Origin of the sequence: Streptomyces sp. NPDC020845 (genome assembly GCF_044334165.1) — a bacterium.
Lineage (GTDB): Bacteria > Actinomycetota > Actinomycetes > Streptomycetales > Streptomycetaceae > Streptomyces.
On the sequence record NZ_JBIRSJ010000011.1, the window covers coordinates 109,495 to 166,561 of the forward strand.

A 57,067-nucleotide genomic window follows, 5' to 3' on the forward strand; every position below is an offset into this window, starting at 1 on the left:
TCGAGGGTGTGGCCGCAGGTGGTCAGCGTGGTGCGGCGGCCCGCCGCGTCGTAGGCGAACGTGGACTTCGCGCCGGAGGGGGTGGTGCGGCGCACGGGGCGGCCCAGCGCGTCGTAGGCGTGGGTGAGGACGCGGTCGCCGACGACTTCCGCTACGGCTCGGCCCATCCGGTCCCGCCGGTACGTCAGCGCCACATTCGGGCCGACGGCCTCCACCAGCCGCCCCGCCGGGTCGTAGGTGAAGGTGGTCACCCGGCCGTCGGCGTCCTTCCCCACCAACCGGCCGCAGACGTCGTACGCGAGGCGGACGGTCTGGCCCAGGGGGTTGGTGCGGGAGACCAGTTGGCCGGCCGTGTCGTAGGCGTAGGTGAGGGTGCGGCCGTCGAAGTCCGTCTCGCTGAGCGGTCGGCCGGTCGGGTCGTAGGTGTACGTCCAGGTCAGGTCAGGGGGGCCGGTGACCTGGGTGAGGCGCAGCCGGGTGTCGTGCGTGAACTCGTAGCGGGTGCCGTCCGGGCCGGTCTGGGCGGCCAGCAGATCGAAGTGGGTGTACTCGTAGCGGGTCACGCCGCCACCCGCGTCCACGTATGTGGTGCGATTGCCCTCGCCGTCATACGTCCAGCGCTGCTCCGCGCCGTCCGGGGCGGTGCGCCGGGAGAGCTTGCCCTCCACCGTCCACTCCAGGTGGGTGGTGGCGCCGAGCGGGTCGGTGATGGTGGTGGGGCGGCCGAAGGCGTCGCGGTGGTAGGTGGTGGCCGCGCCCAGCGGGTCGGTGATCTCGACGGGGAGCCCGGCCGCGTCGCAGCGCACCCGCGTGGTGTCGCCGAGCGCGTTGGTGACCGAGGCCAGGTGGCCGTGCTGGTCGTAGGTGTAGTGGGTGGTGTGGCCCAATGGGTCGGTGGCGGTGGTGCGGTTGCCCCGCTCGTCGTATGTGTAACGCCAGGTGGCCCCGTCCGGCTGGATCACCTCCACCGGCAGGCCGAGGGCGTTGTACGTGGCGGTGCGCCGGGTACCGTCGGGGGCGGTCACCGCGACCGGTCGCTCGGCCGTGTCGTAGGTGTAGGCGGTGGTCCTGCCGAGGGCGTCGGTGCGGGACAGGATGCGGCCGTGGCGGTCCTGGCGGGTGCGGGTGGTGTGGCCGAGGGGATCGGTCACGGCGATGACCTGGCAGCGGTCGTTCACCAGATAGCGGGTGGCGTGGCCCTCGGGCGTGGTGACCGTGGTGACCCGGTGGCCGGTCCGCTCGTCCGTGGGACCGTAGTCGATCCGCACCGAGACATGTCCTTCGGTGCCGCCCTCGGCGATGCAGCGGTCGCGGTTGTCATAAACGAAGTCGTAGCGGCGGTCGTTGGTGTCGATCCAGGCGATCATCCGGCGCTCGGCGTCGTACTCGTACCGCATCGGCAGTCCGGAGGAGTTGGTGACGTGGGTGAGGTTGCCGTCGGTGTAGGCGTAGCGGATGAGCTGCTGGTCGGCGCCCGCGAGGTGCAGGGCGGTGATGCGGCCGTTCTCGGTGGTGATTTCGATGTGGTAGCCGCCGCTGTGGACGATCCCGGTGGGGGCGCCGTGGTGGTCGTATTCGAAGGTCAGGCGGTGGCCGTTACGGTCGCTGATCTCGGCCAGCGGTGCCTCGCCGTCGCCCCCGCCTTCCGGGCCGGTGAAGTACCAGGTGCGGCCGGTGTCCGGGTCGGTGAGCGTGTAGTCGCCCTCCACGGTCCGCTCCAGGGGCCACCTGGGGCCGGGTTCGGGCAGCGTCGGCAGGCCGGGGGCCGGGTGGGGGTACGACAGCAGCAGCCCGTCCTCGGCGACGAACACCACACCCCGCGCACCGATCTCCAGCCGCTGATCAGCCGTACTCGACCACATCGGCCCGAACCACCGGCCCGCCCGATACCCCGACTCCGCCCGCCGCACGAACACCAGCGGCAACGCCCCCGGCAACACCACATCCCGCTGCGGCAGAAACATCCGCCCCGTCGCCAGATCCACCGGATCCGTACCATCCGCGATCTTCGCCGCATCCGGCGTGGCGTGCGGCGCCGCGCCCTCCTTGGCCACCGTCTGAAGAGCAGGCCGCTCCGCCCTGGCCACCGTGGCGGGCAGCCGCTCGGCAGCCGTGACCGCCGCCTTCGCACCCCCCAGCCCCTTCGTCCCGATCAGCTCCGGCACCAGACGGCCAAGACCCTCCGACGGGTCCTTCTGGAAGGCGTCCCACATGCCCTTGAGCGCCGTGCCCGGGTCATTGGCCATCCGCACCAGACCAGCAGCGGTGTTGTTCAGGTTCGTGACGTACTGGGCGGGGTGGGTGATGTTGTACAGGTCCAGCGGGTTCACCTGCCGCACGAAGTTCAGCACCCCCGCCGTGCCCTTCACCACCCCACCCAGGAAATGGCTGGTGTCCAGCGCCATCCCCTGCAGCCCGTCCCCCACCTGCTGGGCATACGACGGCTTCTTCGGAGCCGCGTCCCGGGCCGCCTCCACCGCCGCCTTCGCCACCCCGTGCGCCTCGTTCCGCTGCCGCCGCGCCTCCGCCAACATCTCCTGCGCAGCCTTCACATCCGCAGCCCCCGGATCATGGAACGCACCCGGCTTCTCCGGCAGCGACGACGGATCCCGCTTATCGGCCGGAAGCGCGTTGTACGCGTCCGCCGCCTTGTTGTACGCACCGACCTTGTCGTTATGCGCCGAACGGGCATCCTCCGACGCCTTCTTGCCCTTCTTATAGCGCCGGATCGCCTCCTGGGCCTGACCCTGCGCCCACTCCACCGTCCCCGCGAACCGCTCCAGCGCCCCCGACGCCTTCTCACACGCGTCCGCCGCCGTGAACCACTTCTTCGGCTCGACCGACACGCTCTCCCGGAAGGCATCCGCCGCCTTCCCCTTCAACGACCGCGAACCCAGCCCCTGCAACCCCTTGCCCACATTGTTGAACGCGGTCGTGAAGTCCGTGAGATGGCCGGCCGTTGAGCGGAGTTTCGACGAACTGCCGTGGATCAGCTTCTTCGGATCCTCGCTCTCCCCCAGCTGCATCTCATCGACATCCGCCCCCAGCGCGTTCGCCGCCGAATCGGACTTGTCCCGGACCCAGTCCGCACCGCTGTTCCAACCGACGTCATCCAGCCGGTCCGCCGTCCAGTCCCCCGCGACATCGATCGCCCCACCGACGTCCTCGACCCGATCCTCGACCCAGTCCTCGACGCCGTCCGGAACGAAATCCCCAAGCCCCACGCGCAGTTACCCCCGTGCAACAGTCGCAGCGGCCTGTCCCGGCCGTTGATCCGCACCGTACCCGCCAACCGGAACATGGGGCACCGGGGGTCCGACGACTGGGTGCGTTCAGCCTGTTTCCGCCACTTCGACGGGGGTGCCCGACTCCTCGGGGACATGCCCGGTCTGCACCCGCCCTGTCCGCACCCGTCCGGTGTCTGCCCGTCCTGTGTTCCCCCGCCCGGCGTTCCCCCGTCCCCTCAGCCGCTGGTAGAGCAGCGCCGCACCGGCCACGCCGAGCGGCCACAGCAGATACCGGCCCGACATCACCAGCAGCGCAGCGACCGCGACGAGCGCCGCCAGCGCCGCCGCGCGGATCGCCCCGCGGCGGGGCAGCAGGCGCAGCGCGGCCGCGACGCCGATCGCGTACACGGTGACGAAGGACCCCGTGGTGAGCAGCACCAGGGGCCGGGCGTCCGTGTGGGCGGCGGTCACCACGAGCAGGCTGAGGAAGGCCAGCGACGAGACGAACCCGAGGCTGCGGCGCGGGATCTCGCCCGCGCTGCCGCCGCGTCCCAGCCACCCCGGCAGCGCTCCGTCCCGGCCGAGGGCCGCGCCGAGTTTGGCCGCGCCGGCGTAGTACGCGTTCATGGTGCCGAGGGTCAGCAGGAGCGCGGCCGCGGCGGCGAGCAGCCGGGCGTTGCCGCCCATGCCGCGGGCCATCAGCTCGCCCAGCGGGGCGTCGGCGTCGGCCGCACCCGTGCCGAGCACCGCGACGACGGCGAATGCCACGGCCAGATACAGCACCCCGACGATCACGACGGCGGCCGCGGTGGCCCGGGGCAGGTCCCGGGCCGGGTCGCGGAACTCCGCCGCCAGGTGGGTGATCGCCTCCCAGCCCGCGAAGCTCCACACCAGCAGCGCCGCCGCCGAGCCGATCGCGGCCCAGCCGTGCGGGGCGAACGGCTCGAGGTGTTCCGTACGCGCCTGCGGCAGGGACAGCGCGACGGCGCCCAGCAGCAGGGCGATCAGCAGCCCCGAGAGCGCGAGTTGCAGCCGCCCGGTCACCCGCAGCCCGGCGGTGTTGACGGCCGTGACGATGGCCATCAGCACCACCGCGGTGACCGTACGGGTCGCGGTCCCGCCGCCCACGGCGGCCTCGGTGTACGAGCCGGCGAACAGCGCGGCGGCGGATGCGCCCGGGGGCACCGCGAGGTAGAAGCACCAGCCGACCACCGCCGCGGTCCGCTCGCCGAAGGCGAGCCGGGCGTACGTGGACACGCCCCCGGCGTCGGGGTAGCGGGCGCCGAGCGCGGCGAAGGTGGCGGCCAGCGGCGCGGACACCACGACCAGGGCCAGCCAGGCCAGCAGCGAGGCGGGGCCCGCGGTCTCGGCCGCGAGCGCGGGCAGCGCGATGACGCCCGTGCCCAGGACCGCCCCTACGTACAGCGCGGTGCCCTGGAGCGCGGTGAGCCGCCCGGCGGGCGCGGGGCGGTGGGGTGACGATGGTGGCGGTGGTGGCGGTTCGCTCATGCCCGGTTCACTCATGCCCGGCAGCCTCGCCGATGCGGCCACCCGCCGACCATCGGCGGAAATGCCATGGTGCGCTAAATTCCCGCCATGGCCCGTCCCGCCGATACGCCCCGCCCCGCCGGAACTGTGAGTGACACACCGCGTTCCGCCGACACGCCCCGTCACATCGTCGCCGTCGCCGTGGCCGACGGCGCCCCCATCTTCGAGCTCGCCGTCCCCTGCGAGGTCTTCGGTATCGACCGCTCGGACATCGTCGACCCGTGGTACGAGCTGCGCCTGTGCGCCGCCGAGCCCGGCCCGCTGCGCACCTCGGCCGGCCTGGGCATCCCCACCCCGTACGGCCTCGACGACCTCGTCGAGGCGGACACCGTGGTGGTGGCCGCCTGTCCCCGGGCCGTCCAGCTGGCCCCGCCGCCCGAGCTGGTCACCGCGGTGCGCAAGGCCCATGAGCTGGGCCGGCGGATCGTCTCCATCTGCAGCGGCGCGTACGTCCTGGCCGCCGCCGGGCTGCTGGCGGACCGCCGGGCGACCACGCACTGGATGAACGCCGCGGACTTCGCCTTCCGCTTCCCGGAGGTCGACCTCGACCCCACGGCCCTGTACGTCGAGGACGGCTCCATCCTCACCTCGGCCGGCACCGGGGCCGCGATCGATCTGTGTCTGCATCTGGTGCGCCAGGACCATGGCGCGGCGGTGGCCAATGAGGTGGCCCGCCGGATGGTCGTACCGCCGCACCGGGAGGGCGGGCAGACGCAGTACGCGAAGCTCCCGGTCCGGCCGCGGACGGGCGGGGGCGAGGGTCTTGCGCCGGTGCTGCAGTGGGCGCGGGAGCGGCTGCACGAGCCGCTGACGGTGGCCGGGCTGGCCGCGGTGGCCCATATGAGCGAGCGCACCTTCGCGCGCCGCTTCCGCGACGCCCTCGGGACCACGCCGTTGCAGTGGATCCTTCAGGAGCGGGTGCGGCTGGCGCAGGAGTTGCTGGAGACCACCGACGATCCGGTGGAGAGCGTGGCGCGCCGCACCGGCTTCGGTACCGCGCCCAATCTGCGCCACCACTTCCGGCGGCTGACCAGCGTCTCGCCGCAGACCTACCGCCAGGTGTTCCGGTCCCGGTCGATGCCGCCCGGCGCGCCACGTTAGGCGCCACGTTCGGCACCATGGGAGTGACCGCGGGCATCCGAGGGTTCCAAGGGTTCCAAGGGTTCCAAGGGAGGAGCACACCGTGACCGAACGCAAGCCGCCCGGCATCAGCTTCGAGACCTGGGCCGACCGACAGATCCGCGAGGCGGAGGCGCGGGGCGACTTCGACGATCTGCCCGGGCGGGGCAAGCCGCTGCAGGGCCTGGACAGGCCGTACGACGCGATGTGGTGGGTCAAGGACAAAATGCGGCGCGAGGGCCTGTCCTACCTGCCCCCGGCGCTCGTGCTGCGCAAGGAGGCGGAGGACGCGCTGGACGCGGCGCACACGGCCGGCTCGGAGGCCGAGGTGCGGCGGATCCTGGCGGACATCAACGACAAGATCCGCGAGGCGCTGCGCCGGCCGCCCGAGGGCCCGCCGCTGAATCTGGTGCCGTTCGACGTGGACGGGGTCGTACGGCAGTGGCGCCAGAGCCGGACCGGCTGAGGCGGCCTGGCCCCAGTGTCGACTGGGGCCTGGCCACCTGGCTGGGCACTTCGCCCACCGCCTCGGCGGCATGTGCGCTTTCGCCCTGTGGGGCCCGCGCGCACAGCAGCTCCTGCTGGTCCGCGACCGTGCATCAAGCCGCTGTACTACTACCGTTCCTGAGCAGTGGTGTGAGCCCACGCACTGGCACGCCCCGAACGGTCTTGGGCGCACTGGTCCCCGGCGTACTCGGCCCCGGGGCAGCGACACGGATCCTGTCCGCGGTCCGATCCCGGGAGGCCAGTTCCCTGCGCGACCTGGCCTGTGGGCTCGGCCAGAGGCGACGGGGAGGCCCTGAACCATCACTCCGGTGGAGCAGGGGCCCCGCACGCTGGCACCGAACCCGGCGTCCCAGATCGCGACTTCACGCTACCCCGCCGCGCAGGGACCACCGCAACCCCGGAAGCCGACCATCACACGAACGAGCTACAACGACCTTCCGCGCACTCCTCGACCAGCAGCTGCCCACCCTCGACGGTGTGCTCTTCGGCTCCGAGCCCAAGGCCATCCTCGCCCACCCCGCCGTACGCCCCGCCGTCGACATCGACGGCCTGGCCGAGCTGCTGGCCTTCACCAAGACCCCGGGCCACGCGGTCTACCGGGGGATGTACGAGGTGCGCCCCGGCCATGTCGTACGCGTCCGCCGCCAGGGCCTGGCCGAACACCGCTACTGGCGCCTGGAGACCCGCGACCACCCCGACGACACCAACACCACCGTCCGCCGGGTGCGGGAGCTGCTGGACGACATCGTCGCCCGCCAGCTGATCGCCGATGTGCCCCTGTGCACCCTGCTGTCCGGCGGGCTCGACTCCTCCGCGATCACCGCGCTGGCCGCCCGGGGGCTGGCGGAGAACAAACAAGGGCCGGTGCGCTCGTTCGCGGTGGACTTCGTCGGCCAGACCGAGAACTTCAAGGCCGACGCGTTGCGCGCCACCCCCGACGGCCCCTACGCCCACGCGCTCGCCAAGCATGTGAACGCCGACCACCAGGACATCATCCTGGACACCGCCGCCCTGATGACCCCCGCCCACCGCCGCGCCACGCTGACCGCCCGCGATCTGCCGTTCGGCTCCGGCGAGAGCGACACCTCGCTGTATCTGCTCTTCAAGGCGATCCGCGACCGCTCCACGGTGGCCCTGTCCGGGGAGTCGGCCGACGAGGTCTTCGGCGGCTACTCCTGGTTCCACGATCCACGGGCGGTCGCCGCCGACGCCTTCCCCTGGCTCGCGGTGTTCCGCGACTTCGGCTTCACCGGCAGCCGTACCGGCGGCCGGGAGGCGCTGCTGCACCCGGGGCTGCTCGCCAAGGTGGACCTCGAGGCCTACCAGGCCGACCGCTACCGCGAGGCGCTGTCCGAGGTCCCGTACCGCGAGGGCGACTCGGCGACGGAGCGGCGGATGCGGGAGATCTGCTATCTGCACCTGACCCGCTTCGTCCAGTTCCTGCTGGACCGCAAGGACCGCGCGAGCATGGCGGTGGGCCTGGAGGTGCGGGTGCCCTTCTGCGACCACCGGCTGGTCGAGTACGTCTTCAACACCCCCTGGTCGATGAAGACCTTCGACGGCCGCGAGAAGTCCCTGCTGCGCGCCGCCACCCGCGATCTCCTCCCCGACTCCGTCGCCCAGCGCGTCAAGAGCCCGTACCCCAGCACCCAGGACCCCCGGTACGCCGACGCCATCCGGGCCGAGCTGCGCGAGCTGCTGGCCGACGACGACGCTCCGGTCCGCCCGCTGCTCGATATCGCCGCCGCCCGGCGCGCGGCGGACGCGGCGAGCCAGGACGCCCGGCAACCGATCGAAATGGTCCTCGGCCTGAATGCGTGGCTGCGCCAGTACGAGGTCGAGCTGACGCTCTGACCTACACTGCGCAACATGCCCTGACATTGCGTCAGGTATAGACCAAAACCCCCGGCCCGGCCGGGGGTTTCGCGTCTTGCCACTTGTGTCGAAACCGTGAAAGGCTCGGGCGGCCCCACAGTGGAACATCCCTCAACTCCGAGAAAAACACTGACCTCTTGGCCATCCTCTGCTCGGCCTGATAAGAGTGTTGCCCGGCGGGGGCGCCGTTTGTTTCGTCAGTGAGGAAACCACCTCCATGCCCCACGAGTCATCTCCTGACGCCATATCCGAGACCGCTCTGCTCTCCGAATACTGGGACGCGGTACTCGACTACGCGAACCTGTGCACCACCAGCCCGCAGAACGGAATGCGGCTGGCCACCGAGGCGTTCCGACGCGGCATCCGGGAGACCCGCACCTCGCGGACGCGGGCATGGGGGCCGCGTCTGCCCTGGCTCCCACTGCTCCTGAGCTCCGTACGGAAGACGGCCGCCGACTGGCAGGCCCGGCAGGCCGGCGACCGGCTCGACCCGGCCCTGCGCATCTGGCTGACCTCCGACCGGGCCAGACGCTACGCCACACCACGGCGGGAACAGCCGCTCGCGCTGCGCGGTTTATGCGATCTGCCGGAGGTCGACGCCGATCTGCTGTGGTCCGTCGAAGTAGAGTCGCAGTCCCTCACCACGGTGGCCCGTCGGCTGGGCTGGGACTCCGCCTACGCCGACGAGGAGATCGCCCGGGTCCGCGCCCGGTTCCGCGAGCTGTGCCAGCGCAACCACGTCGACACGCTCAACGACGAGGAGTGCCGCAGCTACGCCGGACTGCTGGACGCCGCGACCCGCTCACCGGACGCCGCCGCACCCGAGGACCTGTGGCAGCACCTCGCCCGCTGTGTGCACTGCAAGGAGGCCGCCGCCTGCCTGTATCTGCACGGCAGCGGGCTGCCCGGCGCCCTGGCCGGGGGCGTCCTCGGCTGGGGCGGGCTGCCCTACCTGGAGCGGCGGCGCAGGGTCGCGGCCGAGCACACCGGCGGCAAGCGGCTGCAGACGCTCGCGCGCAGCGTGGGGCCGCCGCTGTGGGACCGCGTCAAGGGGATACGGGGCGGGCGCGGGAAGTCCCGTACGGGGCGCGCGACCGGGGTGGCCGGGGCGGGCGTTGCGGCGGGGGCTGCGGGGGCTGCGGGGGCGGCCTCGGCGGCCCGTACGGCCCATGAGGCCCGTCATGCCCATGGGGCTCATGCGGGTCATGGGACTCATGGGGCCGACGCGCCGCGTATGGACGACACCTTCGACGCGTTCGACCCGTTCGGCACGGTCGCCGGTGCCCAGAACACGGCGCACACGGTCGACGGGTTCGAGACGTTCGACCCCTTCGGCACGACCGGTGCCACCGACCCGTTCGCCACCACCAGCACGGCCGACACCAGCACGGCCGACACGGCCGGTGCGGCCCGTACGACCGGCGCCTTCGGCGCCGCCGCCGCGGTCGGCGCGACGGCCACGACCGGGGTGATCGGCAGACACGGCGTGCCGAACCGGAGGCGGGGCGGCGGCGGGGGCCGGCGGCGCAGGCCCCGGAAGGGCGACAAGACGAGGGCGGCGGGGATCCTCGCGGTAGCCGCCGCGGTCTCCGTGATCGCCGTCATCGCGTACACCAGCACGGACGGAAGCCGGGACGACGGGCTCCCGCCCGACGGCGGCATGGGACCGGACACCATTCCGACGGTCGGCCCCACCCTCCCGTCCAAGGGCGCCCCCACCACCCAGTCGCCCCTCCCGCCCGCGTCCGACACGAGCGCCGTCGGCCACCAGCCCGGCCCGACGAAGTCCCCGGCCAAGACGCCGTCGCCGAGCGGTGGCTCGTCCCCGGACAAGCCGTCCAAGACGCATCCCCCGAAGCACGCCGAGCCCGTCGGGATCACCTGCACGGCCCGCTACAGCCTGGACAACCAGTGGCCCGACGGCTTCCAGGCGAAGGTCACCCTCACCCCCCGTAAGACGGTCCACGAGTGGCGGCTGAGCTGGGAGTTCGAGAACGGACAGCAGATCACCCAGATGTGGAACGGCGAATTCGTCCAGCACGGGCGCAAGGTGACCGTCACCCCGGCCGACTACAACGAGACCGCCCGCGGCGGGGAGGCCCTTGAGGTGGGCTTCCTCGGCTCCTGGGACGCCGGAAACGCCGCGCCCACCGACCTCGCACTCAACGGGCGCCGCTGCGACACGCCGTAGGCGGCGTCGGCCTTCCCCAGCACCGCCCTCAGCACCGCCCCCACAACGCACGTGTGGCGTGCACATGGTGTGCACGCCACACAAACGTCGCTCTCCTTGAAGTCGCCTACTTGAAGCGGACGACCTGCGGGTCGTGGTCGCTGCTCTGGTCGGAGAACTCGGCGTTGATGTGGACGACGTCGTACTCGGGCTTCTTGATGGCGGGCGAGACCAGGATGTGGTCCAGCGTCTGCGCGTTGCCTTGTACACGTAGCTGTACCGCTCGCCGGCCGGAAGTGTGTTGATCAGGTCCGTGAGAAGTCGGCCGCGTTGTTGTCGGTGTCGTGGAACCCGGCGTCGCGCGAGACAGGGGTGGTGTTGCCCGCACCGGTGGCGGGGGCGGACTCGCGGACCACGGCGGTGCCGAAGCCGGCCAGGTCCTCGATGGTGCCGTCCGCCGCGCAGTCCTCGGCGGTCAGGCAGGTGAGCGCGGTGGTCGAGTGGACCAGCGCCACGGTGCCGCTGGTCGCCGACACGGCGATGGTGCCGGTGGCGTCGGGGGTCGGCAGGGCGGTGTCGCCGCCGGAGCCCTTGGCCTCCTGGACCAGGTAGGTGCCGCCCGCGGGGATGTTGCCGGTGAGCGGGGTCACCTGCCACTTGGTGGAGGAACTGGGCGAACCGCTCAGGTACTGGACGGACCAGCCGCTCAGGTCGAACGGCCCGGTGCCGGAGTTGCCCAGCTCGATGAAGTCATGGGTGAGGGACGCGCCCGAGTTGCCGCCGCCTCCGTAGACCTCGGAGATGACGGCGTCCGCGGACGGCGTGGCCTGGGCGGTGAGGGGGAGGGCGATGAGCGATCCGACGAGACCGACGGGAAGCGCTACGAGGACGGCCGCCTTGAGCGGCAAACGTTGCGTGAAAACGCCGGTTCGACGCCGGTTCCTGAAGGCGCCGAGCGCCCTCAGGAATGGTCCTGGAGCTCGATCCGCTCGCCGGGCTTCAGCAGGTGCAGCCGCTCCGTCAGACCCGCCGCCTCGAAGGCGTCGACCAGCGTGTCGGCGCCCTGCGTAAAATGCCCCCAGTGCTCGAAGTGCAGCGGCACGACATGCCGCGCGCCAAGGATCTCCACCGCCTGGGCCGCCTGATCGCTGGGCAGGGTCAGAAAGCCCCCGGGAACCAGCGGGGTCGAGGCGGCTCCCGCGAACAGCAGGGCCACATCCACCGGACCCATCCGCTCGGCGATCGCGCGCACCACGTCCAGCGAGGCGTTGTCGCCGCTCACGTACACCGTCGGCAGCCCGCCCCCCGACACCACGAAACCGGTCACCTCGCCGACCAGATGCTCGGTGCCGTCCGGGCCGTGCTGGGCCGGGACGCCCGTGATCCGCAGCGTGCCGCCGGCCGGGCGCGGCAGTTCGAAGGTCTCCCAGTTCGGCAGCGCCGTTACGGTCGCGCCCAGCCGCTCCCGCGCGGACGCCGTGGAGAGCACCAGGTCCGCGTGGTCGAGATAGGCGCGGCCCGCCCGGTCGAGGTTGTCCGGGTGCTGGTCGTGCGAGAGCAGCACCGCGTCGACGGGGCCGAGGCCGGAGGTCGCGACGGCCGGGCCCGCGGTCTTGACGAGCTTGCGCTCGCCGATGGGATAGTCCCCGGGCGGGTCGAAGGTCGGATCGGTCAGCAGTCGTACGCCACCGATGTCGAGGGTCGCGGTGGGCCCTCCCAGATAGCGCACGGCCAAGGCCCCTGGAGAAATCGACTCGCTCATCGCTGTGTCCCGCTGCCTCTCACTGTGACGGTGCCGCTCACCATGACGGCCCTGTCCATGATCGTAGGCACAGCGTGAATCCGGCCCAATCCCCCCCCATTGGTTCCGGGCCCGAATGCGTTGTCAACTGGCACACGGGCCCCGCCGAGATGGTGTCGGCGGCCCATGAGCAGGGCCGGTGCGTATCACCCGCCCTGGTGACACCTTCCTGCCGACCCGCATCAAGCCCGGCATCACAGGTCGGGTGGCCGGGAACCTTCCGACGGAAAGGAAACAATGAGTGAAATTCCAGGGAACGGACAGTCAGCAGACATGCGTCTCGGAGTGCTCGACATCGGTTCCCAGTCGGCCCATCTCGGTATCGCCGACCTCACGCCGGGCGGTCCGCCCGAGCCGGTGACCTCGCTCAAACGGCCGGTGCGGCTGGCGGAGTCCACCGACCGGCAGGGCGTGATCGAGCAGGAGGCGATCAAGCGGGTGGTCGCCGCGGTGACCGAGGCCGCGGCGGTCGCCGAGGCCCACGGCGTGGACACGATGGTGCCGTTCGCCACCTCCGCGATCCGCGACGCCGCCAACCGGCCGACCGTACTCGCCGAGGTCGAGGACGCGACCGGGATCCGGCTGACGTTCATGACCGGCGAGGAGGAGGCGCGGCTCACCTTCCTCGCGGCGCGCGGCTGGTACGGCTGGTCGGCCGGGGAGATGCTGCTGCTCGACATCGGCGGCGGCTCCCTGGAGCTCGCCTGCGGCAGCCGCGCCGAGCCCGCCGTCGCCCTGTCCGTACCGCTGGGCGCCGGGCGGCTGACCCGCCATCATCTGCCCGAGACCGGGCCGGTGAAGAAGGGGGACGTCAAGGCGCTGCGCCAGTTCGTACGGTCCGTCATCAGCGAGACGGCCGAGGGGCTGCGCGACCAGCCCGAGCCACGGACGCACGTCGGCAGCTCCAGGACCTTCGCCCAGCTGGCCCGGCTGACCGGCGCGCCGAAGGCCAAGGCCGGGCCGTACGCCGAACGGGTCCTGGACCGGGACCGGCTGGCGGCCTGGGTGCCCCGGCTGGCCGCCAGGAGCGCGGCCGAGCGCGCCCGGCTGCGCGGCATCTCCGCCGCCCGCGCCCACCAGGCCCTGGCCGGTGCGGTCGTCGCGGAGGCCGCGATGGACGTCCTGGGCATCGAACAGCTGCGGATCTGCCCCTGGGCGCTGCGCGAAGGGGTCCTGCTGGACCGGCTCCGGGAGCTGGAGACACACCCGGTCCCCAACCTTTCACGCGAGGTCGCGGGCGTCCCCGTGGGCGCGTCCGTCATGGCTCTGCCGACAGCCCGCGGCCGGTACGGGTCCGGGCGGCTCCAGACCGCCACCATTCCCTGGACCTGAGCCGCGCTGTACCGCTTCTACCTCGCCCCCGCCTCAGCCCCGCAGATACGCCAGGACCGCCAGCACCCTGCGGTGGTCGTCCGGGGCGGGCGGGAGATCCAGCTTGAGCAGGATGTTCGCGATGTGCTTGGCGACCGCCGCCTCGGTGACCACCAGGGCCCGGGCCACCGCGGAGTTGGAGCGGCCCTCGGCCATCAGCGCCAGCACCTCGCGCTCCCGCGGGGTGAGGCGGCGCAGCGGGTCCCGCCCGCGGGCCAGCAGCTGCCGCACCACCTCGGGGTCGATGACCGTACCGCCGTCGGCCACCCGCGCCAGCGAGTCGGTGAACTCGGCGACGTCGCCGACCCGGTCCTTGAGCAGATAGCCGGTGCCCGCGCCGCGCCGGGCCGCCAGCAGCTCCTCGGCGAAGGTCTGCTCGACGTACTGGCTGAGCACCAGGACGCCCAGGGACGGCCGCAGCGCCTGGAGTTCGCGCACCGCCCGCAGCCCCTCGTCGGTGAAGCCGGGCGGCATCCGCACATCGGCGATCACGACGTCGGGCTCATGCTCCAAGGTGGCCGCGACCAGCGAAGGGCCGTCGCCGACGGCCGCCGGGACGCGGTGCCCGAACCGCTCCAGCAGGCTCACCAGGCCCTCGCGCAGCAGTACGGCGTCCTCCCCGATCACCACGCTCAACCGCCGCACGGAATCTCCACTCGCAGCCGGGTCGGCCCGCCGACCGGGCTGGACAGCAGCATTCTGCCGTCCACGGCCGCGACCCGGTCGGCGAGCCCGGTCAGCCCGGTCCCCGCGGCCGGGTCCGCGCCCCCGCGCCCGTCGTCGGTCACCTCGAGCACCAGCACCTCGCCGCGCAGCCGCCCGCCGACCCGCAGCCGGGCCGCGCCGCTGTGCCGGGCCGCGTTGGCCAGCGCCTCGCACACCGCGAAGTAGCCCGCGGCCTCCACGGCGGGCGACAGCCGCCGCTCCAGGTCGATATCGAGGTCCAGCGGCATCGGCGAGCGCGTCGCCACGTCCCGCACCGCCGCGGGCAGCCCCCGCTCGGTCAGCACCTGCGGATGCACTCCGCGGATCAGCTCACGCAACTCGGCGAGCGCGTCCTTGGCCATCCGGTGCGCCTCCGCCACCTCGCGCGCCGCGCGCGACCCGGCGGGCAGGTCGAGCCCCGCCAGGCCCAGCTTCATGGTCAGCGCGACCAGGCGCTGCTGGGCCCCGTCGTGCAGATCCCGTTCGATCCGGCGCCGCTCCGCCTCGTACGCGTCCACCAGGCGTGCCCGGGACCGCCGTACCTCCGTCAGCTCCGCGTCGCCGGGCGCCAGTACGGCCAGCGATACGGCCGCCCGCGCCCCCGCCCAGGCGGCGATCGGATACGCGGCCACCGGCAGCAGCAGCGCACCCGCGAGCGGGCCGCCGAGCCGGGCCCAGGGCGGGGCCTCGGGCTGCAGCGGCGCGACCAGCAGCGCGCCCGGGATCCCCAACGACACCAGGACCACCGCCAGATCGACCCAGCCGAGGGCGAGGACGGACAGCGCGCCGTGGCCGATCTCGCGCGCGTACGGCTTGGCGAGGGGCTGTGCGTACAGCTTGGCGTTGAGCTTGGTGTGGTGCTTGGTGTGGGGCGCGACCAGGCGCAGCCGCCGCCGTTCCCACGGGCGGGCCGCGACGGTGGCGCAGCCCAGCACGAGCAGCGCGCACAGCACGGCCGTCGCCGCGCCGATCCGCGCCCAGGACGCGGCCACGCCCGCCACCGCGAGCCCGCATGCGACGCCCGGCAGCCCGCCCGCGAGCAGATAGCCGGCGGACCGCCAGGGCCAGGAGGAGCGGAGGAAACCGGCGGGCCCGCGGGTCAGGGCTTCCAGTGGGTCTCGGGGGATCACCGCTCGACCGTAACCGCGCGGCGGGCCGCGGACAGTAGTGCCAGATGGAGTATCGGGACTAGCCCGGCCACCCGTGTGCCGCCCCGCCCCGCGCCGGTTCACTCGGCGCCATGCCCACGACCACAACACCCTTGCCCCACCCCGCCCCTCACCCCATAGAACTGCGTGCCGTCTCCCGGCGGTACGGGACGGGGGAGCGGGCCGTCACCGCCCTCGACCAGGTCACGCTCGACTTCGCCGAGGGCACCATGACCGCCGTGATGGGCCCCTCCGGCTCCGGCAAGTCCACGCTGCTGCACTGCGCGGCGGGGCTCGACCGGCCGACCGAGGGGCGCGTCGTCATCGGCGGCACGGAGACCGGGGAGCTGGACGAGACGGCCCTGACCCTGCTGCGCCGGGAGCGGATCGGCTTCGTCTTCCAGTCCTTCAACCTGGTCTCCGCCCTCACCGCCGAGCAGAACGTCGCCCTCCCGCTGCGCCTTGCGGGCCACCGCCCCGACCCCGCCCAAGTGGCCGCCGCGCTCGCCGAGGTCGGCCTCGCCGACCGCGCCGGGCACCGCCCGGACCGGCTCTCCGGCGGCCAGCAGCAACGCGTTGCCATCGCACGGGCGCTGATCAGCCGCCCCGCGGTGCTCTTCGCCGACGAGCCGACCGGCGCGCTGGACATCACCACCTCGCGCGCCGTGCTCGGCCTGCTGCGCGGCCTGGTCGACCGCCACCGGCAGACGCTGGTCATGGTCACCCACGACCCGGCCGCGGCCGCGTGGGCCGACCGGGTCGTCTTCCTGGCCGACGGGCGGGTCGCCGACGAGCTGGCGGACCGGCCCGGGGCGGCGGCCATCGCCTCGCGGATGTCGGTGCTGGAGGCGGCGGCATGAGGGTGGGAAACAGCGACCGTACGCGCGGCGGCATGAGGGCCGGAAGGGGAAGCCGGGGCGGCGGCATGCTCGGCCTGGCCGTCGCCACCGTACAGGCGCGCCGCACGGCCTTCGCGGGTTCGTTCACCGCCCTGTGCCTGGGCGTCGCCGTCCTCACCATGAGCGCGCTGATCCTGCTGTCCGGGGACGGCGGGGTGCCCGGCCGGTACGCGGGCGCCCCCGTGCTCGTACGGAGCGCCCAGGGCGGCACCGGCCCCGACGGGGTGTTCCTGGAGCGGGCCCCCTGGTCCGCCCGGCAGACGAAGGAGCTGACACGGGCGCTGGCCGCCGTGCCCGGGGTGCGGCGCGCGGTGCCCGACCGGTCCTTCTACGCGCAGGCGGTCGCGGACGGCGACCCCATACGCGACGCCGGGCAGCGGAAGGGTGACCGGCTGGGCCACGGCTGGTCCGGCGCGGCCCTCGCCCCGTACCGGCTCACCGCGGGCCGCGCCCCGCACCGGTCCGACGAGGTGGCTCTCGACCGCGCCCTCGGGGCCCGGCCGGGCGAGCGGATCACGCTGCTGACCGCGGCGGGGCCCGAGCGGTTCACCGTCTCGGGCACGGTCGACGGGCCCGGCTACTACCTGACCGACGAGCGCGCCGCCGAGCTGTCCGGCGGGGTGCGGGTCATCGGGCTGCTGACCGAGCGGGGCGCGGACCCCGGCGCGGTCGCGAGGGCGGCGCGCTCGGTGGTCAAGGGCTCGGTGGTCAAGGGCTCGGTGGCCGCGGGCTCGGGCACGGTGCTCGACGGCGCCGCGCGGAGCGAACTGGCCCCCGTACGGGACGCCAAGACGCGCTGGATCGGCGGCCAGGTGCTGACCGCCATGGGCGCGCTGTCGGCCTTCGCGACGGTCTTCGTCGTCGCCTCGACGTTCGCCTTCAGCGTGGCCGGGGGCCGCCGCGAACTCGGCCTGCTGCGCGCGGTCGGCGCCACCGGGCGCCAGCTGCGCCGTCTGCTGTACGGGCAGGCGCTCGCCGTCGGCGCGGCCGGCGCGGCGGCCGGGGCCCTGCTCGGCGCGGCGCTGGCCCCCGCGCTGGGCTCGGTGCTCATCGACGCGGGCTTCCTGCCGCCCGGTTTCGTGGTCCGCCGTCAGACGTGGGTGCTCGCCGCGGCGTTCGCCGCCGGTCTGGCCGTCGCGCTGACCGCCGTCTGGTCCGCCTCCCGCCGGGCCGCCAGGACCGGTCCGCTGGAGGCGCTGCGCGAGGCCGCCGCGGACGACCGCCCGATGACCCGTGCCCGTGCGCTGACCGGTATCGCCTTCACCGCCCTGGGCTGCGCGGCCGCGGCCGGGACCGCCTTCGCCGACCCGACCGATATGACCACCCTCGCCCTCTGCACGGCCGTCGGGCTGATCACCGGTGTGACCCTGCTGGTCCCCGCCGTGGTCCCGCCCCTCGTACGAGCCTTCTCCTGGCCCCTCGCCCGCCGCCGTGGCGCGCTGGGCATGCTGGTGCGCGAGGGGATGCTGGCGGCGGTGCGGCGCACGGCGTCGACCACCGCCCCGGTCCTGGCCACCATCGGCTTCGTCGTCCTGATCACGGGCAACACCCAGACCTCCGTGCACTCCTACGCCACCCGCGACACCGCCTCCGTACGGGCCGAGGCCGCCGTCGTCGCCCGCGACGGCACCCCGGGACTGTCCGACGCCGCCGCCGGATCCGTCCCGGGGACGGGGCTGCTGGCCACGACCGTCTACGGAGGCGCGGCGAAGACCCCCATGGAGGCCGCGGGCATCGACCCCGGCGCCTTCGCCGACGTCCACCACCGGCTGCGGACCGTCTCCGGATCGCTCGCCCGGCTGCGCGGCCCCGGAAGGGTGGCCGTGACCGAGTCGGCGCTGACCACGCTGGGCGGACACACCACCGCTGAGGTCACCTTCGAGGACGGCCGCACCGAGAGGCTGCGGATCGTGGCGGTCCTCGTCGACCGTACGGCCCCCACCCCGTACACCGCGCTGCTCCCCAGGGCCACGGTCCGCGCCCACGACCCCTCGGCCCTCACCGACGTCGTCTACCGCACCGGCCCGGCCACGTCGTCCGCCGCGCTCCGGGGGCTCGGCGCCGAGGAGGTGAGCGTGGCCGACTACGCGCGCCGCGCGGACGCCGAGGAGGACCGTCTGGTCGAGGTCTTCACCCTGCTGCTGGTCGCCATGTCGGCGGGGTGCACGGGCGTGGCCGTCGCCAACACCCTCCTGATGTCCACCGCCGACCGGCTGCCCGATCTGCGCCTGCTGCGCCTGTCCGGCGCGACGCTCCGCCAAGTCCTGTGGACCGTCGCGGCGGAGACCGCCTTCGTGGTCGCCCTCGGCTCCGTCCTCGGCGCTCTGACCGCCCTCCCGTCCCTGCTCGGCGTCCGCGCCGGCCTCAGCGGCACCTTCGGCGTCCCGGTGCGGCTGATCGTGCCCGTCGCGCCCGTCGCGGCGGCGGTGGCGGGCTGCCTGGTGCTTGCGCTCGCGGCGAGCGTGCTGCCGGCCCGGGCGGCGCTCGCCAAAGCGGCGCGCGCCGGGGCGGGTTGAGCCGGCTCAGGCGGCGCCGTCCGTGAGGGCGGCGCGGCCCACGAAGGGGCCGTCGGCGGTGAAGGCCAGTTCGGCGAAGCGCTCGCCCATACGCCGGTGGGTGGCGGCGTCCGGGTGGAGTTCGTCGGGCAGCGGCAGTTCGGCGGCGTCGGCCCGGCCATAGAGATCACGGCCGTCGAGGTAGTACAGATTCGGGTCCTCGGCCGACCGCTGCGCCACAACCCCGGCCAGCTCGTCCCGGATGACGCCCAAGGTCAACTTCCCGCTCGCCCGCTCCGCCGGATCGCCCGTGGCCCGGAACCGCAGCCGTCCGGCGCTGAGATCGGTGAAGTCCGGGAGGCTGGGCCCGGGCGTGTCCTCGTGGATGGGGCACAGGATCGGCGAGACGACCAACAGCGGTGCGGTGGGGTGGCCTTCGCGGATGGTGTCGAGGAAGCCGTGGACGGCTGGGGTGAAGGCGCGCAGCCGCATCAGATCGGCGTTGACCAGATTGATGCCGATCTTGACGCTGATGAGGTCCGCCGGGGTGTCCCGCAGGGCCCGGGCGGTGAACGGGTCGAGCAGGGCGCTGCCGCCCAGGCCCAGGTTGATCAATTCCACACCGCCGAGGGAGGCGGCGAGCGCGGGCCAGGTGGTGGTGGGGCTCGCGGCATCGGAGCCGTGGCTGATCGAACTGCCGTGGTGCAGCCACACTTTCCGGCCCCGGTCCGGTGCGGGCTCGACGGGGGCGTCGGTGCGCAGGGCGACCAGTTCGGTGGTCTCGTTGTGCGGCAGCCAGATCTCGACGTCCTTGACCCCATCGGGCAGTCCGGTGAACCGGAGCGTGCCGACCGGGCCGGGCCGGTGCTCGGCGGCCCCGGTGGCCATGTCGAGGGTCAGGGTGTTGCCGCCGGCCACGCTTGCCTGCCCGGCCAGACGGCCGTCGACCAGCAGGTCGTACACGCCGTCCGGGCGCGGCGGGGCGCCCGCGTAGATCCGCTTGGTGGGCAGCGTGTCCAGTTCGACGGCGGTTGCCTCGGTCCGGAAGACCAGCCGTACGCCAGAGGGCTGGGACTCCACCATGGCGAGTTGCGCATCGGCACTCTGGGCACGGGCCCGGGCGGGCAGCCGGTGCGGCAGCAGCCCGTGCGCGGTGCGCTCCAGATCGAGGGCGCCGCGCAGCAGATCCGCGGTGACGGGTGTGCTGATCCAGTCGTGGTCGGTGGTGTGCATCGTCTCGACCTGTCGCTCCCTATTGCTCTCAGTACGTGGATTCTGGCTGGTCAGGGCGCGGGCCAGTGCCGGAGCAGGGCGTCGAGCGCGTCCAGGATCCGCAACCAGGTCTCCTCGGTGTCGGGGGCGCTGTGGCTGAAGCCGCCCCCCAGCTCCAGGCTGACGTAGCCGTGGAAGACGCTGCCCAGCAGCCGGACCGCATGCGTCTGGTCCGGCTCCGTCAGCTCGTAGCCGCGCAGGATGGCCCGCGTCATCTGCGCGTGCCTGACACCCGCGCTGGCGGCCGCCGTCTCGGGGTCGAGCCTGAGCTGGGCGGCGGCGTAGCGGCCGGGGTGCTCGTGGGCGTAGTCGCGGTAGACGTTGGCGCAGGCTGCCAGGGCGTCCTTGCCGGCCCGTCCGGCCAGGGCGGCGGCGACGCGATCGGCGAGTTCTTCCAGGGCGAGCAGGGCGATCCTGGTCTTGAGGTCCTGGGAGGTCTTCAGCCGCGAGTACAGGCTCGCGACCTTGACATCGAGCCGCCGAGCGAGCTCCGAAACGGTCACCTGTTCGAATCCGACCTCGTCGGCGAGGACCGCGCCCGCCTGGATCAGACGCTCCATGGTCAGCCGTTCGTTTGCCATACCCTTCCCCTCACTCGACAGAGCGTATTATTAATTTGCCTAGGACCATTAGGCAAATTAGCTTGGCTCTCATGAAGCCACTGACCGAGCAAGAGATCCGTACCGCGTTCGTGAACTGCACCAAGGGCGAGGCCAAGCGCCTCTCCATCCCCCGCGACCTGGCCGACCGCCCCTGGGACGACCTGGACTTCCTCGGCTGGCGAGACCCCCAGGCCCCCGAGCGCGCCTACCTCGTCACCACCCTGGACGGCCGCCCCAAAGCCCTCCAGCTGCGCTGCCCCAGCCCCGCGTCCTGGCAGATCCGGCGCGGCATGTGCTCGATATGCCTGACCTCCCACACGGGCGGCGTCTCCCTGATGGTCGCCCCGAAGGCCCGGCGGGCCGGACAGCAGGGCAACTCGGTCGGCACGTACATGTGCAGCGACCTCGCCTGCTCGCTGTACGTACGGGGCAAGAAGGACGCGGGCGCGGACGGGCGGATCCAGGAATCGCTCACGCTGGAGGAGAAGGTCGCGCGGACTGTCGCGAACGTCGCCGCGTTCTTCGCCAAGGTGGCCGCGTGAGTTCGTCGCGTCCCCCAGTCGGCACGCACCGCCTCCGGCGTCCTTCGGTTTCCCCACCCCCTCTTGAAAAGTGCTTGCTCTGTATCAAGTACTGCATCAAGCGATTATTTAGGAGGGGGTGGGGGGAGAGCCGACTGACTGCCGGTCGAGGCGGGCGCGGTGGCCCGGGGTCAGATCGAGATGCGCCGCGGCAAGGTTCTCCTCCAGGTGGGCGATCCGGGCGGTGCCGGGGATCGGGAGGACGACGGGCGAGCGGTCGAGCAGCCACGCGAGCGAGACCTGCGTGGGGGTGGCGCCGAGCTCGGCCGCGATGGCGGCGATCTCCGCCCTGGCCCCCAGCGCCCCCATCGCGACGGGCCGCCACGGCAGGAACGCGATCCCCGCCGCCCCGCACGCCTCGAGCACCGGCTCGTGCTCGCGGTCGAGCAGGTTGTAGCGGTTCTGGACGCTGACGACGTCGACGGTCTCCCGCGCCTGGCCGAGTTCGGCGACGGTGACCTCGGACAGCCCGAGTCGGCCGACCTTGCCCTCCGACTGGAGCTCCCGCAGCGTGCCGAGCTGGTCGGCGAGCGGTGTCTCCGGGTCGATACGGTGCAGCTGGAGCAGTTCGATCCGCTCGACCCGGAGCCGGCGGAGGGCCTGCTCGACCTGGTCGCGCAGGATGGCCGGACGCCCGTCCAGCCGCCACTCGCCGCCTGGGCCCGTCCGCGCGACGCCGACCTTGGTGGTGATGAGCAGCCCGGCGGGGTAAGGGTGCAGGGCCTCGGCGAGGAGTTCTTCGTTGGCTCCGCCGCCGTACAGATGGGCGGTGTCGATCAGCGTGACGCCGAGCTCGACGGCTCGCCGGGCGACCGCGATGGCCGCCTCGCGGTCGGCACCGGGCCCGGTCGGCAGGTGCATGGCCCCGAACCCGAGCCGCCGTACCTCCAGGTCCCCGCCGATATGGAACGTGTCCGATGCCATCTGCTGTCCCCGCCCCCATCGCTCGACGATTGCACGCTAACAGCTCCGTCACCGAGTGACGGGTCGGCGATGATCGGTGCATGGACGAGATCGTGTTGATGTCAGATCCCAAGGTCGCGGCGGTCCCGGTAGCCGACTGCGGCGAACCACTCGTCGACGTCCGGCTCGATGATTCCCTCGCCGTCGACTCCCGCAAGGTCGATGGCTCAGGAGCATTCGCACATCTGCGAGAAGGGGTCCTGACCCGCCTTCTCAAGGCACAGCTGTCGCTCCCGGACGGCATCCGTCTGCTGTTCATCGAGGGGTACCGGCCGCCCGCGCTACAGCGCCACTACTTCGAGAGCTACGCCGGCGAACTGCGAGCCGACAACCCGGACTGGTCGCCGACGCAGGTGCACCAGGCCGCGAGCCGATACGTATCGCCACCGGAGATCGCACCGCACAGCGCCGGCGCCGCGGTGGACCTGACCCTCGTCACCGCCGACGGACGCGAACTCGACATGGGAACCCGGGTGAACGCCAGCCCGGAAGAGAGCGACGGCGCCTGTTACACACACGCCGACAACATCGGCCCTGAAGCGCGGGCCAACCGCCGGATGCTCGGTGCCGCACTGACCGCCGCGGGTCTGGTCAACTACCCCACGGAGTGGTGGCACTGGTCCTTCGGCGATCGCTACTGGGCCCTTGCGACCGGAGCCGAAAGCGCGCTGTACGGGCCACGCGAACTCGGTTGAGACCGGCACCGTCCGGCTGCGGGTGGCAGCTCCTGCCTGGTGACGCGCAGGCCCAGCAGCCCGGCGGGCGGGAGCCGCGGCCGGCCCCGGCAAGGGTGCGGCATCCCCCGCCACAACCGCCCCGCCCGCCCCTTTAGCATGGGCTCGTGCCGAGCCCTGCCGAGTGCCGTCCGTCGCCGCCCGTGTGGCGGTGGCGAGCGCTGCTCGTGCTCGGGGTGCTGGCCGGGCTGCTGGGCATGCACACCCTCGGGCCCGCCGGCGGTCTGATGCCGGGCGCCCATGAGCGCCCCGCCGCCATGGCGACCGCCATGACCACCGCCCCCTCCGCCCATAGCGGCTGCGACGGCGCGCATATCCACCACGCCGATCCGGCCTGTGCGTCACCCGCGCTCGGCGGTGGGCCCACGCTGTCCGCGCCCCCGTCGACCCCTGTGGCCGACTGTGACCTCGCGGCGGCCCGGTCCGGTACGGCGCCGTCCCCGGCCGACGGGCGGGCGCCGCCCACCCTGGCCGAACTCCAGCTCCTGCGGATATAGGACACGCCCTCGCGGCGCCGCCGCCCCTCCCGATCCGGGTTGAGTCCGGCGCCAGTCCGGTATGTCCAGAAATACCCCCTACACTTCCTCAGGAGTTCCCCCATGCGTTCCCTGACCCGCCGTACGGCGCTCGTCGCCGCGGCCGCCACGGCCGCGCTGTCCCTGACCCTGACCGCCTGCGGCAGCGACGACAGCGGCAGCAGCGGCCACTCCGGCCACGATTCGACGTCGAAGGCCACCGCGAGCACGGGCACGTCCGCCCCGTCGAGCAAGCACAACGAGGCCGATGTGAGCTTCGCGCAGGGGATGATCCCCCACCACCGCCAGGCCGTGGAGATGGCCGATCTGGCCCCCACCCGGGCCTCGTCCGCCCAGGTCAAGAAGCTGGCCGCCGACATCAAGAAGGCGCAGGACCCGGAGATCCGCACGATGTCCGGGTGGCTGAAGGCCTGGGGCGAGAAGGTCCCGGAGGCGATGCCCGGCATGGACCACTCCCAGCACGAGGGCATGCCCGGAATGATGGGCTCCAAGGAGATGGAGGAGCTGAAGAAGGCGTCCGGTGCGGCCTTCGACACCGCGTTCCTGAAGATGATGGTCCAGCACCACAAGGGCGCGGTGGAGATGGCCGGCACCGAGAAGCAGAAGGGTGCGTACGGCCCCGCAAAGACCATGGCCGACGACATCATCAAGACCCAGAACGAGGAGATCACCGAGATGAACAAGCTCCTCGGTAAGAGCTGAGACAAGGGCCGAGCAGGGGCAGAGCGCGGGCTGAACCGCGACTCGTGAGCGATGGGCGAAGGCACCGGCACCCCGCCGGGCCTTTGCCCATTCAGCCGCGGCAGGCCCAGTGGTTACGATCTGGCGCGATGAGTAGACAGCGCGACGCGAGCCGAATACCGGGCGGCACGGTGCGAGCCACCGTGCTCTCGGTGTTCCGCTGTGCCGTCCCGCTGCTCACTGTCGCGCTCTGGCTGGCGCCGTCGTTCCTCCACCCGGCCATGGAGCACGCGCCCGCCGCGGGGCACGCCTCCGCCACGGACCGCGCTCCCACCACGGACCACGCCTCCGGCTCGGCGCACCCTCCGCCCCGCCCCGCCGTGGCCACACTCGCCCCGCCGTGCCCGGACCTCGTGTCCGGCCAACACACGGTCCAGGCGCCCTGGACGGACAGCGCGGGCGGCGCCGGCGACAACTGCGTGGCCGGTCCCTGGGGGGTGAGGCAGGGCGTGGTGCCCGCGCCCGTCCCCCCGCCCGCGCTCACCGGGCTCCTCCCGCGCGACCGCCCGTACGACACGGATGCCACCCGGGCCCCGCCCGGCCCAGCCGTCCGCGCCCCCGGCCTCCACCAGCTCCAAGTGCTTCGCACCTAGGCCGCCGGTATCCGGATCCGCACATCATTCATTCCTCCAGTGCAAGGACAAGGACGAACCATGGCTTCCAAGGGATCGAAGACGAAGAACGCGGCCGCCGCGCGCCGCGAGAAGATCGAGGAGTTGCGCCGCGCCGAACGGGCGCGCGACCGCCGCTACCGCATCATCACGATCGTCTCGTGCACGGTGATCGTCGTCGGGCTGGTCGTCGGTGGCTACTTCATCATCGACGCCACCAAGGAGAAGGACGAGAAGGCCAAGGCGGTGACGATGACGACGGTCAAGACCGGCACCTTCAAGGGCATGAAGACCTGGAAGAACCTCGGCCGGACGCACGTCGACGGCAAGGTCGACTACCCGATGTCGCCGCCGGTCGGCGGCAACCACAACCAGGTCTGGCAGAACTGCAACGGCGACGTCTACGACAAGCCGATAGCCAACGAGAACGCGGTGCACTCCCTGGAGCACGGCTCCGTATGGGTCACCTACACCGACAAGGCGGCGGCCAAGGACATAACCGCGCTCGAGAAGCGCGTGAAGGCCACCCCTTACTCCCTGATGAGCCCCTATCAGAACCAGGACGGCCCGATACTGCTCAACGCGTGGGGCACCCAGCTGAAGGTCGACTCGGCGGACGACCCGCGCGTGGCGAAGTTCTTCGAGGAGTACGTGCAGGGCAAGCAGACCCCCGAGAAGGGCGCCGCGTGCACCGGAGGTAAGGCGGAATGACGGACACCGGCCAGGTGGCGGACACCGGCCGCGCGGGACGCCAGCCGCTGATCGCGGGCATCTCCGCCGCGCTCGCACTGCTGACGCTGGTGACGGTGGGCGTCCTGTGGCTCACGGCGGACCGCTCGGACGGCTCGACCGGGCCGTCGACGCCCACCAAAGCCTCCGCGGAGGCGGGTTTCGCCCGGGACATGTCCGTCCACCACCAGCAGGCGGTGGAGATGTCGTTCATCGTGCGCGACGACACCGACGACGAGGATGTGCGCCGCCTCGCGTACGACATCATCAACACCCAGGCCAATCAGCGCGGGATGATGCTGGGCTGGCTGGACCTGTGGGGGCTCTCCGCGACCTCGGAGGACCCCCCGATGACATGGATGAAGGACCTCTCCTCGGACAAGTCGAGCAAGTCGGGCGAGTCCATGGACCACGGCTCGATGGACTCCATGGACTCGATGGACCACGACGGCACCTACAAGCCGCATGACGGGTCCCTCATGCCCGGTATGGCCACCAACACCCAGCTGGACCAGTTGCGCAAGGCCAAGGGCCGGGCCGCTGAGGTGATGTTCCTGCGGTTGATGATCGCCCACCACAAGGGCGGGATCGACATGGCCAAGGGAGCGGTCAAGCTGGCCAAGGACCCGACGGTCAAGCTGCTGGCGCAGGGCATGGTCGACAGCCAGCAGTCGGAGATCCAGCTGATGAACGACATGCTCAAGAAGCGCGGAGCCGACCCCGTGAAGTAACCCGCCACTCAGGCAATCCCCAAGGCGCTTCTCCTCCCGGAGAGGCGCCTTGTGCTTGTCCGCAAGGGACGGGGCCGGGCGCCGACCGGGACGGTCAGGAACCGAGAAGCGCGGCTCACGGAGCCCCCTCTAATCTGCCGTTATGGACATCACCATTCACACCAGTTCCCTCCCGCACAACGACCCGGATGCCTCGCTCGTCTTCTACCGCGACGTCCTCGGCTTCGAGGTCCGCAGCGACGTCGGGCAGGGCAGGATGCGCTGGATCACGGTCGGACCGGCCGGGCAGCCCGATACGTCGATCCTTCTGGCGCCGCCGGCTGCCGACCCGGGAGTCACCGAGGACGAGCGCCGCACCATCGCCGAGATGATGGCCAAGGGCACCTACGGCTGGATCCTGCTGGCCACCCCGGACCTCGACGCCACGTTCGAGAAGGTGCGGGCCGGTGACACCGAGGTCGTACAGGAGCCGACCGAGCAGCCGTACGGCATCCGCGACTGCGCGTTCCGCGACCCCGCCGGCAATCTGGTCCGCATCCAGGAGCTTCGCTGACCGGCTGATCGGACGAGAAAACCGGACGAGAAAAGAGGAGTGTTCTCATGTGTCGGCCTGAATGGGGACGCGCACGCGTCCAGGCGCAGCGCCTGACCGATCTCGCGCGGCTGCGCCGCGTGCGTGACCGGATCGACAGGGAGTACGCGCAGCCGCTGAACGTGGAAGCGCTCGCCCGCGACGTGCCCATGTCCGCCGGGCACCTCAGCCGGCAGTTCCGGGGCGCCTATGGTGAGTCGCCGTACGCGTACCTGATGACGCGTCGTATCGAGCGCGCGGCTGCGCTGCTGCGGCGAGGGGACCTCAGCGTCACCGAGGTGTGCTTCGCGGTCGGCTGCGCGTCGTTGACCACGTTCACCACCCGCTTCACCGAGCTGGTCGGCATGTCACCCGGCGCCTTCCGGCGGGAGCAGGTGACGAGACCGGTCAGGAATCGAGACTCTGCGCTGTCCACAGCGTCTGCGCCGTCCTGACTGCCGGAGGCGGGCCGGGCCCGGGCCGCGCGGGCCCGGGCGGTCAGCGGGAGGTGGGGGTGAACTGGACCGGTATGGCCGACACTCCGCGCATCATCAGCTTGGAGCGCCATTCCAGGTCCTCGGGCGCGACGGTCAGCGTCACGTCCGGGAGGCGGTCGATCAGGACCTCGATCGCGGCCATGGCGATGGCCTCGGCGAGCTCGCGGGCGACCGGGGGACAGCCGTGGGTGCCGTGGCTGAAGGCCATATGGGCCTGGTTGCCCGCCGCGCCGGCGCGGAAGTCCGGCCGTACGTCGGGGTCGGCGTTGGCGGCGGCGAGGCCCAGCATCAGGCAGTCGCCCTTCCTGATGTGGCGCCCGGCGAGCATGGTGTCCTCGGCTGCCCAGCGGCCGACCCAGTTGGGGACCGGGGTGGCCTCCCACAGCACCTCGTTGATCGCCTGGCCGACGCTGCGCCGCCCGCCGGACATGGTGACCGCGAACCGCTCGTCGGTGAGCATGAGCCGCAGCGCGTTGCCGATCAGGTCGGTGGTGGGCTGGTGGGCCGCGTACACGTTGCCCAGCAGGTCGTTGATGATCTCCTCGTCGGTGAGGCCCGCCGGGTGGTTCACCAGGACCGTGGAGATGTTCTTACGGTCCGGGGTCGCCCGGGCGTGCTCCATCAGCGACACCATCCGGTCGACCATGTTCTGGTGCGCTTCGGGTCCGCCCTTCCCGCTGACCAGGTCGACCGTGATCTGCTGCAGTTCGGTGGATTCGGCCTCGTTCATGCCGTACATACGGTTGAGCACGCGCAGCGGGATCTGGCAGGCGTAGTCGGCGATGAGATCGGCGTGGCCGCGGCCCGCGAAGGTGTCGATCAGACCGTCCGCGACGCGCTCGCACAGCGCGCGCAGCTCGAACGGGTCCACGATCTCCATGCTGTCGATGATCGCCTCGGCCCGCCGCTCGTGTTCGGCGCCCTCGGTGAACAGCATGGTCGGCCGGTAGCCGACGAAGGTCATCAGCTCCCAGTCCGGCGGGACCTTGTCCCAGGAGTGCCAGCGGCGCGAGTCGCGGGCGAAGACGTTGGGGTCGGTGGTGACCCGCACCAGTTCCCGGTAGCCGAGCACCATCCAGACGGGGATCTGGCCGTCGAGCAGCACGGGTACCACGGGACCGTGGTCGCGGCGGAGCCGGCGGTAGAGGTCTTCCTGGCTCCGGCTGAAGTCCTCGGCGTGCAGCAGCACGGCGTCCGGCTGCTCCGGCCAGCCCGGAAGCGGCGCCGCGGAGTTGTCGGGTTCCTCAGGGGGGAGCGTGGGGTCCGGGGTGGTCACGCGGTGCTCTCCTGGGCGGCGGAAGAAAAGCTGGACGAGGCAGACGAGGTGGAGAGGGAGTAGAGATGCCGCGCGAGGGCGACCAGTACGGCCTTGCTGGAGTCGCGCTCCCGGGCGTCGCAGTCGACGATCGGGATGTCGGCGGGCAGGTCGAGGGCCGCGCGCACCTCCTCCAGCGTGTGCTTGGGTTCGCCGAAGTTGTTGCGCGCGACGATGAACGGCGTGCCGTGGTGCTCCAGCCGGTCGATGGCGTACCAGGAGTCGGAGAGCCGGTTGGTGTCCACCAGGACGACCGCGCCCAAGGTCCCCATGAACAGCCGGTCCCACAGGAACCAGAACCGCTCCTGGCCGGGGGCGCCGAACAGATAGAGCACCATCTGCTCGTCCAGGCTGATCCGGCCGAAGTCGAAGGCGACGGTCGTGGTGGTCTTGTCCTGTACCTGTGACGCGTCGTCGATCCCGACGCCCGCCTGCGTCATGGTCTCCTCGGTGCTCAGCGGGCGGATCTCGCTGACGGACCGGACCATGGTGGTCTTTCCGACCCCGAAGCCCCCGACGATCACGATCTTGAGGCCGTCCCGCGCGCTCTCGCTCAGCTGCGCGCCCTCGGGGCGGTCAGAGGTTCTGGAGTGCAACGAGCACCTTCTTCAACATCTCGGGTTCGGGCAGCTGCCTGTCGGAGCGGACCACCTGGGGGTGGCGAGCGGTGATCTTTCCGGTGTCGAGCAGATCGCAGAGCAGGATCTTCACCACGCTCACCGGCAGGCCCAGATAGGAGGAGATCTCCACGACCGCCAGCGGACGGTGGCACATCCGCAGGATCTTGGCGTGCTCGGACTGCATCCCCGGGCTGGGCTCGCTCTCGCTGACGATGAGCGTGACCATGTCGAACACGCTCTCGTCCACCCGGCTACGGCCACCGGTGACGGTGTACAGCCGGTCCGGATCCTCGCTGTCGACGGCCCCTCGGATCATGCCGTGGCCCCGCCGCCGTCACCCGCGGCCACCCGGGGCGCGGCGCGCAGATGGTCGCCGATCTGCTCGACCAGCTCGTTCATGTTGTGGCCGATGATGCCGACGTCGGCCTCGTCCTCCGCGATGACCGCGAGGTGGGCGCCCTCACCGGCCTCCACGATGAACAGGATGCCGCCGTGGAACTCCGTCATCGACTGCCGGACGCCGCCGCTGCCGTCGCCGAACTCGATGGACGCGCCGTGCGACAGGCTCTGGATCCCCGAGGCGATGGCCGCCAGTTGGTCGGCCTGGTCGAGGGACAGGCCGGAGGTGAGGCACAGTTTGAGACCGTCTCTGGAGAGCACCAGCGCGTGGCGGGCGCCGGGGGTCTTCTTCAGCAGGTTCTCCAGCAACCAGTCCAAGCTGCGATCTGTGGTGTTCATCGGGGTTCCTTCTGTCACGGCTGGTCGTTCTCGGGAGACGTCTCGGGGGTGGCGTGGGCTTCGGCCGCCTGGTCGTCGGCGCACGGGGCCGGCTCGGCCGCGGGGCAGGGGGCGCCGCCGCGGGCGGCCTGGCGGAAGGCGCCGAGGCGGGTGGCGTCGGGGCGCGGGCGGTCGGAGGGTGCCTTGCGCTCCTGGGGGGCGGCGGTCCGGGAGGCCGCGGCCAGCGTCTCACCGCGGCGGCGCTTGGGCAGTCCGCCGGTCGACTCGGCGCTCGTGGGCTGCGGGGCGGCGGCCGGACCGGGGTCCGGGGCGGGGGCGGCCGTCCGGGTGGGGGTAGCGGGGGGAGCGGCGGCGGAGCGGTTCGCGGTCTGGGGGGTGGGCGACGGGCGGGAGGAGCGGGTGGCCGGGGCCGGGTTGGTCGCGGCGTCCTGGCTCACATGGGTGATCAGCTGCTGCGGGATCAGGACGACCACGCCGGTGCCGCCGCGCGAGGAGGGCCGGAAGGAGACCGTCAGGTTGTGCTTACGGGCCAGCTGCCCGACGACCGCGAGCCCGAGCCGGGTGCCGGAGAGCGTGGTCAGGTCCAGGGGGTCGGAGGAGACGGCCTTCTCGGCGCGGGCGAGGGCGGCCGGGCCCATGACCAGACCGCCGTCCTCGACGGTCACCACGACGCCGGTGTGCGTCTCCTGGACGTACACATGCACCTCCTCGGTGGGAGGCGAGAACGTGGCGGCATTGTCCATGAGTTCGGCGAGGGCGTGCATGACGCCCTCGGCGGCGTAACCGGCGACCGCGGCGGTGCTGGCCGAGTGGATCCGGACCCGCTGGTAGGCGCTGATCCGGCCGACCGCGCCGCGCAGCACGCTCTCCATGACGATCGGCTTGGTCCAGCGGCGCCCGGAGCGGGCACCGGTGAGGACCGCGATGCTGTCCGCGATACGGCCTGCCTGCGCGGTGGTGTGATCGAGCTTCAGCAGGTCACCGAGGACGGCCTCGTCGTGCCGGTTCTCCATCTCCCGCAGGTCGGCGAGCATGCTGGTGGCCAGCGCCTGCACCCGGCCGGCGGCATTGGCGCAGGCCGCCATGGCCGAGGCGCGCATACGCTCACCGATGGCGACTTCCCGCACCAGCATCTTGAGCACCCGGTCGTGTGCCCCGCTGGCGGGCGTGGGCAGCGTGGAGAGCACGGTGTCCACCGTCTCGCCTTCGCGTAGCTGCCCCACCGCAGATGGAATCGTTTCATCAGCGAGCTTCGCGGCCTCGGCCTCCATCACCGCCGTACGCCGCGTGACTTCGGCCTGCATGGCTGCCGTACGCCGTGCGGCGTCGGCCTCCACGGCCGCCAGGCGCGCCTGGAGCCGCCGTACGGCCTGCGCGCGGGCCGAGGCGAACGCGGCGGCCACACACAGCAGAACGGCGACCACACCACAGAACAGGCCGACGGACGCCCGGTGGGCGGAGGGCACTTCGGCCGTCACCCAAGCGCCCACACCGCCGACGACCACGGCGGCCAGCAGCGGTACGGCCAGGGCCTGCCGCGTCATGGGGAGCCCTTTGACGGGTTGGCTGGATATATGTGCTGACATCTCTCAGGTCCTCAGGGGCGCGGTCGAGGGTTGAGGGCGGTTTCGAGCCATGGGCGGCACATCGTAGTACCGCACACAGGCTTTTGACCGGCTCGCTCGCCAATCGGACCTTGACATCCCGTCAGCACCGCGGAACAAACGCCGGATGACCCCTGCGTGTCGACCACTGAACCCCCGTCAAACGCCAGCAAACAGAATGAGCCGCTCCGGTCCGTACGTCCACCCACATGGCGCGATCTCTGTCGACGCTAGCGCGTCTAGCGTCGCTAGAATCGAGGTATGTCATCCACCGAGCGTCGCGAACGCGAACGAGCACAACGCCATCAACTGATCATCACCGCCGCCCGCGAGCTGGCCGAGGCCGAGGGCTGGGACGCGGTGACCACGCGCCGGCTGGCCGAGCGCGTCGAGTACAGCCAGCCCGTCCTCTACAGCCATTTCAAGGGCAAGGACGCCATCGTCCGCGCGGTGGCCCTCGAGGGCTTCGACGATCTCGCCGCCCAGATGCGGCGGGCCCGGCTGGCCGAGATCTCGCCGAAGGAGGCGCTGCGCGCGCTGGGCCGGGCCTACCTCGACTTCGCCGCCAACCGGCCCGCGCTGTACGAGGCCATGTTCATCATGCCGACCGACCTGCCCTTCGCCGGCAGCGAGACGCCCTCCGCGCTGCGCGCCGCCTTCGGCGAGATCGTCGCCGTGGTCGGGCCGCGGGAGGGTGTGGGGCTGCACGCCGAGGTGTTCTGGGGCTCGCTGCACGGCATCGCCGTCCTGGTACACGGCAAGCGGATGCCGGCCGAGCTCCAGGGGGACCGGCTGGACCTCCTGGTGGAGCACTTCACCCCGGAGGCGGACCGAGGGAGGTGAACCGTCACAGAAGACCGCAAAAAAGGGCGCGTCTCAGGGCAGGGCCAGCTCCGCCCAGATGACCTTGCCGTCGGCCGTGTAGCGGGTCCCCCAGCGCTCCGCGAACTGCGCGACCAGGAACAGCCCGCGGCCCCCCTCGTCCGTCGTCGCCGCGTACCGCAGATGCGGCGAGGTGCTGCTGGTGTCGGACACCTCGCAGATGAGATTGCGATCGCGTAGGAGTTGCACCCGGATCGGACCGGCGGCGTAGCGGATCGCATTGGTGATCAGTTCGCTGAGCACCAGCTCCGCGGTGAAGGCCATGTCGGGCGCCGCCGCGGGCAGCCCCCACTCCGTCAGCTGCCCGATGGCCGCGGCCCGCACCTCGGCCACTGCCGCCGGGTCGCAGGGGACGTCCCAGCTCGCCACCCGGTCGGATCCCAGCACCCGGGTGCGGGCCACGATCAGCGCGATGTCGTCGGTGGGGCGCGCGGGCAGCACGCCGTCCAGCACGTCCGCGCAGGTCTGGTCGGGCGTACGGCCGGGGTGGGCGAGGGCCTCGCGCAGCAGCTCGAGCCCGGCGTCGATCTCCCGTCTGCGGTCCTCGATGAGCCCGTCGGTGTAAAGCACCAGCCGGCTGCCCTCGGCCAGCTCCAGCTCGGCCGTCTCGAAGGGCAGGCCGCCCAGGCCCAGCGGCGGCCCGGCCGGCAGGTCGATGAACTCCACGGAGCCGTCGGGGGCGACCACCGCGGGCGGCGGATGTCCGGCGCGGGCCATGGCGCAGCGCCGGGTCACCGGGTCGTAGATCGCGTACAGACAGGAGGCCCCGGTGATCCCCGCGCCGCCGCCCTCGGTCCCTTCCGAGCCGACGGCGGCGGTGGCAGCGCCGTCGTCCTGGTCGATCCGGGCGACCAGGTCGTCGAGGTGGGAGAGGAGTTCGTCGGGCGGCAGGTCGAGGGTCGAGAAGTTGTGCACGGCGGTGCGGAGCCGCCCCATCGTGGCCGCCGCGTGCAGCCCGTGCCCGACCACATCGCCCACCACCAGCGCCACCCGGGCCCCCGGCAGCGGGATCACATCGAACCAGTCGCCGCCCACCCCCGACTCCGCCGGCAGATACCGGTACGCCACATCCAGTGCGCTCTGCTCGGGCAGGGCGCGGGGCAGCAGGCTGTGCTGGAGCGTCACCGCCATGGTGTGCTCGCGCGTATAGCGCCGGGCGTTGTCGATGCAGACGGCGGCGTGGGAGGCCAGCTCCTCGGCGAGGGCGATCTCGTCCTCGCCGAAGGGGGCGTTCTTCTCCATGCGCCAGAAGCTGACCATGCCCAGCATGACGCCCCGGGCCCGCAGCGGCACCGTCACCAGCGACCGGACGCCGTAGTCGATGGCCAGGCCGGTCTGTTCCGGGTCCTGGGCGCGCCAGCCGTGGGCTTCCCTCAGGTCCGGTTCGACCGCCGCCTGCCCGCTGGCGAAGCCCTGGGCCTGCGGGGTGGAGGAGATGAACGAGAGGTGGGTGCCGACCTGGTAGAAGGGGTGGTCGTCGCTGATGCCGCGGACCGCCGTGCGGCACATCTCGACACCGCCCACCGCCAGCGGCTCCTCGCCGCGCAGCACGGGCTCCGCCAGGTCGACGGTGACGAAGTCGGCGAACCGCCCCACCGCGATCTGGGCCAGCTCCTCGGCGGTCCGGCCGACGTCGAGCGTGGTGCCGATCTCCACGCTGGCGTCGTACAGCAGCTTGAGGTGCTTCTGCGCCACCTCCGCCCGCCCCGACAGGGCGCGCAGCTCGGTGGAGTCCCGCAGGGTCGCCACGCTGCCGGGCGGGCCGCCGTCCCGGTCCGTGGGGCGGTTGTTGACCGCCAGCAGCCGGTCCCCGGCCACCAGCACCTCGTCGGAGACGACCTGCCCCGACGCCAGCGCCTGGGCCATCTGCGGCTCCAGGCCGAGCTCGGTGACGGCCCGGCCCTCCGGGTATTCGGGCAGGTCGAGCAGGCGCCGCGCCTCGTCGTTGGCCAGCATCAGCCGGCCGCCGCCGTCGACGATCAGCACGCCTTCCCGTACGGAGTGCAGCACCGCGTCGTGGTGCTCGTACATCCGGGTCATCTCGGCCGGGTCCAGGCCGTGGGTCTGCCGCCGCAGCCGTCTGCTGACCAGCGCCGTGCCGCCGGTGGCCAGGGCGAGCGAGGCACCGGCCGCGCCGATGAGGATCGGCATCTGGCGGTTGGCCAGACCGCTGACCTTGCTGACCGTGATGCCCGAGGCCACCAGGCCGATGACCTTGCCCCGGCTGTCGGTGACGGGCGCCACGGCCCGTACGGAGGGGCCGAGGGTGCCGGTGAACGTCTCGGTGATGGTGTGGCCCTTGAGGGCGGGGCGGTAGCTGCCGAGGAAGTGGTGGCCGATCCGCGAGGTGTCGGGGTGGGTGTAGCGGATCCCCTTCGTGTTCAGGACCACGATGAAGTCGACCCCGGCGTCCTTGCGCGCGGCTTCGGCCAGCGGCTGGAGCACCGCGGTCGGATGGGGGGAGCGCACCGCGGCCGGCATGCCCGGTGCGTTGGCGAAGGTCTCGGCGACGGCGACCGAGCGGTGCCGGGCCTCGTTGGTGGCGTCGTGCCGGACCTGGAGAACGAGGGCGACGGACGCGGCGGCGATCAGCAGCAGCACGATCATCAGCTGCAGCAGAAAGACCTGGCCGGCGACGCTGCGCGTACTCAGCCAAGAGCCAGAGCGCCGCCCCGCCGCCTCCGGGCGCTCACGCCGCCGACTCCGTGGGCGCCGACCGGGGAACATACGGGTAGCCAGTACCCACGATCGACCCTTAAACCGGGCCATACGCCTACATCTACACCGCGTCTCCCCCGAAAGCGAACCACCCCGGGTTCCGCAGGTGCCGACCCCGGCGGCCTGTGTCAACCTGAGAAAGGTGCAATTAGCCATAATTGCCGCATTTCATCCGCCGTTCGGCGGTGGTGTCGGCAGGGACGAAGGAGCCCGCAATGGCCAGTCACGTCGGTGGAGTTCAGCCGCAAGCCGCGCCAAGTGCGCACCACCGGGCAGCGGAGAGCGGATGGATCGTCTTCGCGGCCGTCATGATGATCTTCGCGGGGCTCCTGGCCCTCAGCCAGGGGATCTCGGCCATCCGCAACGACCAGGTGTTCGTGGTCACGCGCCACTACGCCTTCGCGTTCGACCTCACCGGGTGGGGATGGGTCCACGCCATCGTCGGCGCCCTCGCCGTGGTGGCCGGTGCGGCCCTGTTCACCGGCGCCATGTGGGCACGGGTGGTCGGTGTGGTGCTGGCGGGTCTCAGCCTGATCGCCAACTTCCTGTGGCTGCCCTACTACCCGGTCTGGGCCGTGGCGCTGCTGATCCTGGACGCCCTCGTCATCTGGGCGCTGTGCACCGGGCCCGGCATGGCGGAACGGGCGCAGCGAGCGGCAAGCATGCAACAGGGCCAGCAGGGGCAGCAGGGACAGGGCCCGCCGGTCACAAGCCGATGACCACCAGCGCCGTATCGTCCGCGACGGCCCCGCCCGTGACGCCGAGGTCGACGAGGAGCGCGTCGGCCAGTTCCTCGGGCTCCAGCCCCCCGTGCCGGGACAGACTGTCGGCGAGCCGGCCGAGCCCGACGTCGATGTCCTCGCCGCGCCGCTCGATGAGCCCGTCGGTGTACAGCACCAGGGTGCTGCCCGGCGTGTACGGGAGAGTGGCCTCGGGCCGGTCCACATGCTCCGAGCGGACACCCAGCGGCGGGTCTGTGGCCTGGTCGAGCAGTACGACATCTCGGTCGGCCCGCAGCAGCGGCGGCGGATGGCCGGCGCAGCTGTAGACGATACTCCGCGCGGACCGGTCGATGACCACCTGCACGGCGGTCGCGGCCAGCGCGCCCTCGATGGAGCGCGCGTACCGGCCGAGCACCTCCAGTGCCCGGGCGGGCCCGCCGACCGCCCTGCTGGCCGCGCTCAGCGCGCTGCGCAGCTGCCCCATCACACAGGCGGCCTCCAGCCCCTGGCCCACCACATCGCCCACCGCCGCCGCGATCCGGCCGTCGGCCAGTTCGAACACCTCGTACCAGTCGCCGCACACGTTGAGCGAGCCGACGGCGGGCCGGTAGCGGACGGCCACGTGCCGATGCAGCCCGGGGACCAGCGCGGGCAGCATGGCCTGCTGCAGGGCCAGCGCCGTCGTCCGCTCCTGGGCGTGCGCCGCCCGCAGCCGCTCGTTCAGCTCCTGCAGCTCCTGCGCGCGGGTGCGGAGGTCGGCGTCCATCTCCGCGGTGCGCGTGAACGGCACCTGCGCCCGCCCCAGGACGAAGTCCGTCACGTCCTCCACCCGGTGGATGATCAGCTGGACCGAGCCGTCCGGGCCGAGGACCGGGGTGTTGACCGGGCTCCAGTACCGCTCCTCGAACCGCCCCTCGCCCCGCTTCACGCCCTCGCCGCTGGGGACGGGGATGTCGTACTTCTGCAGCGCCATGCTGTCCCGCTCGCCCGTCGCCAGGACCCGCCTCAGGGAGGCGTCCAGATTTCGGGTCCCGGTGGCGTTCGGATCCTCCGGGTTGTCGGGGAAGGCATCGAAGATATGGCGGCCGAGCAGATCCTCGCGCCTGGTCCGGGTGGCTTTCAGATACGCCTGATTGACCGCGACGATCACCAGATCGGGACCCACCACCAGATTCGGACTCGGAGTGGCCTCGAAAAGCGCTTCGTAGTCGATCTGCCGTCCCGTGGCCCGCTCCTCGCTCGTGCCCTGCCGCGCCGCACCCGCGGGGTGAACCGCGTGCTCAAGCCCAACCTATGGCGGTATCGCGGCCACCGCACGCGGCCGGGGTGCGCGGCCGGGCGGAAAGGGCGAGGCTGAAGCCATGCTGCTGGCCGAAGTCGCCCGTACCTCCCGCGAGGTCGCGGCCACCTCCGCCCGCTCGGAGAAGATCGCGGCCCTGGCCCGGCTGCTCAGCCGCGTGGAGCCCGCCGAGGCGCCCGTGGTGATCACCTACCTCGCGGGCAGGCTGCCGCAACGCCGCATCGGGGTGGGCTGGGCCGGGCTGCGGGTACGCCCCGAACCGGCCGCCGGGCCCCATCTCGGAGTGCTCGACGTCCACCAGGCCCTGGACCGGGTCGCCGCCGTCTCCGGCACCGGCGCCACCACCGAACGCAAGCGGCTGGTCTCCGGGCTGATGTCCGCCGCCACCGAGGACGAGCAGGCCTTTCTGCTCGGGCTGATCGGCGGGGAGCTGCGCCAGGGCGCGCTGGACGCGCTCGCCGTCGAGGGTCTTTCGGCCGCGGTCGGCGCGCCCCCCGCCGAGGTGCGCCGCGCGGTGATGCTCGGCGGCTCACTGGGCGCGGTCGCCCAGGCACTACTGGAGAGCGGGCCGCCGGCGCTGTCCGAATTCGGTCTCGAGGTGGGGCGGCCGGTGCTGCCGATGCTCGCCCACAGCGCACGGGACCTGGACGAGGCCCTGGACCGGCTCGGCCCCTGCGCGGTCGAGGAGAAGCTGGACGGCATCCGGGTGCAGGTGCACCGGGACAAGGAGACCGTACGCGTCTACACCCGCACCCTCGACGAGATCACCGACCGCCTGCCGGAGGTGGTCGCGGCCGCCCGTGAGCTGGCGGTGGAGCGGGCGGTCCTCGACGGCGAGGTGATCGCCCTCGACGCCGACGGCAGACCCCGGCCGTTCCAGGAGATCTCCGGCCGGGTCGGCGCACGGCTCGACGTGGCCGGGGCCAGCGCCTCGCTGCCGCTGTACCCCGTCTTCTTCGATCTGCTGGCCGTGGACGACCGGGACCTGCTCGACCTGCCCGCCCGCGACCGCCACGCCGAACTGGCCCGGGTGGCACCCGCCCCCCGGCGGGTCCGCAGGCTGGTGGCCGAGGATCCGCGGGACGAGGCGACCCGGCGGGCGGCGCGCGAGTTCGCCGCCGATGTGCTGGCCCGCGGGCACGAGGGCGTCATGGCCAAGTCCCTCGACGCCCCGTACAGCGCGGGCCGGCGCGGCGCGTGCTGGCTCAAGGTCAAACCGGTCCACACGCTCGACCTGGTCGTACTGGCGGCCGAATGGGGCCACGGCCGCCGCACCGGCAAGCTGTCCAACCTCCACCTGGGCGCCCGGCGCCCGGACGGCACCTACGCCATGCTCGGCAAGACCTTCAAGGGCCTCACCGACAAGCAGCTCGGCTGGCAGACGGAGGCGCTGCTGCGGCTGGCCGTCAGCGACGACGGATGGGTGGTGCGGGTGCGGCCCGAACTGGTCGTGGAGGTCGCCTTCGACTCGCTCCAGCGGTCCTCCCGCTATCCGGAGGGGGTGACGCTGCGCTTCGCGCGGGTGCTGCGCTACCGCGAGGACAAGCCGGCGGAGGAGGCGGACACGGTCGAGACGGTGCTGGCGCTGCGCGGCGCGTGAGGACCGTACGGAGCCGGACGCGGGCCCGTACGGAGCCGGTCACCACCGCGTCGTGAGGGCCGTACGGAGCCGGTCACCACCGCGTCGTGAGGGCCGTACGGAGGAGCCGGTCTCGGCCCCGCTATCGCCCCAGGGCCTTACGGGCCAGCCGGTACGCCACCAGGTCGGCCACCGATATCAGCGGCAGCAGCCTGCTGGCCGCGAGCCGGCTCAGATCCTCGTGGCCCGCCAGCTCCCAGTCCGCCGTGACGACCGCGCCGACCGCGGTCACCCCGGAGAGCCCCGCCAGCCGCGACAGGTCGACGGCCGCCTCGGCATGGCCCTCCCGCTCCAGCACCCCGTCCGGCATCGCGCACACCGGGAAGACATGCCCCGGGCGCCCCAGCTGGTCGGGGGTGGTCTGCGGATCGGCGAGCGCCTGGACGGTGCGCGAGCGGTCCGCGGCGGACAGGCCCGTGGTCGTGGTGGGCCCCAGCAGGTCGACGGGGACGGTGAAGGCGGCGCTGAGCAGCGTCGTGGTGTGCTCCTCGTCCACCGTCAGCCGCCGCAGCCGCAGCCGGTCGGCGTGCCCGTCCGGCAGGGCCACGCAGACCATGCCGGAGGTGTGGTCAAGCAGCTGCTTGAGCGCGCCCTCGTGCGAGTGCTCGGCGGCGAGCAGCAGAACGCCGCGATGCTCCTTGGCCAGCTCGTCGTAGACGATGACGAAGCCGCCCTCGGCGAACGCGTCGATCGCCTGTTCGACCGCCAGAAGGCGCTCGGGCGCGACCGTCTGCTCAACCACTGCCATGGGGAGGAATTTTGGCACATGCCAGCGGACCTGACGACGTGTCAATGCTCACAAAGTAAGGGTCTTGGCACCATCAGTGACCTTCGCCCCAGGGTGACCGCGCTCCAGGGGAGGCTCACGGGACAATGAGGGCTCCCCCGCCCGGGGGTGGCTGGGGGACCGAGCCCTGAAAAGAGGGAAAGGCACGCGTGCAGACGACGACCGTCGGGGAGGACCGAGCCGCCGAGCCCGTACACCCCCTGCGCCGCTTGATACGGCCCGTACGCCGCTTCGCCCGGCCCCCGCGCGGACGGGCCCGGCAGGTGGCCGCGTGGTGCGCGGCGCTGCCGCTGACCGTGGTCAGCGTGGTGCTGGGCTGCCGGGCGGCGGACAGCGACGGGATCACGCCCGTGCCCCAACTGCTGGCCTTTCTGCCCTGGCTGCTGGTCCCCGCGCTGCTCGGCCTGGTGCTCGCGGTGGCGGCGCGCTGGCCGCTGGGGTGTGCGTGGGCGCTGGCCGCGGCCTCGGTGACCGGCTGGTTCATGCAGCCGTACGACCCCGGCGGCCCCGCGCCCCGGCCGCGCGGCCCGGTGGTGGCGCAGCTGCGCGTGCTGACCGCCAACCTGGAGTTCGGCGGGGCGACGAAGGGGCTGGTCGACGCGGTACGGCAGGAGAAACCCGACCTCGTCTCGGTCCAGGAGTGCGACACCCGCTGCGGCGCGGCGCTCGACTCGGCCGCCCTGCGCGCGGCCTACCCGTACCGGAAGATCGTCACGGTCCCCGGCGACGCGGCCCACGGCTCGGCGATCCTCAGCACCTACCCGCTCACCCCCGAGGCCGGGATCTCCGGCAAGCTGGCCATGCCCCGGGCCGTCGTACAGGTCGCCGGGCGGCGGCTCCATGTACAGGTGGCCCATCCGATGCCGCCGATGCCGGGGCAGCTGGACGTCTGGCGCACCGAGTTGGGGCGGCTGCGCGCGTACGCCGCCGACCGGGGCGACGACCCCACCCTGATCGCCGGGGACTTCAACGCCACCCAGGACCACGCCGCCTTCCGCTCCCTCCTCGACACCGGAATGCGGGACAGCGCGCGGGCGGTCGGCATGTCCCGCATGCCCAGCTGGCCGACTCTGACGACCCCGGCGCTTGGCGCCCAGATCGACCACGTCCTGGTCAGCGACGCGCTGCGCCCCCGAGCCGCCCGCTTCCTGGATCTGCCGCACACCGACCACCGGGCGCTGCTGGTCGACCTCGAGCTGTACTGAACGCTTGCCGTTCAGCTCTCGCTGGGGTTGTAGGAGTTGGCCAGCTCGAAGGGGTCGGGCTCCAGACCCTCCGTCGGCCAGCGCTGCTCCCGCCGCCACTGCTCGTTCTCCAGCGCCAGCGCGTCCCACAGCAGATTGAGCGGATGGCTCGCTTCGTAGTGGGCGCGCTCCCCGCGGCGGGTGAAGGCGCCGAGCAGCACCTCGAGCCGCGGCCCGGTGTCGTTGACCAGCTCGACGGCCCGCATCCCGCGCCCGTACGCGACCCGCGGGTCGCCGGCCGCCTCGGCGACGCCCTTGGTGACCAGCATGCAGCCCCGCAACAGGCCCGAGCGCAGCAGCTCGAAGCCGTAGGTGACGGTGTCGATCTCGGCCGCGATATGCAGCTTGTTGCGGTAGTCGGCGCCGAACCAGGTGTGCAGCACCCCCGCCATCAGCCCGCTGGCCGACACGACGAGCGGCAGCGTACGCAGCTCGCTGCTCGTGACGGTCGGGCCGGGCAGCCGGGAATGCGGCAGATTCGTCAGCAGCGACACCCCGCTGCGGCGCCACTCCATCACATCGAACGCGTCCAGCTCGTTGTCGACGCCGTTCCCCTGCGGGCTGGTCACCACGGAGCCGCAGACCAGGTCCACGTCCTTGGCCCGCAGCTTGCCCAGCACGTCCCGGGTGCGGACATGCCCGACCTTGAGCTCGATGCCCCGCCGCTCGAACTCCTCGGCCACCCGCTCACCGGCCCCCGCGAGATAGCCGAGGGTGAAGCGCGTGGTGCCCACCATCAGGGTTTTGCCGAGCCGGCGACGGGATTCGTGGATGCCCTCCAGCCAGTCGCCCAGCGTGCCGCGCGCCAATTCGACCAGGGCCTCGCCGGTGCCGGTGAACAACACGTCCTTGCCGCGCCCCTGCTTGAGGACGAGCGGTTCGCCGCACAGGTCACGGAAGTTGCGGTTCATCGTGTCCAGCTGCTTCTGCACGCTCGACTGTTCCCGGCCCAGCACCCGTGCGGCGCCCAGCGCGGTACCGGTCTCATGGACCACGATCAAGGTGCGTAGTTGGTCCATCGTGGTGTCCATGAGGGCGAGTGGGCTCTGCAGCAGTCTGCTTCGCCCGTTGGCCGTCGGTGGTCCGAGCGGCCCGGGTGTGGCCATGAATCCTCTCGCTTCCCAACTCTGCCCGATTTATGGACTCACGAGTTTAGCCCCGGGATGCTTGATCACGGGGCTCAAGTCATCCGGGGCTCATTTCGGATAAGCGCGGATTTACCGGTACGAGCGCTGTTCACCCGCAGGCAACGCGGGCACTGCCAACACCACAGGCACCACAACGGCGAGCGGCGGAATTATCCCGCGAGGCCCTTCCGGACGGGGTTTTCCATCCGAACAACAGCTGACCGACACAGACAACAACTGATCTGTGTGTCAGCTGAATTGGCCGCAGGGACAATTCCGCCGCAGTCTAATTCCGAAGAATTTGTGGGCCGGTCGGACGCCTCAGAACGCCTCCGCCAACGTCTCTGCCGACTCAGACGCCGATGTTCCCGCCGTCGCGCCGCCACACGCTGATCACGGACGGACGGGTCAGCTTGCCCGGCCCGTCGGGCCAGGTGGACGCGGGCTTCTCCACGCTCGCGCCGTCGAGCTCACCCGGGTGCTGCACCGCCACCAGCACCCGCCGGTCCTGCACGATCGGCCCGCACGTCTCGGCGCCCGTCGGAACGGTCAGGAACTGCTTGACCTCACCGCGCCTGCTGCCGGACGTCGCCACCCCGAACAGCCCGTCGTGGCTGCCCAGCGCGTTGCCGTCGGTGGAGATCCACAGATTGCCGTACGCGTCGAAGGTGACGTTGTCCGGGCAGGAGATCGGGGACACCTGGTCCTTCGGGAAACCGCCGAAGTACGTGCTCGGGTCCGCCGGGTCGCCGCACACCAGGAACAGCTTCCAGCTGAAGCGACGGGCCGCCGGGTCGCTCCAGCGCTCGGTCAGCTCCAGGATCTGGCCGTGCTTGTTGCTGTTGCGCGGGTTCGCCTCGTCGGCCGGGGCCTTGCCCGCCTTGCCGCGGTCGCTGTTGTTGGTGAGCGCGACGTACACCTTGCCCGTACGCGGGCTGGGCTCGACGTCCTCCGGGCGGTCCATCTTCGTCGCGCCCACCTTGTCGGCGGCCAGCCGCGTGAAGACGTAGACCTCCTCGGCCGTCATCCCCTCGACATACGAGGTCGTGCCGCTCGCCAGCGGAATCCACTCGCCCGAGCCGTCGAACTCGCCGTCCTTCGGCAGCTTTCCGGTGCCGTCGATCTCGGCCGCCGGGCTGTCGCCGGTGAACTTGGCGACGTACAGCGTGCCCTCGTCCAGCAGCGTGCGGTTGTGCTCACGAGCGGCCCGGCTGGTGCCCTTCATCATCCGCTTGGACGAGACGAACTTGTAGAAGTAGTCGAACTTCTCGTCGTCGCCCATGTAGAGGACCGGACGGCCGTCGTCGGTCAGCCGGGGCTCGGCGGCCTCGTGCTTGAACCGGCCCAGCGCGGTGAGCTTGCGCGGGGTCGACTCCGGGTCGTACGGGTCGATCTCGATGACCCAGCCGAAGCGGTTGGTCTCGTTCGGCTCCTGCGCCACGTCGAAGCGCTTGTCGAAACGCTCCCACTTGCGCTCGGTGGCCGCGCCCGCCAGGCCGTAGCGCTTGAGGCGCGCGGCGGTGGTCGGGTCGGTCACCGAACCGGCGTTGGCGAAGTACTGGTTGAAGTTCTCCTCGCCCGACAGGACCGTGCCCCACGGGGTGATGCCGCCACCGCAGTTGTTCAGCGTGCCCAGGACCCGCTTGCCCGTCGGGTCGGCCGACGTCCGCAGCAGCTTGCTGCCCGCGGCCGGGCCCGTCACCTCGAACGGCGTGGTCGCGGTGATCCGGCGGTTCAGGCGGTGGCGCGACACGGCCGTCAGCTTGCCCAGCTTGCGGTCCTCCTGCGCCGCCACCACGGACAGGCCGTGCGCGGCCCAGGCGATCTCGGCCTGCTCACGGGTCGGGTTCGCCGCGTCGTACCCGGCGAACATCAGCACCTCGTCGGTGTACTCGTGGTTGACCACGAGCAGCTGGCGGTCGCGCTCCTGCGGGATGTCCAGCACGGCCATGTAGTCGTTGTTGTACCCGAACTGGCCCGCCTGCGCCTTCGCCGACTGGTTGGCCGGGTCGAACGCGGGCGCCCCGCGCAGAATCGGGTCGCCCCAGCGGATCACCACGTTCTGGTCGTGGCCCTCGGCGACCACGACGGCATCGGTGGTGTTCGGCGCGACCGGCGAAAAGCGCAGGCCGCGGGCGGCCTTGCCCGCCCCCTTGTCGGCGGCGGCCGCGGCGGCCCCCTCCGCCGCCGCGGCCTCCGGCGCCCGCCCCACCGCGGTCACCCCGGCCGCGGCCGCGACCGAAACCACCGCGCCGGCGCGCAGCACCGAACGGCGCGACAGCGCACCGGCTATGACGTCACCGATGTAGGCGTTGTCGCTGGTGTTGGGCACCTCGTGAAAACAGGCGTCACCACAGCGGTACCGGCATGTCAGGGCGGAACGACCGCCCGGGTGCGAGTTGATGAGCGGCAGGAGCTTGCGCACGTCTTACCCTCCGTACGGATTGCACGCATGGATTTCGCGTAGGACCGTCCAGCGCGCAACCCGCGCCGACACGGTGTCGGGACCCCATCCGGGGCGAAGCTATGGGCGTAGAACCGCGGACCGGCGACCGTCGTCTGAATCGGGAGTGAACGGCGGGTAACCGGAATCGGCAGCTGAGTACTGCTGATCGGCCCGCTAGCCTTTCCGCACCACGGACATGTACCGCCATGCCCCGGACTCGACACGTGATGAGGTATCTCCCATGGCCATACGGGACCTACTGCGCAAAGTTTTCGGACGCTCCCGCACGCCGCGGGTCGACGCTTCGGCTGCGCCGGAGGCGGCAGTTGTCCCGGACCCCCAGGAGCAGCCCGCCCCCGCGCCTGAGTCGGCGCCTGAGGCTGCGTCTGAGCCGGCGCCCGCTTCTGAGCCTGCCGCCAAGCCCGCCGCCAAGCCCGCGGCCAAGCCCGCGGCCAAGCCCGCGGCCGCGTCCCCCGCGCGCGGGGAAAAGACGGACGACGAGGAGGCAGCTGCCCACCACCCCTCGCTGACCGAACCGCTCAAGACGCTGGACGAGATCCTGGAGTCTTCTGACACCTCCGACGCGGTACCCGCGTCGGAGGCAGGAGAGAAGGACCAGCCCGCGAAGTCGGCTGAGACGAAGCCAGAAGCGGAATCCCCGACTGAGCCCCTCAAGGCGGAACCCACCGCCGCGGCAGCGGACACGGACGAGCCGAAGCCGGCCACGGCCGAGGCCGCCGAGGACGAGCCGGCCGCCGACACCAAGGTCAGCACCGACGACGCCGACACTCCGGACGCCACGCCCGCCGCGACTGACAGCGAGCAGGCAGCCGCAGCCAAGCCCGTAGCGGACGCGAAGCAGGAAGCCCCTGACGAGCAGACGGCCGAGGCAGAAGCGGAAGCCGCGGCCAAGCCCGCCGAATCAGCCACGGACGAGACGGCCGAGGCCACCACCGCCGAACCGAAGACCGAGGCCACCATCGGCGACGCCGACGCTGCGGCCGAAGCGGAGGGCGAGCAGGCAGCCGAGCCCGTAGCCGACAAGGCCGCGACCGACGCCGAAGCCACTCCCGCCGACGACAGCGCGCCGACCGCCGAGCCGAAGGCCGAGGCCGACGCGACGGACGCCCCGGCCCAGGCCGCAACCGCGTCCGCAGCAGCCGACACGACCGAGCCCGCGGCAGACGCCGAGCCCGTCACCAGCGATGCCGACGCTCCGGCCGAGCCGACGGCCGCCGCCGAAGCGAACGCCGCGCCCGCCGCCGAAGCGGAGGGCGAGCAGGCAGCCGAGCCCGTAGCCGACGAGGCCATTCCCGCCGACGACAGCGCGCCGAAGGCCGAGAGCGACACCCCGGCCGAGGCGGAAGCGGACGACGCGGCCAAGCCCGCCGAGCCGGCCAAGGACGAGACGGCCGAGGCCGCCGCCGACGACAGCGCGCCGACGGCCGACGCCGAGCCCGTAGCGGACAAGGACACGACCGAGGTCACGGTCGAGGTCGCCGACAGCCCCGCGCCGAAGGCCGAGAGCGACACCCCGGCCGGGGCCGACACGACGGCCGCAGCCGAAACGGAGCCGGAGCAGGCAGCCGCCGGCGAGAAGGCGGCCAACGCGAACGCCAAGGCCACCGACGAAGGAGACTCCGCCATCCCCCTCAGCGACGTGGAGGCCCGCGCGCCCGGGCTCGTCAGCCTGTACAAGAGCGCCGCCGAGGCGCTGGCGCAGAAGGGGCTCGTGGGGCGGCGGGCCGCCGTTTATCTCGTGCTGGACCGGTCGGGGTCGATGCGGAGCTACTACAAGGACGGCACCGTCCAGCACCTCGCCGAGCAGGCCCTCGCCCTCTCCGCGAACCTGGACGACGACGGCACCGTCCCGGTCGTGTTCTTCTCCACGGACATCGACGGCACCGCGGACGTCGACCTGGCGAACTACAGCGGCCGGATCGAGGAGCTGCACTCCTCGCTCGGCCACATGGGCCGTACCAACTACCACCACGCGATCAAGGCGGTCATCGACCACTACCAGGCGTCCGGCGCCACCGACCCCGCGTTCGTGATCTTCCAGACGGATGGCGCGCCCACCAGCAAGGCCGCCGCCGAGAAGGCGCTGTGCGAGGCGGCGCGGCTGCCGATCTTCTGGCAGTTCATCGGGTTCGGGGACCCGGAGGCGAAGGGGTTCGACTTCCTGCGCAAGCTGGATGAGCTGGCGGTGCCGGACAAGCGGGTGGTGGACAACGCGGGGTTCTTCCACGCGGGCCAGGACCCGCGCGCGCTGTCGAACGCGGAGCTGTACGGGCAGCTGATGGTGGAGTTCCCGGAGTGGCTGCGGGAGGCGCGTGAGGCCGGTGTGCTGAGCTGAGCCGACCCCCGGGGCAGGATCAGGAGAACCCGCCCGGGATACGCATCGACTACGTGAGGGCCACCCGCGCGGCACGAAAATCGCCGCGCAGGTGGCCCTCACCGCTCAGATACGATAATGACGGCTCGCAGAGCAGCTCGGCACAGAGCTCACAGGGCTCACACAGCTCACAGAGCGCTCGCAGAGCGACATGTCACCCACTGCATCGACCCGGGAGCAGCCCGCGATGGCTCGACACCTCATCACCAGCGCCCTTCCCTACATCAACGGGATCAAGCACCTGGGCAACATGGTGGGGTCCATGCTCCCGGCCGACGTCTACGCCCGCTATATGCGCCAGCGCGGCCATGACGTGCTGTACATCTGCGCCACCGACGAGCACGGCACCCCCGCCGAGCTGGCCGCCAAGGAGGCGGGTCTGCCGGTGGCCGAGTTCTGCGCGCAGCAGCACGACGCGCAGAAGGCGGTCTACGACGGCTTCAGCCTGGCGTTCGACTACTTCGGCCGCAGCTCCTCCGCGCAGAACGTGGAGATCACCCAGACCATCGCGCGCGAGCTGAAGGCGAACGGCTTCATCGAGGAGCGTTCGATCCGCCAGGTGTACTCCAACGCCGACGGCCGTTTCCTCCCCGACCGCTATATCGAGGGCACCTGCCCGCACTGCGGGTACGACAAGGCGCGCGGAGACCAGTGCGAGAACTGCACCCGCGTGCTGGACCCGACGGATCTGATCAATCCGCGCTCGGCGATCAGCGGCAGCAGCGATCTGGAGGTGCGGGAGACCAAGCACCTGTTCCTGCTCCAGTCGAAGCTGGCGGGGGAGGTCGCGGCGTGGGTGGACGAGCACGGCAAGGACTGGCCGACGCTCGCGTCGTCGATCGCCCGCAAGTGGCTCAACGAGGGGCTGCAGGACCGGGCGATCACCCGTGATCTGGACTGGGGCGTGCCGGTGCCGGCCGACACCTGGCCGGATCTCGCGGCCGAGGGCAAGGTCTTCTACGTATGGTTCGACGCTCCGATCGAGTACATCGGCGCGACGAAGGAGTGGTCGGACCTGGACCCGGCGAACCGCGACTGGAAGTCGTGGTGGTACGACGTCGACCAGCCGGTCCGCTACACCGAGTTCATGGCCAAGGACAACGTCCCGTTCCACACCGTGATGTTCCCGGCGACGCTGCTGGGCACCCGGGACGCGTGGAAGAAGGTCGACTACGTCAAGGCGTTCAACTGGCTGACGTACTACGGTGGCAAGTTCTCGACGTCCCAGAAGCGCGGGGTGTTCACCGACGCCGCGCTGGAGCTGCTGCCCGCCGACTACTGGCGCTACTTCCTGATGGCGAACGCGCCGGAGTCGGACGACACGTCCTTCACCTGGGAGCACTTCGCCGCCACGGTCAACAAGGACCTGGCGGACACCCTCGGCAACTTCGTCAACCGGGTGCTGTCGTTCTCCCGTAAGCGGTTCGGCGACGAGGTCCCGGCCGGGAAGGCCGCGGGGGAGGCCGAGGCGCGCCTCGGGGAGGAGATCGCGCGGCTGCTCGCGGAGTACGAGGAGCACATGGACGCGCTCCAGTTCCGCAAGGCCGCGGCCGCGCTGCGCGCCCTGTGGAGCGCGGGCAACTCCTACCTGGAGGAGAAGGCGCCCTGGCTGGAGATCAAGACCGATCAGGAGGGCGCGGCCCTCACGCTCCGTACGGCGATGAACCTGATCCACCTGTACGCGGTCGTCTCCGAGCCGTTCATCCCGGCCTCCGCGCGGGCCATGCGGTCGGCGTTCGCGCTGGCGGACGACACGGCGCCGTGGGTGGGCCAGGAGGAGGCCAAGGCGCTGGCCTCCGTCCCGGCCGGTACGGCCTTCACCGTGCCGCCGGTGCTCTTCGCCAAGATCACCGAGGAGGACCTGGAGTCCTACCGGGTGCGCTTCGGCGGTGCGCCGGAGCAGGCGGGCGGCGGGGCGCCGACCGGGGTGGAGAGCGAGGGCAAACCCGTCGGATAACGACGCGTAACGACGGGTAGCGAGTCGAGTAGCGACGAGCGACCTGAGACGTGAAGGGGTGGCGGGCCGGGCCCGCCACCCCTTCGCGCCGTTGATCGCTCGACAACCGTTCGTTTAACGCGTTCGACCAACCTGTGGAGTCCATCCTTAGGGAAGTCGAGGAGCGCAGTGCCCGACGCACCACGTGTCACAGTGACGGTCCACGGCCCCGACCCGCTCTCGCGGGCCGGGGTCGTGCGTCATCTGCGGCACCAGCCCACCGTCGAACTGATCCACCGTCCGCGTCCGTTCAGCGACGAGCCGCGCGGCACCGTCGCCATCATGCTTGCCGAACGCCTTGACGCCCGCGCGGGCGCCGAGCTGCGCCGTCTGGTGCGGGGCGGTGAGCAGCGGGTGGTGCTGGTCACGGGCGAGTTGCGCGAGACGGAGCTGATGACGGTCGTGGAGTACGGCGTACGGGCCGTGCTGTGGCAGCACCGGGCCACGCCGAGACGTCTGCTGCGCGCCGTACACCGGGCCGCCCGCGCGGAGCGGACGGATCCGTGCGGTGTGGACCAGCGGCTGACCGAGCACTTCGTGTACTAGTTTCGGATACATCGAATACATACGAGCGGTGAGATGCAGGTCACACTCGATTGGCCGACCGGCCGTCACATCTCGCCGGGCCGCTCCGTCAGTGCTGTGTAACCGACAACACGGCGAGGAGATCACCATGGACGCCCGTCTCAACTACTACGGCAACTCCGTCGCGGCCAAGTTCGCGAAGTACATCAACTCCGCGGGCAAGGTCGTCGGCGACTCGACGCTGCCGGCCGCGACGCAGGAGCTGGTGAAGATCCGCGCCAGCCAGATCAACGGCTGCGGCTTCTGCACCGACATGCACACCAAGGACGCCACGCACGCGGGCGAGACCTCGGTACGGCTCAACCTGATCGCGGCCTGGCGGGAGGCCAAGGTCTTCACGGAGGCCGAGCGCGCCGCCCTGGAGCTGACCGAGCAGGGCACCCGTATCGCCGACGCGGCCTGCGGTGTCACCGACGAGGCCTGGGCGAACGCCGCCAAGCACTACGACGAGGACCAGCTCGCCGCCCTGGTGTCCCTGATCGCCCTGATCAACGCCTACAACCGGATGAACATGATCATCCAGCAGCCCGCCGGCGACTACCAGCCCGGCCAGTTCGGCTGATCCCGAGCCCCGAACCCCGAGCTCGTCACCGTGCGCTGTCCGGCTCGCCCATCGCAGATGAGCCGGACAGCGCGGGGGCGGCGGTTCAGCAGCGGTCTACAGGTCCGTGCCGTCGTGGGCCGCGTCGGGGTCGACGCCCAGAGTGAGGGTGCCGACGACGCCCTTCTCGATCCGGCCCTTCTTGTACTTCAGGGTGAGCAGCCCGCCCTGGGTCCCGTTGCCGGGGTAGATCGTGTCCTCGTCGAGGGTTGTGCGCTCGGTGGTGCTGGTGCTGTACGGGGCGACCTCGGCGGAGGCGAGCACCGCCTCCTCGGCGAAGAAGAGCTGGCCGGTGTGGCAGGTGTGGCCGCCCTCGTACCCGGAGTCGGTGAGGGCGCCGCCGACGTCTGAAATCCGTATGGCGCGATCCGACCGGTGAAAACCCGCGGCCTCAGTTGCGGCGCGTGCCCAGCCCCGGACAATCGGTATTCCAGTCGGTATACTTGCGCCGTGGACACCACCATCAAGATCGACTCCAAGACGCGCGACCGGCTCGCCGCCATAGCCCGATCCCGTGGCACCACGATGCGCGCCCTGCTGGACGAATACGCCGCCGCCACCCTCACCCCCCAGGAGCTCCAAGAGCGTGCCACCCGCACGCGCGCGTTCCTGGAAGCGGAGTTCGGGCATCGCCTCAGCGACCAGGACACCGAGGCGCTGCACGACACCATGCGCGCGGCCCAGGCCGCCCATCGGAAGGCCCTGCGGGACTCGGGAGCGAGCGAGCCGGCTTGAACCTCGACCACTTCGTCCTCGATAGCGATACCCTCCTCGCGCTCGGCGGCGACAAGCAGGTGTCCGCCCTGATCCACATCGCGAGCGGCGACGCCTCCATACGGCTGTGGGTGCCCATCATCAGCGCCCTGGAGGCAGAGCGGCAGCGTGCGGGCATCATCGACTACATCGGCATCCTCGACACCCTGCACACCCTTGACGCCGGTTACGAGGCCGCACACGCCATAGCGAACCTGCACCGACGTGGTGTGCCCTACGGAGTGGCCGCGGCAGTGCACGCCGCCCGCCCCACTCTCAGCCGCCCCGAAGGCGCACTCGTCGCAACGGTTGTCCCAGGCGCCTACGACGAGCTCGGCGTCCCAGTGATGGATCTCAACCGCTGATCGGTGCGGGCAGAAACCGGCTCAGCGGGCCAGCGAGGCCGCGTCGCCCATCACCACGACGGGGTGCCGCTCCGGGTCCAGGATGAGCAGCAGCTTCTTCATGTGCTTCTTGGAGATGCTGACGCAGCCCTGCGTGGGCCCGCCGTGGTCCACATGGAACCAGATGCCGCCGCCCCGCTTCTGGCCCAGCGGCCTGGTCCAGTCGCGCGGGGAGGTGCCCGCCTTGCGGTTGTAGTTGATGGCCACGACGTAGTCGAAGGACCCGGCGAGCGGTTCGCCCTCGAAGCCGGTGCCGCCGATGGTGAAGCCGCTGGACTGGTCGTACGACAGCCGGGTGCCGGGGTTCGGGAGGCGGCCGCCCGCGTCGGTGAGGGGGAAGACGCCGATCGGGGAGCGCAGATCGCCGGTGACGTGGTGGTCGGTCCAGCCCCTGCGGGCGTTGTGCGCGTCCCAGGTGGCGACGGCCCGCCAGTCGGCGCCCGCGGCCATGTCCGGATCGCCGTCGGGGTTGCGCCGCTGGTAGACCACCGCGGTCGCGCGGGAGGAGTCGCGGCCCTCGCCGGTCACGACCACCACCTGGCGGGCGTCGTCGGGCACCTTGGCGAGGGTACGGGGGCCGAGCCCGGGCAGGTTCTTGCGCAGCGCGGCGGGGGCGGGCCGCTGGGCCGTGGTGCCGGGGCCGGGTGCCGCGCTCCCCTGTGCGGCGGCGTCGGTGGCGCCGGTTCTGGGCTCGGGGCCGCCGGCCGAACCGTCCGCCGACGCCCCGCATCCGGCGAGCGCGGCGATGACGAGGGCCGCCGCCGCGAAGGCCACGGCCCTGCGGGCGGGGCGGGCCGCTCGTACCGATACGACACTCAGATTGTCATTCACATTCAGGGAACCCGTTGGCCTGGGCACCTGGTTGCCCCGCGTTCCGCCGGAAGCGGAAGCGGGGCCCAGAACAGCTACTTCCCGGACTCGCCGGCGGACTCGCCCGCGGGCTTCTCCGCGGGCTTGTCCCCCGCCTTCTCCGCCGCCTGCTTGATCTGCGGCTTGCGGATCGACAGGTGCAGCTCCCGCAGCCGCGTCTCGTCCACCTCGCTGGGCGCGCCCATCAGCAGGTCCTGCGCGTTGCCGTTGAGCGGGAAGGCGATGGTCTCGCGGATGTTCGGCTCGTCGGCCAGCAGCATCACGATGCGGTCCACGCCCGGGGCGATACCGCCGTGCGGCGGGGCGCCGAAGTGGAAGGCGCGCAGCATACCGCCGAACTCGCGCTCCACCTCTTCCCGCGAGTAGCCCGCGATCTCGAACGCCTGGTACATCACATCCGGCTCATGGTTCCGGATGGCGCCCGAGGACAGCTCCACACCGTTGCACACGATGTCGTACTGCCAGGCCAGAATGTCCAGCGGGTCCTTGGTCCGCAGCGCCTCCAGGCCGCCCTGCGGCATGGAGAACGGGTTGTGCGAGAACTCGATCTGGCCGGTGTCCTCGTTCCGCTCGAACATCGGGAAGTCGACGATCCAGCAGAAACGGAAGACGTTCTCCTCGAAGTGTCCGGCCCGGCGGGCGGCCTCGACCCGCACCGCGCCCATGACCTTGGAGACCTCGTCGAACTCCCCGGCGCCGAAGAAGACCGCCGTGCCCGGCTTGCCCTCGACCTCGGCGATCAGCTTCTCGACGTCCTCGTCGGTGAGGAACTTCGCGATCGGCCCGGTCAGCTTGGCATCCTCGCCGATCCGGACCCAGGCCAGCCCCTTCGCACCCTGCTCGACCGCGAACTCGCCCATCTGGTCGAAGAACTTCCGCGGCTGGTCAGCGGTGTCCGGCACGGCCAGCGCGCGCACATGCTTGCCCGCGAACGCCTTGAAGCCGGAGTCGGCGAAGACATGGCTGACATCCACCAGCTCCAGCTGGGCCCGCAGGTCCGGCTTGTCGGAGCCGTACTTCAGCATGGCCTCGCGGAACGGGATCCTCGGGAACGGCGAGGTGACATGGCGGCCACCGCCGAACTCCTCGAAGAGCTCGGTCATCACCTTCTCGATGACCTGGAAGACATCCTCCTGCTCGACGAAGCTCATCTCGACATCGAGCTGGTAGAACTCGCCCGGCGAGCGGTCGGCGCGGGCGTCCTCGTCGCGGAAGCAGGGCGCGATCTGGAAGTAGCGGTCGAAGCCCGCGATCATCAGCAGCTGCTTGAACTGCTGCGGAGCCTGCGGCAGCGCGTAGAACTTGCCCGCGTGCAGCCGGGAGGGCACCAGGAAGTCCCGGGCGCCCTCGGGCGAGGTGGCGGACAGGATCGGGGTCGCCAGCTCGTTGAAGCCCTGCGCGGTCATCTTCTGCCGGATCGCGGAGATCACGGCGGAGCGCAGCATGATGTTGCGGTGCATACGCTCACGGCGCAGGTCCAGGAAGCGGTACTCCAGGCGCCGCTCCTCGTTGACCCCGTCCTCGGGGAAGACGGTGAAGGGCAGCGGGTCGGCGCCGCCGAGCACCTCGACGTCGGTGACCTCGACCTCGATCTCGCCGGTGGGCAGGTCGGGGTTGACGTTCTCCGCGCCACGGGCGATGACCCTGCCGTCCACGCGGACGACGGTCTCCTTGGAGATCGAGCTCAGCGCCTCGTTCGCCGGGGTGTCGGGGCGGACGACCAGCTGGACCAGGCCATAGTGGTCGCGAAGATCGATGAAGAGGATGCCGCCCAGGTTCCGCCGATTGTGCAGCCAGCCGGAGAGCCGCACGTCGGTGTCGACGTCAGCGGCGCGGAGCTCGCCGCAGGTGTGGGACCGGTACCGATGCATCGTTCATCCAAGTCGTTTGGGCGGTCGTTGGGTCGGGGAAGCGTACTCACCCTCGAAAAGCTTCTCGGCAAGCGTACCGGCGCCGCGCCCCTCACTGGTAAGGCCGCCGCATATCCCCATATGGTGACCTAATGCGCACCGAGGATCTGCTCGCCGCCCTCGCGACGGGCCTCTGGCGCTGGGACACTGTCTCGGGCGCCGTGAGCTACGACGCGGAGGCGGCCCGGCTGGTGGGGCTGCCCGCGGAGCCCGTCACCCTCCCCGAGTCCGCCGCCCGCGCCTGTTTCCACCCGGTGGACTGGGTGGAGGTCAAGGCGATCGTGAATCTCGCGGTGGCCGAGGGCACCCTCGCCGAGGCCCGGGTGCGGGTCGTGGACGAGAAGGGCCGGGTGCTGCGTACGGTGCGCAGCCGGTGCCGGCCTGTCATACACGGCGGCGACCCCAGCAGACGGGGCGCGGAGAACGGCTACGACCTGGTCGGCACCATGCAGGAGGTGCCCGAGACGCTGCCCGGCACCTCCGCGGCGACCCTGACCCCGGTCACCGGCGACTGGCGGCGGGGCCGCGAGGCGTTTCTGCTGGACGCGGGGCGGGCGCTGGCCGAGGCGCCCTCGACCGCCGAGGTGCTGCGGGTGGCGGCGGGCCTGTCGATGCCGGGCTTCTCGCCGGACGGCCTTGCGGTCTTCGGGGTCAAGGGCGACCGGATCTCGCTGATCGGCCGGCACGGGAACCTGGCGGGGGACGAGCCCCCCTGCCCCGCTCAGCCGCTGGACGCCGACTGCCCGGCCGCCGAGGTGATCCGTACCGGCCGGGCGATCTATCTGCCCGGCCCGGAGCACTACCGGGACCGGTTCCCCGGCTCCTGGGCGCGCACCCGGCCGGTCGCCCGCCGGGCCTGGGCCTTTCTGCCGCTGATCGTCGCGGGCCGCACGATCGGCGCGTGGATGGCGAGCTTCGCGCATTCGGTGTCCTTCTCGCCCGACGAGCGCTCGGTGCTCACCACGGTCGCGCGGATGCTGGCCCAGGCGCTGTCGCGGGCCTCGCTCCAGGAGACGGAGCGCGAGCTGACGGACGGCCTGCAGCGTTCGATGCTGCCCGCCGACAAGCCGGCCATCCCCGGTCTCACGGTGGCCGCGCGCTATGTGCCGACGGGCGGCGGGCTGCAGGTGGGCGGCGACTGGTACGACGTGATCGGGCTGCCCTCGGGGCGTACCGCGCTGGTCATCGGGGATGTCCAGGGCCACGATGTGCGCGCCGCCGGGATCATGGGGCAGCTCAGGATCGCGGTCCGCGCATACGCCTCCGAGGGCCACCACCCCGACGCGGTGCTCTCCCGCGCCTCCCGTTTTCTGGCCGGGCTCACCGAGCCGCCGGGCCCCGGCGGCGAGGCCCCGTACGATCCGCGCTTCGCGACCTGTCTGTATATGGAGGTGGACCCGGTCGCCGGCACGCTGGACATCGCCCGCGCGGGCCACCCCGATCCGGCGGTCCGGCTCGCCGACGGCACCATGATGATCCGCCCCACCGCGGGCGGGCTGCCGCTGGGTGTCGACCCGGACACCGACTACCCGACCACCCGGGTGGTGCTTGAGCCCGGCGAGACGCTGCTGATGTGCACGGACGGGCTGATCGAGACCGGCGGGCACGATGTGGAGTCGGGCTGGGACCGGATCCGGGCGGTCTTCGAGCGCACCACCCCGGACCGTGCCGCCGCCCCGGACCACGCCGCCGCCCCGGACGCCCCAGGCACTGCGGGAGAGTCGTGCGCCACGGACATCGCGGCCGCCGTGGACGCGTCGGCAGGTTCGGCCTCTCCCGCCGCCCTGGCCGCGCTGGAAGCCGACGATCTCGACGCGCTCGCCGAGGCCCTGGTCCAGGCGGTGCACGGGCCGCCGTCCCACCACACCACCGGCCATCTCGCCGACCGCCGCGAGGACGACATAGCCCTGCTGCTGATCCGGCGCGACGCCGAGGTGTGCCTGGTCGGCCCCGGCTCGGCCCCGGTGCGGCGTACCGCCGCCACGGTCGCCCAGGCCGAACCGGAGCGCATAGCCGAGGCCCGGCAGCAGCTGCGCGACATGCTCCACGACTGGACCGACCACGACCAGGTGGAGTCGGCGGTGCTGATGCTCTCCGAGATGGTCACCAACGTCCTGGTGCACACCGACGGCGACGCCCTCCTGGTCGCCGAGGTCAGCGGCCGACCCGGCGCCAGACGGCTGCGCCTGGACGTCGCCGACAGCAGCGACGAACTCCCGCACCGCCGCCGCCCGGGCGAGCTGGCGTCCTCGGGGCGCGGGCTGATGCTGATGGAAATGCTCGCCGACGCGTGGGGGGTGGACCCACGCGGCGACGGCAAGTGCATCTGGTACGAGCTGTACGAGGCGAGGCCGGACGGTTTCAGCTGAAGAGCGCGGAACCAAGCGGGTGTTGTTTGCTGAAACCCGGAAGTATCAGGAAGGTCGCGCTGGCGGTCGTGGTCGTGTATTCGAGCAGGGCGTCCGAATTGTCCATACGGGTGAGCGTGTTGGTGAAGGTCCGTATGTCGTTCTGGAAGCTTATGAAGAGCAGGCCGGGGGCGGGTCCGTCGATGCTGTAGGAGCGACGGAGCATGAGGCCGACGCCGACCGCGGTGGCGTGCGCTCTGCGGGCGTGGGCGTCTGCCGGGACGAGGTAGCGTCCGTCCGGCGTTTTGGCGCCGAGGTCCGGACCCGAGGCGATGGTGCCACCGGAGAGGGGCACGCCACTGGCTCGGCGCCGGCCGAAGACCGCTTCCTGTTCGGCGACGGACAGCTTGGCGAACCGCGGCAGGTCGAGTTCCATGCGCCGTAATACGGCAAGGGTGCCGTGGGCGACCGGAGCCGGCCCGGCCAGCCACAGGTCGCGTTGCTGTTCCGCCTTCGTGTGGGGGCCCACGATGCCGTCGACGAAGCCGAACAGGTTGCGTGGCGCGGCAAGGCCCTTGTCCACTCGCACATTCGAACCACGGATTCCGGACTGCCGCCAGCGTTCGCGTA

48 protein-coding genes and 2 pseudogenes (2 of these 50 running past the window's edge) are annotated in these 57,067 nt (G+C 71.8%); 27 read left to right on the plus strand and 23 right to left on the minus strand.

What is annotated here, in order from left to right; genetic code table 11:
- Together ACH4U7_RS29065 and ACH4U7_RS29070 are read right to left on the minus strand one after the other, a co-directional pair.
- Positions 1-3,224, minus strand: the 5' portion of a protein-coding gene (locus ACH4U7_RS29065) for a putative T7SS-secreted protein (RefSeq protein ID WP_398530775.1). It extends 1,462 nt beyond the left edge of the window; the window shows 3,224 of its 4,686 coding nt (coding positions 1-3,224); its start codon is at positions 3,222-3,224; its stop codon lies off the left edge, out of view.
- 108 nt (positions 3,225-3,332) lie between these two features.
- Entirely contained in the window at positions 3,333-4,751 is a 1,419-nt protein-coding gene (locus tag ACH4U7_RS29070) for an APC family permease (protein ID WP_398530776.1), read from the minus strand.
- A 72-nt stretch (positions 4,752-4,823) separates the two neighbouring features.
- Between ACH4U7_RS29070 and ACH4U7_RS29075 the strand changes: the two genes are divergently transcribed.
- The 4 genes and pseudogenes from ACH4U7_RS29075 to ACH4U7_RS29090 all read left to right on the plus strand — a co-directional run bounded on the left by ACH4U7_RS29075 (position 4,824) and on the right by ACH4U7_RS29090 (position 10,467).
- Positions 4,824-5,876: a GlxA family transcriptional regulator gene (locus tag ACH4U7_RS29075; protein WP_398530777.1), complete on the plus strand. Its 1,053-nt coding sequence runs from the start codon at positions 4,824-4,826 to the stop codon at positions 5,874-5,876.
- Between the two features lie 82 nt (positions 5,877-5,958).
- Positions 5,959-6,360 carry a DUF1992 domain-containing protein gene (locus ACH4U7_RS29080; RefSeq protein WP_398530778.1) on the plus strand — a complete coding sequence of 134 codons (402 nt, stop codon included), beginning with the start codon at positions 5,959-5,961 and terminating at the stop codon, positions 6,358-6,360.
- A gap of 503 nt (positions 6,361-6,863) precedes the next feature.
- Positions 6,864-8,255: pseudogene (gene asnB, locus ACH4U7_RS29085) on the plus strand (asparagine synthase (glutamine-hydrolyzing)); the annotation flags it as partial.
- 238 nt (positions 8,256-8,493) lie between these two features.
- The gene (locus ACH4U7_RS29090) at positions 8,494-10,467 is read left to right on the plus strand and encodes a cellulose binding domain-containing protein (protein WP_398530779.1); all 1,974 of its coding nucleotides are present in this window, start codon (positions 8,494-8,496) and stop codon (positions 10,465-10,467) included.
- 284 nt (positions 10,468-10,751) lie between these two features.
- On the opposite strand, the gene ACH4U7_RS29095 is transcribed toward ACH4U7_RS29090, so the two are convergent.
- Complete coding sequence (locus ACH4U7_RS29095; RefSeq protein WP_398530780.1) at positions 10,752-11,354, minus strand: lamin tail domain-containing protein; 603 nt, start codon at positions 11,352-11,354, stop codon at positions 10,752-10,754.
- 53 nt (positions 11,355-11,407) lie between these two features.
- Positions 11,408-12,208, minus strand: a complete 801-nt coding sequence (locus ACH4U7_RS29100; RefSeq protein ID WP_398530781.1) for an MBL fold metallo-hydrolase — start codon at positions 12,206-12,208, stop codon at positions 11,408-11,410.
- A 312-nt stretch (positions 12,209-12,520) separates the two neighbouring features.
- Between ACH4U7_RS29100 and ACH4U7_RS29105 the strand changes: the two genes are divergently transcribed.
- Entirely contained in the window at positions 12,521-13,579 is a 1,059-nt protein-coding gene (locus ACH4U7_RS29105; protein WP_398530782.1) for a Ppx/GppA phosphatase family protein, read from the plus strand.
- A gap of 33 nt (positions 13,580-13,612) precedes the next feature.
- Here ACH4U7_RS29105 and ACH4U7_RS29110 read toward each other — a convergent pair whose 3' ends face one another.
- Both ACH4U7_RS29110 and ACH4U7_RS29115 read right to left on the minus strand, forming a co-directional pair.
- Positions 13,613-14,245, minus strand: coding sequence for a response regulator (locus tag ACH4U7_RS29110; protein ID WP_398531023.1), 633 nt, complete (start codon positions 14,243-14,245; stop codon positions 13,613-13,615).
- Positions 14,246-14,250: 5 nt separating this feature from the next.
- Positions 14,251-15,453: a sensor histidine kinase gene (locus ACH4U7_RS29115; protein ID WP_398530783.1), complete on the minus strand. Its 1,203-nt coding sequence runs from the start codon at positions 15,451-15,453 to the stop codon at positions 14,251-14,253.
- Positions 15,454-15,563: 110 nt separating this feature from the next.
- On the opposite strand from ACH4U7_RS29115, the gene ACH4U7_RS29120 reads away from it, so the two are divergent.
- Together ACH4U7_RS29120 and ACH4U7_RS29125 are read left to right on the plus strand one after the other, a co-directional pair.
- A complete protein-coding gene (locus tag ACH4U7_RS29120; RefSeq protein ID WP_398530784.1) occupies positions 15,564-16,331 on the plus strand; it encodes an ABC transporter ATP-binding protein in 768 nt (255 codons plus the stop codon).
- Between the two features lie 32 nt (positions 16,332-16,363).
- A complete protein-coding gene (locus tag ACH4U7_RS29125; protein WP_398530785.1) occupies positions 16,364-18,886 on the plus strand; it encodes an FtsX-like permease family protein in 2,523 nt (840 codons plus the stop codon).
- Between the two features lie 6 nt (positions 18,887-18,892).
- On the opposite strand, the gene ACH4U7_RS29130 is transcribed toward ACH4U7_RS29125, so the two are convergent.
- Both ACH4U7_RS29130 and ACH4U7_RS29135 read right to left on the minus strand, forming a co-directional pair.
- On the minus strand, positions 18,893-20,098 hold the full coding sequence (locus ACH4U7_RS29130; protein WP_398530786.1) for a GDSL-type esterase/lipase family protein: 1,206 nt from the start codon (positions 20,096-20,098) through the stop codon (positions 18,893-18,895).
- Between the two features lie 50 nt (positions 20,099-20,148).
- Positions 20,149-20,718, minus strand: coding sequence for a TetR/AcrR family transcriptional regulator (locus ACH4U7_RS29135; RefSeq protein WP_398530787.1), 570 nt, complete (start codon positions 20,716-20,718; stop codon positions 20,149-20,151).
- 71 nt (positions 20,719-20,789) lie between these two features.
- Here ACH4U7_RS29135 and ACH4U7_RS29140 point away from each other — a divergent pair, with 71 nt between their 5' ends.
- Positions 20,790-21,281, plus strand: coding sequence for an FBP domain-containing protein (locus ACH4U7_RS29140; protein WP_398530788.1), 492 nt, complete (start codon positions 20,790-20,792; stop codon positions 21,279-21,281).
- A 108-nt stretch (positions 21,282-21,389) separates the two neighbouring features.
- On the opposite strand, the gene ACH4U7_RS29145 is transcribed toward ACH4U7_RS29140, so the two are convergent.
- The gene (locus ACH4U7_RS29145) at positions 21,390-22,244 is read right to left on the minus strand and encodes an aldo/keto reductase (protein ID WP_398530789.1); all 855 of its coding nucleotides are present in this window, start codon (positions 22,242-22,244) and stop codon (positions 21,390-21,392) included.
- Between the two features lie 80 nt (positions 22,245-22,324).
- Between ACH4U7_RS29145 and ACH4U7_RS29150 the strand changes: the two genes are divergently transcribed.
- The 8 genes from ACH4U7_RS29150 (at position 22,325) to ACH4U7_RS29185 (ending at position 27,391) form a co-directional block, all read left to right on the plus strand.
- Positions 22,325-22,978: a M15 family metallopeptidase gene (locus ACH4U7_RS29150; protein WP_398530790.1), complete on the plus strand. Its 654-nt coding sequence runs from the start codon at positions 22,325-22,327 to the stop codon at positions 22,976-22,978.
- Between the two features lie 146 nt (positions 22,979-23,124).
- Positions 23,125-23,514 (plus strand): DUF6153 family protein, encoded by a 390-nt coding sequence (locus tag ACH4U7_RS29155; RefSeq protein WP_398530791.1) that lies wholly within the window; start codon positions 23,125-23,127, stop codon positions 23,512-23,514.
- Positions 23,515-23,616: 102 nt separating this feature from the next.
- Complete coding sequence (locus tag ACH4U7_RS29160; protein ID WP_398530792.1) at positions 23,617-24,255, plus strand: DUF305 domain-containing protein; 639 nt, start codon at positions 23,617-23,619, stop codon at positions 24,253-24,255.
- Between the two features lie 128 nt (positions 24,256-24,383).
- Positions 24,384-24,887, plus strand: coding sequence for a hypothetical protein (locus ACH4U7_RS29165; protein WP_398530793.1), 504 nt, complete (start codon positions 24,384-24,386; stop codon positions 24,885-24,887).
- A 60-nt stretch (positions 24,888-24,947) separates the two neighbouring features.
- A complete protein-coding gene (locus ACH4U7_RS29170; RefSeq protein ID WP_398530794.1) occupies positions 24,948-25,616 on the plus strand; it encodes a DUF3105 domain-containing protein in 669 nt (222 codons plus the stop codon).
- Positions 25,613-26,365: a DUF305 domain-containing protein gene (locus tag ACH4U7_RS29175; RefSeq protein ID WP_398530795.1), complete on the plus strand. Its 753-nt coding sequence runs from the start codon at positions 25,613-25,615 to the stop codon at positions 26,363-26,365. Before ACH4U7_RS29170 ends, ACH4U7_RS29175 begins: the two co-directional genes overlap by 4 nt.
- 142 nt (positions 26,366-26,507) lie before the next feature.
- The gene (locus ACH4U7_RS29180) at positions 26,508-26,918 is read left to right on the plus strand and encodes a VOC family protein (protein ID WP_398530796.1); all 411 of its coding nucleotides are present in this window, start codon (positions 26,508-26,510) and stop codon (positions 26,916-26,918) included.
- A gap of 47 nt (positions 26,919-26,965) precedes the next feature.
- Positions 26,966-27,391, plus strand: coding sequence for a helix-turn-helix transcriptional regulator (locus ACH4U7_RS29185; RefSeq protein ID WP_398530797.1), 426 nt, complete (start codon positions 26,966-26,968; stop codon positions 27,389-27,391).
- Positions 27,392-27,434: 43 nt separating this feature from the next.
- Here the strand turns inward: ACH4U7_RS29185 and ACH4U7_RS29190 are convergent, their stop codons facing one another.
- Genes ACH4U7_RS29190 through ACH4U7_RS29210 form a run of 5 tightly spaced genes read right to left on the minus strand, consistent with a single transcriptional unit; the run spans position 27,435 to position 31,650 of the window.
- Positions 27,435-28,709 (minus strand): cytochrome P450, encoded by a 1,275-nt coding sequence (locus ACH4U7_RS29190; RefSeq protein ID WP_398530798.1) that lies wholly within the window; start codon positions 28,707-28,709, stop codon positions 27,435-27,437.
- On the minus strand, positions 28,706-29,344 hold the full coding sequence (locus ACH4U7_RS29195) for a GTP-binding protein (protein WP_398530799.1): 639 nt from the start codon (positions 29,342-29,344) through the stop codon (positions 28,706-28,708). The genes ACH4U7_RS29190 and ACH4U7_RS29195 overlap by 4 nt, the downstream gene beginning before the upstream one ends.
- On the minus strand, positions 29,325-29,684 hold the full coding sequence (locus ACH4U7_RS29200) for a DUF742 domain-containing protein (RefSeq protein WP_014178079.1): 360 nt from the start codon (positions 29,682-29,684) through the stop codon (positions 29,325-29,327). The genes ACH4U7_RS29195 and ACH4U7_RS29200 overlap by 20 nt, the downstream gene beginning before the upstream one ends.
- Positions 29,681-30,106: a roadblock/LC7 domain-containing protein gene (locus ACH4U7_RS29205; RefSeq protein WP_014178078.1), complete on the minus strand. Its 426-nt coding sequence runs from the start codon at positions 30,104-30,106 to the stop codon at positions 29,681-29,683. The genes ACH4U7_RS29200 and ACH4U7_RS29205 overlap by 4 nt, the downstream gene beginning before the upstream one ends.
- A gap of 14 nt (positions 30,107-30,120) precedes the next feature.
- Positions 30,121-31,650: a sensor histidine kinase gene (locus tag ACH4U7_RS29210; protein WP_398530800.1), complete on the minus strand. Its 1,530-nt coding sequence runs from the start codon at positions 31,648-31,650 to the stop codon at positions 30,121-30,123.
- A 321-nt stretch (positions 31,651-31,971) separates the two neighbouring features.
- Here ACH4U7_RS29210 and ACH4U7_RS29215 point away from each other — a divergent pair, with 321 nt between their 5' ends.
- Positions 31,972-32,553, plus strand: coding sequence for a TetR/AcrR family transcriptional regulator (locus ACH4U7_RS29215; RefSeq protein WP_398530801.1), 582 nt, complete (start codon positions 31,972-31,974; stop codon positions 32,551-32,553).
- A gap of 33 nt (positions 32,554-32,586) precedes the next feature.
- Here ACH4U7_RS29215 and ACH4U7_RS29220 read toward each other — a convergent pair whose 3' ends face one another.
- A complete protein-coding gene (locus tag ACH4U7_RS29220) occupies positions 32,587-35,361 on the minus strand; it encodes a SpoIIE family protein phosphatase (protein WP_398530802.1) in 2,775 nt (924 codons plus the stop codon).
- A gap of 164 nt (positions 35,362-35,525) precedes the next feature.
- Here ACH4U7_RS29220 and ACH4U7_RS29225 point away from each other — a divergent pair, with 164 nt between their 5' ends.
- Positions 35,526-36,029, plus strand: a complete 504-nt coding sequence (locus ACH4U7_RS29225; RefSeq protein WP_398530803.1) for a hypothetical protein — start codon at positions 35,526-35,528, stop codon at positions 36,027-36,029.
- Here the strand turns inward: ACH4U7_RS29225 and ACH4U7_RS29230 are convergent.
- Entirely contained in the window at positions 36,016-37,200 is a 1,185-nt protein-coding gene (locus ACH4U7_RS29230; protein WP_398530804.1) for a PP2C family protein-serine/threonine phosphatase, read from the minus strand. The two genes, ACH4U7_RS29225 and ACH4U7_RS29230, sit on opposite strands and share 14 nt — an antisense overlap.
- 193 nt (positions 37,201-37,393) lie before the next feature.
- Here ACH4U7_RS29230 and ACH4U7_RS29235 point away from each other — a divergent pair, with 193 nt between their 5' ends.
- Positions 37,394-38,932, plus strand: coding sequence for an ATP-dependent DNA ligase (locus tag ACH4U7_RS29235; RefSeq protein WP_398530805.1), 1,539 nt, complete (start codon positions 37,394-37,396; stop codon positions 38,930-38,932).
- 121 nt (positions 38,933-39,053) lie between these two features.
- On the opposite strand, the gene ACH4U7_RS29240 is transcribed toward ACH4U7_RS29235, so the two are convergent.
- Positions 39,054-39,719 carry a 3,4-dihydroxy-2-butanone-4-phosphate synthase gene (locus tag ACH4U7_RS29240; protein WP_398530806.1) on the minus strand — a complete coding sequence of 222 codons (666 nt, stop codon included), beginning with the start codon at positions 39,717-39,719 and terminating at the stop codon, positions 39,054-39,056.
- 188 nt (positions 39,720-39,907) lie between these two features.
- Here ACH4U7_RS29240 and ACH4U7_RS29245 point away from each other — a divergent pair, with 188 nt between their 5' ends.
- Positions 39,908-40,963: an endonuclease/exonuclease/phosphatase family protein gene (locus ACH4U7_RS29245; protein ID WP_398530807.1), complete on the plus strand. Its 1,056-nt coding sequence runs from the start codon at positions 39,908-39,910 to the stop codon at positions 40,961-40,963.
- An 11-nt stretch (positions 40,964-40,974) separates the two neighbouring features.
- Here ACH4U7_RS29245 and ACH4U7_RS29250 read toward each other — a convergent pair whose 3' ends face one another.
- Positions 40,975-42,033 carry a LysR family transcriptional regulator gene (locus ACH4U7_RS29250; RefSeq protein WP_398530808.1) on the minus strand — a complete coding sequence of 353 codons (1,059 nt, stop codon included), beginning with the start codon at positions 42,031-42,033 and terminating at the stop codon, positions 40,975-40,977.
- Positions 42,034-42,481: 448 nt separating this feature from the next.
- Positions 42,482-44,554, minus strand: coding sequence for a PhoX family protein (locus tag ACH4U7_RS29255; RefSeq protein WP_398530809.1), 2,073 nt, complete (start codon positions 44,552-44,554; stop codon positions 42,482-42,484).
- 262 nt (positions 44,555-44,816) lie between these two features.
- Between ACH4U7_RS29255 and ACH4U7_RS29260 the strand changes: the two genes are divergently transcribed.
- The 4 genes from ACH4U7_RS29260 (at position 44,817) to ACH4U7_RS29275 (ending at position 50,113) form a co-directional block, all read left to right on the plus strand.
- A complete protein-coding gene (locus ACH4U7_RS29260; RefSeq protein ID WP_398530810.1) occupies positions 44,817-46,931 on the plus strand; it encodes a VWA domain-containing protein in 2,115 nt (704 codons plus the stop codon).
- A gap of 226 nt (positions 46,932-47,157) precedes the next feature.
- Positions 47,158-48,927 carry a methionine--tRNA ligase gene (metG, locus tag ACH4U7_RS29265; protein ID WP_398530811.1) on the plus strand — a complete coding sequence of 590 codons (1,770 nt, stop codon included), beginning with the start codon at positions 47,158-47,160 and terminating at the stop codon, positions 48,925-48,927.
- 168 nt (positions 48,928-49,095) lie between these two features.
- Positions 49,096-49,512 carry a hypothetical protein gene (locus ACH4U7_RS29270; protein WP_014178065.1) on the plus strand — a complete coding sequence of 139 codons (417 nt, stop codon included), beginning with the start codon at positions 49,096-49,098 and terminating at the stop codon, positions 49,510-49,512.
- A gap of 127 nt (positions 49,513-49,639) precedes the next feature.
- Positions 49,640-50,113, plus strand: a complete 474-nt coding sequence (locus ACH4U7_RS29275; protein WP_398530812.1) for a carboxymuconolactone decarboxylase family protein — start codon at positions 49,640-49,642, stop codon at positions 50,111-50,113.
- Positions 50,114-50,209: 96 nt separating this feature from the next.
- On the opposite strand, the pseudogene ACH4U7_RS29280 reads toward ACH4U7_RS29275, so the two are convergent.
- Positions 50,210-50,500, minus strand: a pseudogene (locus tag ACH4U7_RS29280) (dioxygenase); the annotation flags it as partial.
- A gap of 102 nt (positions 50,501-50,602) precedes the next feature.
- Here ACH4U7_RS29280 and ACH4U7_RS29285 point away from each other — a divergent pair.
- Complete coding sequence (locus tag ACH4U7_RS29285; RefSeq protein ID WP_398530813.1) at positions 50,603-50,887, plus strand: hypothetical protein; 285 nt, start codon at positions 50,603-50,605, stop codon at positions 50,885-50,887.
- Positions 50,884-51,270 (plus strand): hypothetical protein, encoded by a 387-nt coding sequence (locus tag ACH4U7_RS29290; RefSeq protein WP_398530814.1) that lies wholly within the window; start codon positions 50,884-50,886, stop codon positions 51,268-51,270. Before ACH4U7_RS29285 ends, ACH4U7_RS29290 begins: the two co-directional genes overlap by 4 nt.
- Before the next feature lie 21 nt (positions 51,271-51,291).
- On the opposite strand, the gene ACH4U7_RS29295 is transcribed toward ACH4U7_RS29290, so the two are convergent.
- On the minus strand, positions 51,292-52,083 hold the full coding sequence (locus ACH4U7_RS29295; protein ID WP_398531024.1) for a L,D-transpeptidase family protein: 792 nt from the start codon (positions 52,081-52,083) through the stop codon (positions 51,292-51,294).
- Positions 52,084-52,214: 131 nt separating this feature from the next.
- Complete coding sequence (gene aspS, locus ACH4U7_RS29300; RefSeq protein ID WP_398530815.1) at positions 52,215-54,050, minus strand: aspartate--tRNA ligase; 1,836 nt, start codon at positions 54,048-54,050, stop codon at positions 52,215-52,217.
- Positions 54,051-54,181: 131 nt separating this feature from the next.
- Between aspS and ACH4U7_RS29305 the strand changes: the two genes are divergently transcribed.
- The gene (locus ACH4U7_RS29305; protein ID WP_398530816.1) at positions 54,182-56,458 is read left to right on the plus strand and encodes a SpoIIE family protein phosphatase; all 2,277 of its coding nucleotides are present in this window, start codon (positions 54,182-54,184) and stop codon (positions 56,456-56,458) included.
- Here the strand turns inward: ACH4U7_RS29305 and ACH4U7_RS29310 are convergent.
- A protein-coding gene (locus ACH4U7_RS29310) for a Dyp-type peroxidase (RefSeq protein ID WP_398530817.1) crosses the window boundary here: on the minus strand, positions 56,451-57,067 show its 3' portion. 544 nt of this gene lie beyond the right edge of the window; 617 of the gene's 1,161 nt are visible here — the last part of the coding sequence; its start codon lies beyond the right edge, outside the window; its stop codon occupies positions 56,451-56,453. The two genes, ACH4U7_RS29305 and ACH4U7_RS29310, sit on opposite strands and share 8 nt — an antisense overlap.

Bases quoted from the DNA above. Each gene is read 5' to 3' on its own strand.
- ACH4U7_RS29070 (WP_398530776.1), bottom strand. From the start codon at position 4,751: ATGAGTGAACCGGGCATGAGCGAACCGCCACCACCGCCACCATCGTCA.
- ACH4U7_RS29075 (WP_398530777.1), top strand. From the start codon at position 4,824: ATGGCCCGTCCCGCCGATACGCCCCGCCCCGCCGGAACTGTGAGTGAC.
- ACH4U7_RS29090 (WP_398530779.1), top strand. From the start codon at position 8,494: ATGCCCCACGAGTCATCTCCTGACGCCATATCCGAGACCGCTCTGCTC.
- ACH4U7_RS29100 (WP_398530781.1), bottom strand. From the start codon at position 12,208: ATGAGCGAGTCGATTTCTCCAGGGGCCTTGGCCGTGCGCTATCTGGGA.
- ACH4U7_RS29105 (WP_398530782.1), top strand. From the start codon at position 12,521: ATGCGTCTCGGAGTGCTCGACATCGGTTCCCAGTCGGCCCATCTCGGT.
- ACH4U7_RS29120 (WP_398530784.1), top strand. From the start codon at position 15,564: ATGCCCACGACCACAACACCCTTGCCCCACCCCGCCCCTCACCCCATA.
- ACH4U7_RS29125 (WP_398530785.1), top strand. From the start codon at position 16,364: ATGAGGGCCGGAAGGGGAAGCCGGGGCGGCGGCATGCTCGGCCTGGCC.
- ACH4U7_RS29130 (WP_398530786.1), bottom strand. From the start codon at position 20,098: ATGCACACCACCGACCACGACTGGATCAGCACACCCGTCACCGCGGAT.
- ACH4U7_RS29135 (WP_398530787.1), bottom strand. From the start codon at position 20,718: ATGGCAAACGAACGGCTGACCATGGAGCGTCTGATCCAGGCGGGCGCG.
- ACH4U7_RS29140 (WP_398530788.1), top strand. From the start codon at position 20,790: ATGAAGCCACTGACCGAGCAAGAGATCCGTACCGCGTTCGTGAACTGC.
- ACH4U7_RS29145 (WP_398530789.1), bottom strand. From the start codon at position 22,244: ATGGCATCGGACACGTTCCATATCGGCGGGGACCTGGAGGTACGGCGG.
- ACH4U7_RS29150 (WP_398530790.1), top strand. From the start codon at position 22,325: ATGGACGAGATCGTGTTGATGTCAGATCCCAAGGTCGCGGCGGTCCCG.
- ACH4U7_RS29160 (WP_398530792.1), top strand. From the start codon at position 23,617: ATGCGTTCCCTGACCCGCCGTACGGCGCTCGTCGCCGCGGCCGCCACG.
- ACH4U7_RS29165 (WP_398530793.1), top strand. From the start codon at position 24,384: ATGAGTAGACAGCGCGACGCGAGCCGAATACCGGGCGGCACGGTGCGA.
- ACH4U7_RS29170 (WP_398530794.1), top strand. From the start codon at position 24,948: ATGGCTTCCAAGGGATCGAAGACGAAGAACGCGGCCGCCGCGCGCCGC.
- ACH4U7_RS29175 (WP_398530795.1), top strand. From the start codon at position 25,613: ATGACGGACACCGGCCAGGTGGCGGACACCGGCCGCGCGGGACGCCAG.
- ACH4U7_RS29180 (WP_398530796.1), top strand. From the start codon at position 26,508: ATGGACATCACCATTCACACCAGTTCCCTCCCGCACAACGACCCGGAT.
- ACH4U7_RS29185 (WP_398530797.1), top strand. From the start codon at position 26,966: ATGTGTCGGCCTGAATGGGGACGCGCACGCGTCCAGGCGCAGCGCCTG.
- ACH4U7_RS29200 (WP_014178079.1), bottom strand. From the start codon at position 29,684: ATGATCCGAGGGGCCGTCGACAGCGAGGATCCGGACCGGCTGTACACC.
- ACH4U7_RS29205 (WP_014178078.1), bottom strand. From the start codon at position 30,106: ATGAACACCACAGATCGCAGCTTGGACTGGTTGCTGGAGAACCTGCTG.
- ACH4U7_RS29210 (WP_398530800.1), bottom strand. From the start codon at position 31,650: ATGACGCGGCAGGCCCTGGCCGTACCGCTGCTGGCCGCCGTGGTCGTC.
- ACH4U7_RS29215 (WP_398530801.1), top strand. From the start codon at position 31,972: ATGTCATCCACCGAGCGTCGCGAACGCGAACGAGCACAACGCCATCAA.
- ACH4U7_RS29220 (WP_398530802.1), bottom strand. From the start codon at position 35,361: ATGGCCCGGTTTAAGGGTCGATCGTGGGTACTGGCTACCCGTATGTTC.
- ACH4U7_RS29225 (WP_398530803.1), top strand. From the start codon at position 35,526: ATGGCCAGTCACGTCGGTGGAGTTCAGCCGCAAGCCGCGCCAAGTGCG.
- ACH4U7_RS29235 (WP_398530805.1), top strand. From the start codon at position 37,394: ATGCTGCTGGCCGAAGTCGCCCGTACCTCCCGCGAGGTCGCGGCCACC.
- ACH4U7_RS29240 (WP_398530806.1), bottom strand. From the start codon at position 39,719: ATGGCAGTGGTTGAGCAGACGGTCGCGCCCGAGCGCCTTCTGGCGGTC.
- ACH4U7_RS29250 (WP_398530808.1), bottom strand. From the start codon at position 42,033: ATGGACACCACGATGGACCAACTACGCACCTTGATCGTGGTCCATGAG.
- ACH4U7_RS29260 (WP_398530810.1), top strand. From the start codon at position 44,817: ATGGCCATACGGGACCTACTGCGCAAAGTTTTCGGACGCTCCCGCACG.
- metG (WP_398530811.1), top strand. From the start codon at position 47,158: ATGGCTCGACACCTCATCACCAGCGCCCTTCCCTACATCAACGGGATC.
- ACH4U7_RS29275 (WP_398530812.1), top strand. From the start codon at position 49,640: ATGGACGCCCGTCTCAACTACTACGGCAACTCCGTCGCGGCCAAGTTC.
- aspS (WP_398530815.1), bottom strand. From the start codon at position 54,050: ATGCATCGGTACCGGTCCCACACCTGCGGCGAGCTCCGCGCCGCTGAC.
- ACH4U7_RS29305 (WP_398530816.1), top strand. From the start codon at position 54,182: ATGCGCACCGAGGATCTGCTCGCCGCCCTCGCGACGGGCCTCTGGCGC.